The following is a 55,602-nucleotide window of genomic DNA, read 5'->3' on the forward strand; positions in this document are numbered from 1 at the left end:
GATCATTGATGCGAATCACTGTTTCGTCGAGCGCAATCTGATTCGGTGATTTACCGGATTCTGGCTGTAGATCGGCTTTTTGAACCCAATCGTGGACGGCTTTTCGACTGCGTTGGACACCCAGTGAATCGAGTAAATCGACGGTATTCGACAGCGAGAGTCCCGCAACGTGCGATTGAATACCCAACGCCATCGCGGACTCGGGTGTCCGCTCTCGCTCCACAAAATCCAAATCAATCCACTCTCTATGACCGGTGAGGCGGGCAATTTCTGCCATAGACCAGCAAGAAATTCACCCGCCTCGCTTTTCACGCTTAACTAAACACCGCCGTCGCGGCCGGCGGAAGGTATAAACCCCTCAACGGACCACCGGTCGATATGGACGTCGTATCGCGGACGCCGAGCGCGTCGAGTGGGGTCGAGCCGCCGGACTGCGTCCGACTATCCCGGGGGAACGGACGACGGCGATGATGTCCGAGTTCGACACCGAGCGCGTTCACGAGGAGGTTCGCATCGAGCGCCTCGACGGACTGGACGGCAGGGGCGAGGGCGACGAGCGGAGCGGACGCGTCGCCAGGCTGGTGATGGAGCGGGGCGACCGTCCGCTGAACGTCTTCCGGCCCCCCAAGCTCGAGGCGATGGCCGCGGCGGTCGAGGCGCTGGCCGACGAGGTGGACTGTCTCGTCGTGTACGGCGAGGGCGAGTTCTCCGCGGGCGCGGACCTCGAGTTCATCCGGGAGGCGCCGACGGAGATGCGGTCGGTCACGATCGACACGATCGCGGCGGCCTCGAGCCGGTACATCCGCGCCGTTCGGGAGTTCCCGGGTCCGGTGATCTCGGCCGTGACCGGGATCGCGGCCGGCGGCGGGCTCGGATTCATGCTCGCGTCGGACCTCAACTACCTCCACGAGTCGGCGACGCTCGACACCGCCTTCGCCCGGATCGGCCTGACGCCGGACAACGCCATTTCCTTCTTCCTCGTCAAGACGGTCGGCCCGTACAAGGCCCGCGAGCTGCTGTTCGACTCCGAACCGATCGACGCCGCGGAGGCGGTCGACCTCGGCTTCGCGAACGCGACCTACGGCGGCTCGGCCGAGGAGTTCCTCGAGACGGTCACCGAGCGCGCGCGCGAGCTCGCGGCCGGCCCGACCGACGTCCACGCGGAGACGAAGACGCTCGTCGACGCCTCCTACGAGGGCCGGCTGAGCCAGCACCTCGAACAGGAGCGCACCGCGATCAAGCGAATGAGCGGAACCGACACCTTCGACGAGGGACTCGCCGCGTTCCTCGACGGACGCGAGCCCGAGTGGGACTAGCCGCGTTGGTGCGCCGGCAGTGTGACTGAGCCGCGTTGGTGCACGCCGGCCGCTCCCGCACGCGCCGGCGCGCAGGATCGATCGACACAAGTCGGTGCCCGCCGAGCGACCACGTATCGATGACCGACCAGACGCCGACCTTCGACACGCTCGATGTCACGGTTTCCGAGGACGGGATCGCGACCGTCCGACTGGCAAACGACCCGGTGAACGCGATCAGCCAGGCGATGCGCCACGAGCTGGCCGACACGCTCGAGATCCTCCGGGAGGACCGGGTCCGCGTCGTCGTCGTCACCGGCACCCCGACGGTGTTCTCGGTGGGCGCCGACGTCGGCCTCTTCGAGGAGGCCCAGGAGTGGACCACCGCCGAGTTCCGGCGCAACTCCCGCGTCCTCGGCCGCGTCTTCGACGGGCTCGAGACGATCGAAAAGCCCGTGATCGCCGCGATCGAGGGCACCTGCGTCGGCGGCGGCCTCGAGCTCGCGCTCGCGTGTGACGTCCGGATCGTCGCCCCGGACGCGACGCTCGGGTTTCCGGAACACAACATCGGGCTGATTCCGGGCCTCGGCGGCTGCTCCCGCTTCGTGCAGCTCGTCGGCCCGGGCGTCGCCAAGGACCTGATCTTCTCCGGCGACCTGATCGACGGCGAGGAGGCCGCGGACATCAGCCTCGTCGAACGCGTGGAGGACGACCCCGACGCCGCCGCCGCGGCCTACGCCGAAGACCTGCTCGAGGGGCCGCCGCAGGCGCTCGGGCTGGCCAAGCGGGCGGTCAACACGGCGCGCGACACGGACACCCGGACCGCAGGGTTCGTCGAGTCGCTCGCCCAGAGCACGCTCCTACAAACGGCGGACCACGAGGAGGGCGTTGCGGCGTTCCGGGAGGACCGGGATCCGGAGTTCACCGGGGAGTAGGCATCGCCGCTAGGCGTCGTTCCACTCGGGGTCGCGGTCCTCGAAGAACGCCGCGATCCCCTCGTCCTTGTCGTCGGTCGCGAACAGCTGGCTGAACAGCTCGGCCTCGTACTCGATGCCGTCCTCGAGCCCGAGCTGCCCGCTCGCCCGGACCGCGTCCTTGGCGAACTCCAGCGCCACGAGGCTCTTGTCGGCCATCATCCCCGCCAGCTCGGCGACTCGCTCGTCGAGCTCGTCGGGCTCGTACACCTCGTCGACGAGGCCGATGTCGGCGGCCTCCTCCGCGTCGATCAGTTCGCCGGAGAGGATCAGCCGCAACGCCTGCCCGGTGCCGACGATCCGGGGGAGTCGCTGCGTGCCGCCGCCGCCGGGGATGATCCCCAAGTTGATCTCCGGCTGGCCGAGCTTCGCGCGCGTGGAGGCGATCCGGACGTCGCACGCCTGCGCGAGCTCGCAGCCGCCACCCAACGCGTGGCCGTTGATCCGGGCGATCACGGGCTTCGAGAGCTCCGCGACGCGCTCGTAGATCCGCGGGCGCTCGCTGACCTCGCGCTGATCGATCGCGTCCCGGTCGCGGAACTCGCCCACGTCAGCGCCCGCGACGAACGCCTTGCCCTCGGCGTCGCCGGTCACCACGACGACGCGGACCGTATCGTCGTCGTCGATCGTCGCGAGCACGCTCGCAAACTCCTCGCGAACCGTCGCGTCGAGCGCGTTCCGCGCGTCGGGCCGCGAGATCGTGACCGTCGCGACCCCCTCGGCGAGGTCGTCGAGCGCCACGTCAACGGTGTCACAGTCGGCGGCGGTCGCGACGACGTCGGCATCGCCGGTTGCAGGGTCGTTCTCCTCGCCGGCGACGTCCTCGTCGGCACCCTCGTCGCCGTCGCGTCCGGTCATCGTCCGTCGTCCCCGCTGACGCCGACGATCTCGCCGTCCTCCCAGACGTAGAAGCCCTCGCCGGACTTCCTCCCGAGCTTGCCCGCACGGACCTTCCGTTTGAGCGTCTGGGGCGGCTTGAACCGCTCGCCCAGCTCCTCACGGAGGTACTCGAGGATGTCGAGGCGCACGTCGAGCCCGACGACGTCGGTGAGTTCGAGGGGGCCCATCGGGTGGTTGTAGCCCAGCTCCATCGCCCGGTCGATGTCCTCGGCGGAGGCGACGCCCTCCTCGAGCATCCGGATCGCCTCGACGCCCAGCGCGACGCCGAGCCGCGAGGAGGCGAACCCGGCGGTGTCGGTGACCGTCACCGGCTCCTTGTCGATCTCCTCGACGAGATCGGTCGCCGCGGCGAGCGTCTCCTCGCTCGTCTGTTCGGCGACGATGATCTCCACGAGCCCCATGATGTGAACGGGGTTGAAGAAGTGGAGCCCGACCGCGCGCTCGGGACGGTCCAGGGCGTCGGCGATCGCCGTCATCGACAGCGAGGAGGTGTTGCTGGCGATGATCGCGTCGTCGTCGACGTGCTCCTCCACGTCCGCGAAGGTGTCGCGCTTGAGGTCGAGGTCCTCGGGGACGGCCTCGATCACGAACGCCGCGTCCGCGACCGCGTCCGGCAGCGAGGTCGTCGTGTCGATCCGGTCGAGGGTCGCGTCGGCCTCGGCCTGCGTCAGCTTGTCGCGCTCGACGCCGCCCTGGAGATTCCGCTCGATCGACGCCACCCCGTCCTCGAGGATCTCCGTCTCGATGTCGCGGATCGTGACGTCGTGACCCGCCATCGCGGTCACCTGTGCGATACCGTGTCCCATCGTCCCGGCTCCGAGTACGGCAACGTTCATCGATCATAGCTTGCCGAACGGACTCATTAATATTGTCATACCGCACGATCGAAACGCGTCGCCGGGGTCGGAACAGGTCGCCGTCATAAGTAACTGATATTTTATATTTTACCTATAGTATAATATAGTTTATATTTATAAGGAATGGAAATCACGCCACACCGGACGGCGTTCGATAGCAGGGATGGTATGTGGAATACGGAACGATGGGCAACTTCGATATAGTATATGAATACGATCGTCGGTATTTGAGATGGGTCCGTCATTCCGATCGGGAGAATCGGAGATCTCGAAACGGGCCTGATCTCCCGCGTATGAAGGTTCAGTCGTCAGAACTATCTACTATATTTAAATGAATGATGTCAGAAACGTTCGTGTGGAGATGCCCCCACACGGTGGGACAACGACGTCCCGGGGACGAGCGGGACGCGTGTTCACGCAGCGGGCAGGTGGGTTTCGGAGACGGCCGAATGGGCCGCGCATGTCAGGACTGCCCACTCGCGTCGAGTGCGGGGATGGATAAAGTGGGCGCGGGGGATTCCCCGCGGACCGGAAGCAACGGTGGATTTATATGTGGGCTCTCCGCACGGTCGCGACTCCGGCGCGCTACAGCGGGACGCGCTCGGCCCCGTCGGCCGCCTCGCGGGCGGCCTCGCGCAGCCACTCGGGCTCGATGTCGGCGATCTGCTCGAGGCCGGCCCGCGTCTCGACCCGGTCCGGAGCGAATCGGTCGCAGCCGACGGTGATGTCGGCGGTATCGCGGGTGCCGATCCGCTCGGCTCGCTCGACGATCGTCGGCTTGTCGAGCGTGAGCAGCGGCCGGTGGATCGGGAAGTCGGTGACGGAGTCGAGCACCGAGAGGTTCTGGGTGGTCTGGCTCGACTTCTGGCCGATCACCTCCCCCGTGACGACCCCGGTGGCGCCGCGGTCCGCCGCGATATCCGCGGCGATCCGGTACATGAACCGGCGGAAGACGAGCATCCGACCCTGTTCGAGCGTCCCGGCGAGCCGTCGACAGACCTCGCCGGCGTCGACGACGCGGATCGCGTCCAGGTGGTTCGGGGCGTACTCGGCCAGCGTCCGTGCGGCCTCCTCGGCTCGGGCACGATGATCGGGGCCGCCGAAGTCGCCCAGATCGAGGTAGATCGGCGTGACCGGCGCCCCGCGCCGCATCACCTCGAAGGCGGCCACCGGCGAGTCGATCCCGCCCGAGAGCAGGGCGACCAGGGGCCGCTGGCTTCCCAGCGGGAGCCCGCCCGGTCCCGGATGCTTCTCGACGAAGACGAACGCCTCCTCGTCGGCGACGTCGGCGCGGAACGTCACGTCCGGGTCCTCCAGGTCCACGGTCGGGTCCGGGTCCGCCACCGCCTCGAAGACCGCGCTACCCCCATCGCGCTCGAGGTCCTCGCTCGTGAAGGGGTGGTCGCCGACGCGGTTGACCCGCACCGCGAAGCTCCCGCCGTCGAACCGGTCGGCCGCGACGGTCGCCAGCGCGTCCGTGACCGCCTCTGCCGTCGGAGCGACGGTCACCGCCGGGCTCGCGGAGACCACGCCCGGCGCGTCGGTCGCGGCGTCGACGGCCGCGGCGACGGTCTCGGGGCCCGGATCGTCGCCCGTCGACGATTTCGTGGGCTCCAGAACCGGCCGATTCCGGCGGTGCCGCACCGACGCGTCGATCCCGCGGTCGGCGAGGAGCGCGCGCAGGTTCCGGCCCAGTTGCGACTGCATCTCGTACCGGACGCGCTCGCTCTTGGTGCCGATTGCGCCGACGCGGACGAGGACGGCGTCGGCTCCCGGCGGCACGCGGTCGGTACCGATCGGCGCGGCGGGACCGGTCGTCATCGACGACGCTAGGCGAGGGGTGGATATATGGGCGACGGAATCGAGCGTCGGGTATGGATCCGAACCTGGACCGGTTCACCTCCCGACGGTCGACGGTGTACGGGCAGCGTGGCGTGGTCGCCACGAGCCAGCCGCTGGCCGCCGAGGCGGGGATCGAGACCCTCCGCGATGGGGGAAACGCCTTCGACGCCGCCGTCGCGACCGCGGCGGCGCTGAACGTGGTCGAGCCGACCTCGACCGGACTCGGCGGCGACGTCTTCGCGCTCTACCGCACCGCCGACGACGAAGTGGGCGCGATGCGCGCCTGCGGCGGCGCGCCGGCCGGCGCGACGATCGACGCCGTGCGCGACCGACTCGGCCCCGAAGCCGACGGGATGCCGTTTCGCGGTCCGCACACGGTGACCGTTCCCGGAACCGCCCGGGGCTGGGAGGCGACCGCGCGGGAGCTTGGTCGGAAGCCGCTCGGCGAGCTGCTCCAGCCCGCGATCCGCTACGCGACCGAGGGGTTCCCCGTCTCCGAGGTCGTCGCCTCCCAGTGGGAGCACGGCGAGGAGATCTTCGGGACCGACCACGCGCGCTCGGCGTTCCTCTTCGGTGACGCCGCCCCGAAGGCCGGTCAGTTCGTTACGCTTCCGAAACTCGGCGCGTCGCTCCGCCGGGTCGCGGAGGACGGCGCCGACGTCGTCTACGAGGGCGAGATCGCCGAGGCGATCGCGACCGAGGTGCAGGAGCAGGGCGGATTCCTGACCGTCGAGGACCTCGCCGACTTCTCGGTCGAGTGGCCCGACCCGGTCTCGACGACCTACAACGGGGCGACGGTCCACGAGCTTCCGCCGAACAACCAGGGGCTCATCGCGCTCGAGGCGCTGAACGTCGCCGCCGAGCTCGACGCCGGCGAGTGCGCGTACGGCTCCCTCGACCGGGTCCACCGGCTCGCGGAGGCGATGAAGGTCGCGTTCCACGACGGCCACCGGTACATCACCGATCCCGACTACGAGGACCATCCGCCGCTCGGGTCGACGGCCTGGGCCCGGCGGCGCGCCGAGGAGGTCGGCCCACGCGCGAACCACGACGTCTCCTTCGGCGTCCCGAACGCGAACGCGGAGGACGCCGACACCGTTCTGGTGACCGTCGCCGACGACAAGGGGAACGTCGTCTCCTACATCAACTCCCGGTTCGCGGGCTTCGGGTCGGGGCTCGTGGCCGGCGGGACGGGGATCGCCCTGCAGAACCGCGGCGCCTCGTTCTCGCTCGACCCCGCCCACCCGAACGCGCTCGAACCGGGCAAGCGCCCCTTCCACACCCTCATTCCGGGGGTGGCGCGGCTCGACGATGACGACTGGGCGGCCTTCGGCGTGATGGGCGGATACATGCAGCCCCAGGGTCACCTCCAGGTGATCACGAACGTGGTCGACTACGGGATGCCGATCCAGCGCGCGCTCGACGAACCGCGCTGGCGATACCGGGAATCGGGGGAGCTCGCGCTCGAGCCGCAGTTCGACGACGAGCTCGCCGCGGGACTCGTCCGGCGGGGCCACCGGGTTCGAACCCTCACCGCGGACGAGTTCGGGGGAGCACAGCTCGTCCGGAACGACGACGGCGTGCTCTCGGGGGCGACCGACCCGCGGAAGGACGGCAACGCGCAGGGCTACTGACGGTCGCCGCGGTTCGTCGGACCGAGCTCGTCGCCGACCGACCCTGCCGCCGGTCGACCCCGTCGCCGATACCGATCGATCCCGCCGCCGGTGCCGATCGATCCCGCCACCGGTGCCGATCGATCCCGTCACCGGTGCCGATCGATCCCGCCGCCGGTCGACCGACCGATCCGTCACGTTTTGGACGCCGGCCGCGAGAGTGCCGGTATGAACGTCATCGTGACCGGCGGCCGCGGGACCTCCGGCCGCTGGATCGTCGACGCGCTCGCGGCCGACCACGACGTCACGTGTCTGGACCGCGATCTCCCGGCGAACGGCGGCCATCCGGACGTGGCGTACCGGGCGCTCGACCTCACGGACGCGGGCGGGACCTTCGACGCGATCACCGCGATCGACCCCGACGCGGTGGTGCATTGGGCCGCGATCCCGGTCGCCGGAAGCCATCCCGGCGTCGACCTCTACCGGAACAACACGCTGGCGGCCCACAACGTGCTCACGGCCGCCGGGCGCGTCGGCGCGGACGTCGTCCAGGCGTCCTCCGACGGCGCCTACGGCTTCTTCTTCGCCGCCGAGACGCCGGTCCCGGACGAGCTCCCGATCACGGAGGGTCACGCGCTGCGTCCGGAGGACCCCTACGGGCTCTCGAAGGTCGTCGCCGAGGAGATCGCCGCGACGGTCGCGCGCCGCGACGGCGTCTCGATCGCCTCGATCCGGCCCTCCTGGATCCAGGAGCCGGGGTCGTACGCCTGCCGGGAGCCGGACTACGTCACGGACCGGTCCGCCGGCGCCGGCAACTACTGGTCGTACGTGGACGTCCGGGACGTGGCCGACCTCGTCGTCGCCGCGCTCGCGGGCGTCACCGCGCCGGAGTCCGGGACTGGAAGCAGGATCGAGGGCCACGAGGCGTTCAACTGCGTCGCCGCCGACAACGCGCTCGGGGAACCGCTCCGGGAGCTGATGCGTGACCACTACGGCCGACTGCCGGCGGACTGCTCGGTCGAGGGCGACGCGTCGGCCTACGCGACGGCGAAGGCCGAGCGGCTGCTCGACTGGAAGCCGACCCGGTCCTGGCGTGACGCCGCCGACGAATCGGTCGAGCCGCCCGAGGTCTGAGCGGCTTCCGAAGTCCGAGCGACGTCGCGTGACCGACGCCGATGCCACACGATCGTATACGGAATCCGTTCTCTACATACACGAAATGTTTTTACTTCGCTGCGTCGACCCTCCACTCGAGACTCGTTGTCATGTCGCGAAACCTCTTCACCGAATCGGAGTACGAACGGCGCGTCGAACGCACGAGGGAACGCCTGCGCGAGGAGGGGCTGGACGCGATCGTGGTCGCCGACCCGGCGAACATGAACTACCTGACGGGCTACGACGGCTGGTCCTTCTACGTCCACCAGGCCGTGATCGTCACCCGGGAGCGCGACGAGCCGGTGTGGGTCGGCCGGGACATGGACGGCAACGGCGCCCGCGCGACCACGTGGCTCTCCGAGGAGAGCATTCGGGCCTACAGCGACGACCACGTCCACTCGCCGTACGACCTCCATCCGATGGACTACGTCGCCGGCGTCCTGGAGGATCTCGGCGTCGCGGACGGCCGGATCGGCCTGGAGATGGACGCCTCCTACTTCACCGCGAAGTCGTACACGCGGCTACAGTCGACCCTCCCCGACGCCGACTTCGAGGACGCCACGCTGCTGGTCGGCTGGATCCGCATCAAGAAGTCCGAGCAGGAGCTCGAATACATGCGCGAGGCCGCCCGCATCTCCGAGGAGGCGATGCTGGCCGGCCTGGACGCGATCGACGCCGGCGTCCCCGAGTACGAGGCCGCGGCGGCGATCTACGACCGCCTGATCCGCGGCACCGACGAGTACGGCGGCGACTACCCCTCGATCGTGCCGCTGATGCCCTCCGGTGACCACACCGGCACGCCCCACCTCACCTGGACCGACCGGCCGTTCAGCGACGACGAGCTCGTGCTCATCGAGCTGTCGGGCTGCCGGCACCGGTACCACTCGCCGCTGGCGCGGACCGCTTACGTCGGCGACCCGCCCGCCGAGGTGCGGGAGACGGCCGAGGTCGTCATCGAGGGGATCGAGGCCGCCCTCGACGCCGTCGAGCCCGGCGTCACCTGTGAGGCCGTCGAGAAGGCTTGGCGGGAGACGATCGCCCAGTACGGCCTCGAGAAGGAGGACCGGATCGGCTACTCGATGGGGCTCGGCTATCCGCCGGACTGGGGCGAGCACACCGCCAGCATCCGGCCCGGCGACGAGACCGTCCTCGAGGAGGACATGACGTTCCACATGATCCCGGGCATCTGGGAGGACGACTTCGGCGTCGAGCTGTCGGAGACCTTCCACGTGACCGCCACCGGCGCCGAACCGCTCGCCGACTTCCCCCGCGAGCTGTTCACGATCTAGCGGCGGCCGGGCGAACGCAAGCGGCATTCGATCGCCGGTGACGCGTCGACCGCGAGTGACGCCTCGGTCGTGAGTGACGCCGCGGTCGTGAGTGACGCGTCGATCGTCGCCAGGGATCGAAACACGGTTCCACGCGGCCCGCCAACGTTGGACCATCAATGGGCCTCGTGAACGAGCTCGCCGCCGACGTCAAAGGGGCGATCCGGGATCCGACGGACGAGCAGAAGGCGATCCTGGTGACGATCCTCGCCATCATCGTGGTCGACCGATACGCCTGGTATCACGACATCCCGTTCGTCGTCCAGACGACCGCCGCGGTTGGCGCCGGGTTCATCGTCTTCATCGTCGTGAGCTTCCTCATCTCCGGGCAGTTCCCGCCGGACGACGGCAGCGACGACCGCGAGGAGTGAAGCGGCACGTCACGTCACCGAACGCGTTCCAAACCGTTTATACCGGCCGCGAGGGAAGCGGAGGTATGCCTCGTGAGCAAAAGCAGGTTCGCGAACTGCAGGAGGGCAGCTACGTGATGATGGACGAATCGCCGTGCAAGATCAACCACTACAGCACTGCGAAGCCGGGCAAACACGGCAGCGCCAAGGCCCGCATCGAGGGCAAGGGCGTCTTCGACGACAGGAAGCGGTCCCTCTCCCAGCCCGTCGACGCGAAGGTCTGGGTCCCGATCATCGAGCGCAAACAGGGCCAGGTCGTCTCCGTCTCCGGCGACGACGCCCAGGTGATGGATCTGGACACCTACGAGACGTTCACGATGCGCATCCCCGAGGACGAGGAGCTCGCCTCCGACGACGAGATCGAGTACCTCGAGTACGAGGGGCAACGCAAGATCGTCGGATAATCGAGATGTTCCCGGGAGCGACGACCGATCGCGAGGCTGCCTCCTACGTGGTCGTCGGCGCTCCCCTGGACGCCACGACCACCTTTCAGCCGGGCACCCGGTTCGGACCGGACCGCGTCCGGCAGTTTTCCGAATCCTACGACGATTACGACCGCCGGACGGCGAGTCGCTTCACCGATCTCGGCGTCCACGACGCCGGCGACGTCCACCCGTGGGACGACGTCCCCGCGTACCTCGATCACCTCGCCGCGGAGCTCCGGAGCGTCGTCCTCGACGACGCCGTTCCGGCGACGATCGGCGGCGAGCACACCGTCACCTACGCCGGCGTCGAGGCCGTCGATCCCGACGTCCTCGTGGTGCTCGACGCCCACCTGGACCTGCGGGACGCCTACGGCGGGAACGAATGGAACCACGCCTGCGTCACCCGACGGGCGCTCGACGTCGTCGACCACGCGTACGTGGTCGGCGCTCGAACGGGCTCGGCCGCGGAGTGGGACCGGGCAGAGGCGGACGACGTGACGGTCGTCCCGCCCGAGGACGCCGGCGAGTGGGCACGGTCGATGCAGGAGGACGGTATCCTCGACGGCGACTCGATCTACCTCTCGATCGACGTTGACGCCGCCGATCCCGGGTACGCGCCGGGAACCGGGACGATGGAGCCGTTCGGCCTCGCGCCGCGGGAGCTGCGGGACGCCGTCCGCGCCGTCGCTCCGTACGCGGAGGGCGTCGACGTCGTCGAGGTGAACGACCGCGACGACGGCCAGACGGCGGCGCTCGCGGGGAAGCTCCTTCGCGAGTTCGTGTTCACGCACGCCGCGGAGGCGTGAATTGGCCGCCGCGACGACGCGCGAACCGACTTCGCGGAACGACTCCGCGAAGGACGGACCCCGATCTTACCGATCGGGCGCCGGCGGCAGCCGCCGCTTGTGCGCGCTCTCCTCGTGGAGGTCGACGACCGTCTCGACCTGTTCGGGCTCGACGCCGAGCTCGCGGACCGTGGCGTCCTTCGAAAGGGGACCGTGGACGTGGGTCGCGAGGATCGCGTCCAGGGTGTCGTAATCGACGCCCATCTCCGACTCGTCCGTCTGTCCGGACCACATCCCGGCCGTCGGCGTCTGCATCACCAGATCGTGGGGCACGCCGACGTGGGCGGCCAGCTGGCGCACCTGCATCTTGTAGAGGTTGCCGATCGGGTTGCAGTCGACCGCCTGGTCGCCGTACTTGGTGAAATAGCCCGTCGCGGCCTCCGACCGGTTGCCGGTTCCGAGGACGATCCGGTTCTCGGCGTTGGCGACGAAGTAGTTGAGCACGGCCCGCGTGCGGACGTAGACGTTCCCCTTGGCGGTCGTGTCCTCGGCCGCCTCCGGATAGCGGTCGAAGATCGTCTCGGCGATGGGGTCGATCTCGACCACGTCGTAGTCGATCCCCAGCTCCTCGGCGACGCGTTCGGCGTCGCTCATCGTCTCCGGGTCGTTGACCGTCGCCGGCATCGTGATCCCGTGGAGCCCGTCCGCGCCCAGCGCCGACACGGCGAGGTACGCGGTGAGCGTCGAGTCGATCCCGCCGGAAATGCCGAGGACGGCCCCCTCGGCGCCGGCGGCCTCGACCGTCTCCGCGATGAAGGAGACGATCCGGTCGCGAGTGGTTTCGAGCTCGGCCTCCGAGAGCCGGAGGTCGAGCGGCGGGTCCTCGGACAACAGGACGGATTCCTCGGGCGGGGTCGTCATCGGGTCGGGGTTGCAGCGCGGGCGACTAATAGGCTATCGATAGCGCCTATTTCCGTTCGATCGAACACTTATAAGTATATGACGGGACGGACGATCACCGATAGTCGAGATACCCGTCAGCTTTCGCGAGCAGCAGCCCCTCGAGGGTTGCGTCGTTACAGCCGGGGCGGCGGGCGGTTTCGAGCGCCTCGTCGACGCGCACCGCACGCGGATCGAGGAACTCGTTCGTGTCCAAGTCCCGCTCGACCGCCTCGAGCTCCCGGGCGAGGACGTAGCCGCGCCGGTGGCGCAACACGCCGGTCGAACACCACACCTCCTGGAGCAGCGTCGTCTCGGCGGGCGCGAAGCCGGTCTCCTCGGCCAGTTCGCGCGCGGCGGCGTCGGCGTAGGACTCGCCCGGTTCGACGATCCCGGCCGGCAGCTCGAGCTGCTGCCGGCGGATCGTGGGCCGGTACTGTTCGACGAACAGAACCTCGCCGTCGGCGATCGCGACCACGACGGTCGCGGGCGGCAGCTCCGCCCAGTAATAGTCCTTCGCGGTGCCGTCGGGCTGCTCGACCCGGTCGTAGCCGGCGGTCAGCCAGCCCGTCTCGTACTCGACGTCGACCGACTCGACGGGCCAGTCGGGCTCGCCGGGCAGCGAGTGGGTCCGGCCGTCGGCGAAGGCGGGGAGATCGCGGAGGTCGGCGGCCGGTTCGTGCCCGAGCGGCGGGTCGGGGGACTTCTCGGCCGGCGGGTCGGGGGACTCCTCGGCCGGCGGATCGGGATCCCCCGCGTCGGGTGACGGTCGGTCGGAGCGATCCTCACTCATTGGTTTCGCTCGGGACTCTGGTCACGTCGACGTAATACCGTTCGCCTTCGTGGACGACGAGGACGCGTCCGTCCTCACGGACCGCATCCCGGTTCCGCCGCTGCAGCGCGTCCTGTTCGTCGAACGGCGTGTGCGTGAAGTGCTCCTTGACTCCGAAGGGGCCCTCCTGATAGCCGTCCGACCGGCCGGCGGACCGGCCGTCACCGGCGTCAGTCGCGGCGAGCGCGCTCGTCAGGTACGGATACCGGCGGTCGGTCGCGTTCGAGACGTCGACCGCGGGCCCGTCGGCGTCGGTCGGCTCGGCGGTGAGGTGGTAGGGGTCCCCCGTCCCGAGATATTCCGGCAGGGCGCCGAGCGCGAGCAGCGCCAGGGCGACGATCGCGATCGCGATCAGGAGGTTCCGCGTGACGCGGCGCATATCGCCCCGGTAGGCCGCCGGCGCGAATACGGGTTTCGGGTTCGGCGCGTTCGTTGTCGGCGGCGAGTCGACCGCGGCATCGACCGGCGGACGACGCGACTGCAGGCATTGTCCGCCGAACGACGCGGCCGACGTCCCCCTCGTCGACCGGCGGAACAGGCTTTTGCCGATCCGGACCGGTCGGTCGGTATGGACGCCAGGGTCGACTCGGAGTTCCGGTTCGAGCTGGCGCTGTGTGCCGCCCTCGAGGACCCCGACCGCGTCGTGGCCCGCCAGCTCGGCGGCGCGGTCGCGCGACCGGGCGCCCGGATCGTCGACGTCTGCGTCCTCGATCCCGGACCCGAGTTTACCGACCGTGCGTCGATAACCCCGGCGTCGATCCCCGACGCGGCCCTCGAGGCCGACGTCGGCCCCGGGACCGCCGTCCCGGTCGGCGACGCGTTCGATCTGCCGCCGGAGCGAGCACGAAGCGTGGTCGAGGCGGCGGTCGAGGTCGGCTACCTGGAACGGGAGCGGCGCGGCGGCCGGGAGCTCGTCCGCGCGACCGCCCGCTACCCGGACGACTGGGTGGACGAGCTCGTCGCGATCGAGAACAAGCCGGATCTCGGCCGTCCCGGCGACCTGCGAGCACAACTCCGGTTCGACGTCGAACTCGGCCTCTTCGACCGGGTGTGGCTCGCGACGGCGTCCCACGTCACCCGCGCACATTTAAACCGGATCCCGACGGAGGTCGGCGTGCGGCGCGTCGACCCCGAGACCGGCGACCGGGAGGTCGTCCGCGAGGCGACGACGCTCCCGGTCGCGCAGCCGGGCATCGAGATCGTCGCCGAGGAGGGCCTCCGGACCGACGTCGAGGTTGTGACCCCGGCCGCGAAGGCCCGGAAGCGCCGCCGGATCGCGGAGCGGGCCTACGGGAAGGGGTGGCGGCCGGACCCGCCGGGGTGTGCCCACGCGACCACGACCGCGGACGGCCGTCCCTACTGCGACCGGTTCGATCGCGTGGTGGATCCCGGCCGCGACTGCGGGGAGGGGTGTGCCGCCCACGAGCCGGCCGAGCCGCCCGGGACGGACCACGAAACGCTGCGGGCGGCCAACTCGGCGTGGGTCGCCGACCCCGACGGTGCGCCGCGCAGGCAGGCGGGACTTGACCGATTCGGCTGAGAGACGGCCGGGACCCGACCGGATCAGCTGAGCCGGTACCGTTCGCCGTCGACCGCCAGCGGCTCCTCGAAGGCCTCGTCGACCGGGTAGAAGTGCGCGAGGTGGACCAGCCGCGTCTCGGTCGCGTTCAACTCGGCGGCCAGATCGAGCGCGCCCTCGCGGGTCATGTGCTTCGTGCCGAAGGTGCGCGGCGTGCCGTCCGGACGCTGATGGCGGCCGCCCATCGGGTGGTGTTCACACAGCGAGGCGGGGACGATGGCGTCCGCCAGCAGCAGGTCGGGGTCGGCGAGGACCTCCCGGGAGCGCTCGGGGACGTCGTAGCTCGAGTCGCCGGTCAGCGACAGTTTCGCGCCCGTCTCGGGCTCCTCGATCGCGACGCCGTAACAGACCAGCGGCGGGTGGTCGACCGGAACGAACCGGACCTCGAACCCGCAGGTCTCGAAGGGCTCGAAGGGGTCGTGACCCGCGACGCCGATCCGGTCCTCGAGGTAATCGTACTTCCGGCGGACGGTGTCGGCGACGCTCTCGTCGGTGACCGGGTCGACCTCGGCGGGGGCGTGGACGGTGAGCGCGTCGAAGACGCGGTAGGCGTTCCCCAGCCCGTCGAGGTGGTCGAAGTGGATGTGCGTGACGAGCCCGGCGTCCGGCAGCGGAACGTCGTGGTCGAGGAACTGCTGGCGGAAGTCGGGGCTGAAGTCGATCAGCAGCGACTCGCCGGTCCCCTCGTGGCGCACGTGAACGGAGAACCGGGACCGCGAGATCCCGCGCTCGCGGGCGGCCGTACAGGTGTCGCAGTCGCAGCCGACGGTCGGCGTCCCGGTGGTGTCGCCGGTGCCGAGCAGCGTGACCTCCATCTCACCGGAGGGTTCGCCGTCACCCGATAAAAACGCGGGGGTGCGTGGTCGTATTGGGCGGGGTGCGTGGTCGTATTGGTCGGGGTGCGTGGTCGTACCAGGCGGGATACGTGGTCGTATCGTGTTCGACGTCCGCACCGCCGGGTGCGAACGCCACCTGCGGTGCCGCTCCGATACGGTTTTGGGTGCCCCGGCGAAAGCGTTGTCAAATGCTGTCGCGTCAGTTCGTCCGGGAGAACCCGGAGACGGTCCGCGAGGCCCTGCAGAATAAGGGCGTCGACGTCGACCTCGATCGGATCCTCGAGGTCGACGAGGAGTGGCGGGAGCTCAAATCGCGCGGGGACGACCTCCGGCACGAGCGCAACGAGGTCTCCTCGCGGATCGGCGAGTTGAAACAGGCCGGCGACGAGGCGGCCGCCCAAGAGGCGATCGAGCGCTCCCAGGAGCTCAAAGCCGAGCTGCAGGAGGTCGAGGAGCGCGCCGACGAGCTCGAGGCCGAGCTCGAGGCGGCGCTGCTGGAGCTGCCGCAGATCCCCGACGAGTCGGTTCCGGTCGGCGCCGACGAGTCCGAGAACGTCGAGCGCCGCCGCGAGCTGTTCGACGACCTGCGCGAGCTGCCCGCGACCGTGACCCCGCATTACGACCTCGGCGAGGATCTCGGGATCCTCGATTTCGACCGTGCGGCGAAGGTCTCCGGCGGCGGGTTCTACTTCGCGATGGGCGACGGCGCCCGGCTCGAGCACGCGCTCGTGCAGTTCATGCTCGACGTCCATCGCGAGCAAGGCTACCGCGACGTCTTCCCGCCGCTGCCGGTCGCCAGCCGGTCGATGGAGGGCACCGGTCAGTTCCCGAAGTTCACCGAAGATGCCTACCGGATCGAGGGGTCGAACGAGGAGCCCTACGACGAGGACGACCTGTGGCTGCTCCCGACCGCGGAGGTTCCCGTCACCAACCTCCACCGCGAGGAGATCCTCCTGGCGGAGGACCTCCCGCTGAAGTACCAGGCCTACTCGCCGAACTTCCGCCAGGAGGCCGGCGAACACGGCACCGAGACGCGCGGGATCGTCCGGGTCCACCAGTTCAACAAGGTCGAGATGGTGAACTTCGTCCGCCCCGAGGAGAGCGCCGAGCGCTTCGAGGGGCTCCTCGACGAGGCCGAGGAGGTCCTGCGCCGGCTCGAGCTGCCCTACCGGATCCTCGAGATGTGCACCGGCGACCTCGGCTTCACGCAGGCGAAGAAGTACGACATCGAGGTGTGGGCGCCCGCCGACGATATGCCCGAGGGCCCCGACCGCGGCGGGCGGTGGCTGGAGGTCTCGAGCGTCTCGAACTTCGAGGACTTCCAGGCCCGGCGCGCGGACGTCAAATACCGCGAGGAGCACCACGAGTCGGCCGAGTACCTCCACACGCTCAACGGGTCCGGCCTCGCCGTGCCCCGCGTCGTCGTCGCGATCCTGGAGTACTACCAGAACCCCGACGGGACGGTCACGGTTCCCGAGGCGCTCCGGCCGTACATGGGCGGCCAGGAGCGGATCGAGGGCCACGACCCGGTCGGCGAGTCGGCGCTCGGCACGGACGACTGACCGGGAGTCCGGAACGACCACGGCTCGGCCGAACGACCGACCGCACGCGTCCGATCGTCACGACGAATCGGACCGTGGGTTTTTCTCGAGGGTTCCCCTACGCCGGGTATGGACATCGGTCTCGTCGGCGACGGGCCCGCGATCGCGGCGGTCGAGGCGGCGCTCGGCGACGTCGAAGTGAACGTGCTCCCGATGGACGCCGACCCGGACCTCCTCTCGGGGGTCGATTTCGCCGTCGTCGCGGCCACGACCGGCGATCCGGCTTTCACGGTCGCCAGCGAGGCGCTCGACGCCTGGGCCGCGGTCGAGGTCGGCGGGATCGGCGGCCACCCGATCGAGGGGATCGACGCCGCGGTGACGGTCCTGGATACGGCGTGTTACGACTGCCTCCGGGCGCGCGTCGCCGCGGGCGATCCCGAGACGGCGGAGCGGCCAACCGGCGTCCGGTCGGCGGTTCGGTACGCCGGCGCGGTGGCCGGGCGACGCACGATCGCCTTCCTGTCCCAGGGATCAGGGGGGCCCGGCGACGTCGTCGTCGAGGTTCCCGGTCCGGAACGAACCCTGCTTCCCGTCCCGAACTGTGAGTGTGACGAGGAGACGGCCACCGCCGACACCCGCTCGGCCGCGGTCCCGCGGACGCACCGCGAGTCGTCGCTCGGCGAGACGCTCGACCGTGCGGAGCGCGCCGTCGACGACCGGATCGGCCCGATCGCGGAGGTCGGCGAACGCGAGTCGTTCCCCGTGCCGTACTACATCGCGGGGACGGCCGACACCCAAGGCTTCAGCGACGCGCGGGCGGCGGAGTTCGCGGCCGGCGTCGACGTCGACTGGGACGCCGCCTTTATGAAGGCGCTCGGCGAGGGGCTCGAACGATACGCGGCCGGCGTATACCGGTCAGGGGACCACGAACTGGCGCCCGCGAACGGGGTCGAGGATCCGGTTCGGCCCGACGACTTCGTCACGCCGGACCCGGTCGCCCTCGACCCGACGGACCCGATCCCGTGGGTCCCCGGCACCCGCCTGGACGCCGAGGAGCGCGTACACCTCCCCGCGGAGTTCGTCCGCTTCCCGCCGCCGACGGACCGATTCCGTCCCGCCATCACCACCGGGCTCGGCCTCGGATCCTCCGGGGTGGACGCGCTGCTGTCGGGGCTCTACGAGACGATCGAGCGCGACGCGACGATGATCGCGTGGTACTCGACGTTCGATCCCCTCGAGCTGTCCCTGGATGGAATCGCGGACCGGGTCGACGGTGGTCACGCTGTACGAAGTACGGGGACGGAATCAGCCGACGACGCGGCCGGAGTTGAAGGATCGGCCGACGACGCGGCCGGAGTCGAGGGACCGACCGACGACGCGACGGCGCTGGTCGATCTCCGCAAGCGGGCCCGCGCGGAGGGACTCACGGTCCGAACCCTGCTCGTGACGACGGACGTCGACGTCCCGGTCGTCGCCGCCGGCGTCCACCGCGATGACGACTGGCCCCGGTTCGCCGCCGGGTCGGCCGCCGACCTCGATCCCCTCGCGGCGGCCCGGTCGGCCGTCTCCGAGGCGCTCCAGAACTGGATGGAACTCCGGACGATGGGTCCCGATGCGGCCGCCGAGCAGGGCGGAGCGATCGGCCATCACGCCTCGTTCCCGGACGAGACGCGGGCGTTCTTCGATCCGGACGTCTCCGTGAACCCGGAAACCGTCGGCGAACCGGACCTCGCCGGAACCGCCGAACTTGACGCCGTCCTGGACCGGATCGGGGAGGTCGGTCTGGCGGCGTACGCGACGCGGCTGACGACCCGCGACCTCGAAGCGCTCGGGTTCGAGGCGGCACGCGTCCTCGTCCCGGCGGCGCAACCACTGTTCACCGGCGAGCCGTTCTTCGGCGACCGGGCCCGGTCGGTCCCGGAGACGATGGGGTTCGAGCCGGACCTCGACCGGACGTACCACCCGTTTCCGTAACCGGTCGTCGGTCATACGTCCCGAGTCCGGATGCTGGTCGTGCGTCCCGAGTCCGGATGCTGGTCGTGCGTCCCGAGTCCGGGCGTCGGTCGACGCGAACGGAAGTCAACCGGAGTCGGCCGTTCCTTCGGCATCGGCGACCGCATCGGGAGCGACGGGTCCGTCGGCGTCGAGGCTCGCATCGTCGTCGATCGGCGCGCCGACGCGGGCCACGCCGCTGGTCTCGTCGAAGACGAGGTGGCGGTGCGGGTAGGCGACCTCGACGTCGGCGTCGGCGATCAGCTCCCAGATGCGGGAGTTCACCTGCGACTGGAGCTTGTGGATCTTGTACGGCTTCTTCGCCCAGTAGCGGAGCTGCAGGAGGATCCCGTCGTCGCCGTACTCGGCGAGCCGGCAGTCCGGGCTGGCGACGTACCGTGCCGTTCCGATCCGGATGTCCGGTCCGCCGTCGATGACGCCCTCGCAGTCGCGGGCGGCCCGCTCCATCAGCCGGCGTGCCTCGTCGACGTCACACTCGTAGGTGACGAGCAGCTCGAGCGTGAGCCGCGTCCGTTCGTCCTCCGCCGAGTAGTTCGTGATGTCCCGCTCCCGGGTGTTCGAGTTCGGGATCACGAGGAAGGTGTTGTCGAGGGTGATCACCTTCGTGTAGCGGATGGTGATGTCCTCGACGAACCCGCGGCGACCGTCGTCGAGCTCGATCATGTCGCCGATCTCGAAGGGCTGGTCCGCGAGCACGAACAGGCCGTTGATGACGTTCCCGATGAGCGGCGCGAGGACGACGCCCACGACCGCCGAGAAGACGGTGACCGACAACACGAGGTCGGGCAGGCCGAGGCCGGCGACCCAGCCCGCGAGGAACAGCGCCGTGATCACGGTCGTGACCCGGACTCCCCGAAGGACCGTCTGAGCGACGCTCTGTCGATGAAACCGGCGAGCGACCGGACGGCCGAGGAGCCGGACCAGCAGCTTGGAGAGCCAGACCCCGCCGGCGAGCACCGCCACGGCGAGGAGGAACTCGACGCCGGGGACCCGCGCCCACTCGGGCACCGTCTCGGTCACCGGCGAGGCGAGCACGATCGCCGTGGTGTCCATGGCTGATTGGGGATGCCCACCGGAAAAAACGTTTCCTCGCTGGCCTCGACTCCACCCGAACCGCACCCACCCGAACGGATAAGACGTCACCGGGAGAACGGATCGGTCATGCCCGACTCCCGTCGACGCGATCCGAGCTTCGAGATCACCCACGAATCAGACCCGAGCGACGTGCTCGTGGCCGGATTCTCCAACTACGGCCTGGCGGGGTTGACGGCGGTCAACTACCTGGTCGACGCGCTCGATCTCCACGAGACGGGCCACGTCACCGTCGAGGGGTTCCCCTCGATCACGCCGTTCGAGAACGGCCGGCCGCGCCATCCCACGCGGCTGTTTTCCCGCGAGGACCTCGATATCACCGTGTTGGTCGGCGAGCTGCTCGTCCCCGTTCCGCTCGGCGAGTCCTTCGCGCGATCGATCCTCGAGTGGACCGGCGCGAACGACGTCTCGGAGGTCGTCGTCCTCTCGGGGGTGCCGGTGCCGCACGGACCGGAGGGTCACCGGACGTACTACGTCGCGACCGACGACTACCGCGAACACCGGCTCGAGGACGCCGGGATCGAGGGGATGGCGTCGGGCTTTCTCGACGGGACGAACGCGGCGCTGCTCGAGCGCGGGATCGACTCCTCCCTGGAGGTCTGCGTGTACGTGACGCCGGTCCACGCACAGGTCCCTGACGTCGAGGCGGCGATCCGACTCGTCGAAACGGTCTCGACCGTCTACGACGTCGAGATCGATTCGGGTCCGCTGGAGGCGTTCGCCGCGGAGATACAGCAGTACTACGCCGACCTGGCCGAACGGATGGAGGAGGAACAAGCCGACCTCCCGGACGACCGGATGTACATGTAGCGCGGTCCGCGGGCGATCCGGCGGCGATCCACCGCAGCCGGTCACGTACCACGCCGCCGCATCGATCACGTACCACGCCGCCGCACCCGGTCACGGACCGCCGTTCACGCTCGTGCCGGGAGCCGCGCGTGAACCAGTCGGCGGATCGCGTCGCGCTCGAGGACGAGGAACCCGACGAGGACGGCGGTGAATCCGAGCAGTGCATCGCCGTCAACGAGGTGGCCGAGAACCAGCCAGCTGGCCGCCGCAGCCGTAATCGGCTCCGCGTAGCCGATCAGGTGGAGCTGGGTCGGGCCCACGGCGTCAAGCAGGGCGAAGTAGATGAGGAACGCGACCACGCCCGACAGCAGCGCGAGGTACGCGAGCGTCACGATGGCGGTCGGCGTGAGGACGACGTCGGCGACCGATTCGCCGGTGACCGCGGCGCCCGCACCGAGGATCCCCGCGCCGATCACCATCGCCCAACCCTGGAGGGCGACGATCGAGAACTCCGTCCGGAGCGGGCGAAGGAGCACGGCGCCGAGCGCGAAGGCCGCCGCGCTCGCGAGCACCAGTCCGACGCCGATCAGCTCGGCGGAGACGAGCCCCTCGGTCGAGGGGCTCGCGATCATCGCGACGCCGAGGATCCCGATCAGGAAGCCCCCGACCTCGACCGGTCCGACGCGCTCGTTCGGCAACAGGACGGCCGCGAAGGCCGCGGTCAACACCGGCGAGAGGCTGACGATCACGGCCGCGACCGCGCCCTAAACGTAGAGCTCCCCGACGTACAGGAACGCGTGGTAGACCGCGATGACGAGGACGCCGGTGACGGCGATGCTCGACCACTCCGTCCGCGTGCGTGGGATCCAGCGGGTCCCGACCGCCACGGCGTATCCCAACACGATCGCGCCGGCGATCGCGTAGCGCGCCCCCGCGAACAGCAGCGGGGGGAAATACTCCAGCCCGATCTCGATCGCGACGAACGACCCGCCCCACAGCACCGCGAGGAGGGAGAACGCCGCGACGACCGAGATCGGAGACGACAGCAACGAATCACCGTTCATTGGTTATCAGATCGGAGTACTCCTATATTCTTAAACTCGTCTATAACATATTCCGATATGGGCGATGATAGATCAAACAATTGAACCACGATCGATGTGGATCCGATTTCGGTCGTCCCGGTTGGAGAAGGATCCAAGAATTGCGATGTGTCCAGGAACCGAGACGGAGGCGGGAACCGCGATCGGAATACCAATGGATCCCGAACCGAAACGCCGCCCATGGACGACCGCGACGTACGGCTGTTGAAGGCCATCGCCGACCTCGGAACCGGCAGTCCGGAACGGCTTCACGAGGAGACGGACATTCCGGTCTCGACCATCCACTACCGGCTGAACAACCTCCGGGACGCGGGGGTCATCCGGAACGACCTCTACGACTTCGACCACGAGGAGCTCGGCCTCGGTGTGACGGTGATCGTCGAGATCCTCGCCGACTACGACGGCCCCTACGAGGAGTTCGCCGACGAGCTGTTGACCGTCGAGGGCGTCACGCAGGCGTACTTCACGATGGGCGAGACCGACTTCATCGTCCTCGCACGGCTCTCCTCGTCGGACGCGGTCGAACGGCTGATCGGCGACTTCGAGGCGCTCCCGGAGGTCGAGCGGACGAACTCCACGTTCGTCATCTCGACGCTGCGCGACGAGCCGCGCGGCCCGGCGACCTACGACCTGGAGTCGCTGAACGAGGAACTGACAGACTGAAGGAGGGTCACCCGCACACCACCGCCGCGCGCTACGTTCGCTTCCCGATCTCCTCGCGGAGGACCTCGGAGACCACTTCGCCGTCGGCCTTCCCGCGCAGCGCGCCCATCGCCTCGCCCATCAGCCCGGAGAAGGCGCCCATTCCCTCGGCCTCGACCTGGTCGGCGTTGCGCTCGACGACCTCGACGACGGCCTCGCGGACGGTCTCGCGGTCGACGCCCGCCAAGCCCGCCGCCTCGACGGCCTCCTCGGCCGATAGCGTCGGATCCGCGGCGATCTCGGCGAGGACCCCCCCGACGCCCTCCTTGGCGAGGTCGCCGGACTCGACGAGCTCGAGCACGCCGAGGAACTGCTCGTCGTCCACGCGCTCGATCGCGACGCCGTCCCGGCGCAGCTCGGTGGTCGTCGACGCCAGCGTCGAGGCGGCAAGCGTCGGGTCGACGCCGCGGTCGACGGCGGTCTCGAACAGCGGGAACCGCTGCCCGAAGGCGATCTGCTCGGCGAGGCCGGGATCGAGGCCGAACGCGTCGACGTACCGGTCGGCCTTCTCGTCGAGCAGCTCCGGCGTCTCCACCTCGCTCGGGTCCGGCTCGACCGGCGGGACGTCGGTCTCGGGATACATCCGGGCGGCGCCGGGCAGCGGGCGGAGGTACCGGGTGGTTCCGTCCTCGTTCGCGTCCCGGGTCTCCTCGGGGACGCCCTCGATCGCGGCCGCGGCGCGCTCGGCGGCCGCCTCGATCGCCAGATCGGCGGTCTCGGGATCCGCGGCGACGATCGCGACCGCGTCATCGGACCCGGCGCCGACCGCCTCGCGGAGGGAGTCGACCTCGGCCTCGGTGACGCCGTAGGCCGGCAGCTCGTCGGTGTGGAAGATGCCGCCCGCGCCGTGCCGCTTGGCGTGGTCGGACAGCTCCGTGCCGAGCCGCCGGTCGGGCTGGATCTCCCTGCCGACGAGGCCGTCGAAGCCGTACAGCGGGACCGCGGTGACGGCGCCGCCGTCCTCGAGCGCGCCGCGGATGACCCCGGAGTCGGTGTCCGCGAACACGTCGGTCACCTCGCGGGGGTCGCCGACCGCGGCGTCACGGTCCGACAGCTCCTCGGCGATGTCGACGAGTTCGCTCTGGCGGCGGACCTCGCTGCGGACGATGTCCTCGATCCCCTGGAGGTCCTGCACGCCCTTGATCTCCACGCGGGCACCCTCGGCGATCGAGACGTTCACGTCCTGGCGGATCGTGCCGAGGCCGCGCTTGACAGACCCGGTCGACCGGAGCAGGGTTCCGATCCGCTCGGCGGCCTCCCGCGCCTGGGCCGGACTGTGGATGTCCGGCCCGGTGCCGATCTCCACGAGCGGGATCCCAAGCCGGTCAAGCGAGTAGACCACCCCGTCGTCGGTCTCCTCGACGCGCTGGGCCGACTCCTCCTCGAGCAGCAGGTCCACGATCGAGACCGGCCCGTCGTCGGTCTCGATCTCGCCGTCCTGGCCGAGCAGCAGCGTGCGCTGGAACCCCGAGGTGTTCGAGCCGTCGATGACGAGCTTGCGCATCACGTGTGCCTGGTCGACGACGGTCACGTCGAGCAGGTCGGCGATCTGGAGGGCCACCGAGAGGGCCTCCTCGTCGAGGCGGTGGGGCGGTTCGTCGTCCTCCTCGACGAGACAGGTGGTGTCGTACGCGAGATAGGTGAACTCGCGGTCGACGCGGCTCTCCTCGAGGGCGGCCTCGTCGAGCTCGCCGAGCTCGCTCTTCGTCGGGTGAAGGTACCGGGTGAACTCGCGGTCGGCCGCCTCGGGCTCCCGGAGCGTCGTGGGGGAGTCACAGAACAGCTTCGTCGCCGTGTCCAGCTGCTGGTGGATCTCCAGCCCGGCGACGAGGCCCAGCTCCTCGTAGTCGTACTCGGTCATTGGGAGCGTCTCCGGCTCGCCGGAGTAAAAAGGGTGGCAGTTCGACGCGGCGGTCCTCGGGGCAGTGACTCTCGGCGCAGTGACCCTCGGCGCGGGAGACCGGCACCAGCCACGCCAGTGATGAACCCACGGTCCCGTCGGCGGGAAACCACCACGGTCCCGTTCGCGGAGGACCATCACGTTCACGTCCGCGGGGGACCAACGCGGAGCCATGTACGCGGTCGTCGGCTGCAAGGAGTGCGCGACGCTGTGGCTGCTGGCGGACCCCGAGACGAGCGAGACCGCCACCTGTCCCCGCTGCGAGAAGCGCCACCGGACCGACCGACTCAAACGCTTCTTCGAGTCCGCGGATCGCGAGGCGGCGCGGGAGGCGCGGTCGGCGTTGCTCGCGAAGAAACACGGCGATTCCGAGGCGTTCGCCGAGGTCGCACACGCGAGCGAGCTCGCGGAGCGTGCCGAGGAGGCGGGGATCGACGACCGCGAGTACCTCGAGGGCGTGGGGATCGATCCCGACGCGGTCGACGCCGTCGCGGACCGCCCGTCGCCGGGGGGCGGCGGAACCTCGGGCGGACGCTCCCGGATCGAGATCGTTCGCGAGGCGGTCGACGCGGCGGAGGAGCCGACCGAGGAGGGGATCGTCTCGTACGCGGCGGCCGACGGCGTCCCCGCCGAGGCGGCCCGCGATCTCCTCGAGAAGCTCCGGCGGCGCGGCGAGGTCTCCGAGTCCCGCGGTCGATATCGGCTGATCTGAGGCGAGCGACGGCCCTTTCGGACGGCCCGAGTCGGAACACGATCAGGACGGGACGGAGGACGACTCCCGGCGCCGGATCGAACACATCACCCACCACCCACTGCTTACCACACACCGGATCGCCGAACCCGCCGATGACGGACGTCTGACTGGGGTTTAAAGGAATGGTGTGTGTATATTTACCACGATGAACGACCCGGTCCGTGCGCTCGTCGCGGTCGTCGTCGTCCTGGCGGCGGCGGGCGCGGCTGCGGCGGCGGTGCAGGTGCTCGCGCCGGGGATCGCGAGCGTCGCCGCCGTGCGGCTCGCGCTGGGCGCGTGTGGCATCGGCTTCGCGGCGGTCGCGGTCGCGTACGGGCGGGAGGGCTACTACGAGCAGATGGCCGGCCACCTGCTCGCGAGCGCCGGCTTCCTCGTCGTCGCCGTCGATGGGGAGGGACCGATCGCCTGGCTGGGCATCGCGCTGTTGGGGATCGGCGGCGGGCTGTTGTTACAGGACGCCATCCTGCGCGGCGGTCGCGGCGGAACCTCGGTGTGAGCGGGCGGAGCCTCGATGTCTCCGGTCGAAGTCGTGGTCACCACCGCCGCTCGTTTCCCCGCGGTCACTCCCGCGAGGGGAGATCCGGCTCGTAGCCGACGGCGTCGACGGCCATGTCAAGCACCGCCTCGACGTTCTCGTCCTCGGTGACGCTCATATAGGCGTCGGCCTCGACGTCGGTCGACCGGTCCCGCTTGTTGCAGACCGTAAGCAGGGGAACGTCCGCGCCGAACAGCGACGCCAGCTCGTCGCGCAGCGCCAGCTGGACGTCGATCGGGTACCCGCAGTCGCCCGAGGCGTCGACGACGAAGAGGACGCAGTCGGCGAGGTGCTCGAGCGCGGAGACTGCCTGCAGCTCGATGTCGTTGCGCTCCTCCAGCGGGCGGTCGAGCAGCCCCGGCGTATCGACGATCTGATAGCGGACGTGGTCGCGTTCGAAGTGGCCGATCTGCACGCCGCGGGTGGTGAAGGGGTACTCGGCGATCTCGTTGGAGGCGCGGGTGACCCGGTTGACGAACGAGGACTTGCCGACGTTCGGGTAGCCGGCGACGACGATCGCGGGTTCGTCGGTTCGGATGTCGGGCAGCGTCTTCAGGTCGTCGCGGGCGTCGCCGATCAGGCGGAGGTCGTCCGCGACCTCCTCGGCGACGTCGGCCATCCGGGCGAACGCCTGCTTGCGGTGTTTCCGCGCCGTGTCGACGTCGCTCCGGCGGATCTTCGTGGTGTACTCGTCGCGGATCGACTCGATCTGGCGGCTCGCCCACATCACCTCCGAGAGCGACTGGCGGAGCTCGTCGACGTCGACGATCGCGTCCGCGAGCTCGTAGTAGAACGGGTCGACGTCGTACTCGAAGTCGGGCCAGGACGTCACCACGTTCGAGAGGTTATCGGAGAGCACGTTGCCGGCGGTCCGCAGCATCGACTCCTGGGCCTCGTGGCCGGACTTCGCCCGGCCGGCTCGCGCGGCCCGCGAGAACGCCTTGTCGATGAGTTCCTCCGCGCGCGGGGTCGTCTGGAGGTCCTCGAATATCATACGTCCGGTTGCGCGTGAACGCGTATAAGGGCGTCCGTTCGGCCGGAACGACGCCGCCGCTGGCGAATGGTGGCGGACTGAGGGGAGTAAGCCCCCTTCCGTTCGGCTCGACATTCGGCTGAGCGTCCGCGCCGTGGCCGGACTACCTATCGGCGCGGACTTGCACCGGCGAGGATTCGCCGTTCCATCCCTTCCTGCCCGTCTGCGACGCAGTGCGCCGCGTGTCCCTCGGCGGGTTAGCTCCCTTCCCTTGCGGGTCGGTTCGCACGCCTCATCGGTCGGGGCAGGGGGTCTCGTTTCTGTTCCAGCGCCAGCCGTCTCCGACTCCGGGCTTGCGCCCGGTCGCCCGTCCGGCCGGTGGGGGGACTTTCCTCATGCGTTGGGCGGCGGGGCCGCCCGCGGCACGGGGGTCGAGCTCCCTCTGTCCACGCGGCGGTAGGCGATCGCTCGGGATAAGGATTCCGTCGCCGCAGACGTCGCCGACGGCGCCTCACCGCGTCGGCCCGTCCGCGCTCTGAACCTTCCAGCCCCCCTCGACGTCGCCCGCACGATCGACGTACTCGATCGCCGTGTTCTCGTCGACGACGGCGACCTCGGCGGCGGTTTCGTCCGTGGACCCGGTGTTCCCGTCGTCATCGACCTCGATCCGCTCGACGCGAAACGGGACGTCGAGGTTGTTCCCGCAGCAGCCGATGTCGACGAACTCCTCGGTCACGTCGCCGACCGAGACCTCGCCGAGCGTTCGGCGGAAGTAGCCCCGATAGCGGTCGGCGTCGATCTGGGAGCGAACCCAGCCGCTCACGCCCTCCGGCATCGAGAGGACGACCCGCGTCGCGGTCGGTCGCGCCGGCGTTGCGGTCGCCGTCGAGTCCGTCGGGTCGGACTGTGACATATCCACCCATACGGGGCGACGGGAGTAACGCCTTTCGGCGATCACGGCGATCGCCGCCGCGACTTCGACGGGCACCGTGGATACGGAGGGCGGTCGTCGGGGGAGAGACGCGGGTTGACCGCCGGCACGGCCGAGGAGCCGATCGACGGACGTCGTGGCTGGCGATAAGAAAGCTTATTCGGCGCGCAGCCGGACCCCGGAAACATATGGTAGCGATCGAGGTACCGGAGGTCGAGTACACGGACTACACCAACCGCCAGCTGGTCGCGATCCCGCTCGCGGTCCTGGCGGTGGCGCTTGTGATCCTCGGCGGGTGGTACCTCGCGACGGGTGCCCCGGCGGATCTGGGCGTCGAGTTCACGGGCGGCGCCGAACTGCGGCTGTCGGCGTCCGAGACGTCGGACCTCGAGATGGGAACCCCCGAGGCGCGGGCACGGCTCGAGGACCCGGACACCTTCTCGATCGAGCCCTCCTCGGTCCAGTACGTGCCGGGCGACGAGACCTACATCGTGACGTTCCGTCCGGAGGACCTGCCGCAGGGGGCCGAAAGCGGCGACTTCGGCGACATCGCGGGCGAGGCCGAGGACGCCGGCTTCGCGGTCACCGGCGAGGACATCGTCTCCCCGAGCTTCGGCAGCGGCGTGCAGACCCAGGCGCTCGGCGGGGTCGTGATCGCGTTCCTCGGGATGAGCGTGCTCGTCTTCGCGATGTTCCGGACGTTCATTCCGTCGATCGCGGTCGTCATCTCGGCGTTCTCCGACATCGTCATCCCGGTCGCCGTGATGAACCTCCTCGGGATCGAGATGACGCTCGGGACGGTCGCGGCGCTGCTGATGATCATCGGGTACTCGGTCGACTCGGACATCCTGTTGAACAACTCCGTGTTGCGCCGGACCGGCGACTTCTACGAGTCCGTTCAGCGCGCGATGCGCACCGGCGTGACGATGACGATCACCTCCATCGCCGCGATGATCGTGATGGCGATCGTCGCGTGGATATTCGGGATCGACCTGCTCAGAAACATCGGCGTGATCCTCGCCGTCGGGCTGTGTGCGGACCTGATGAACACGTATCTGCTCAACGTCTCGCTGCTTCGCTGGTACTCCTTCGAGGGGGTGCGACGATAGATGATCGACTCGATCAAGCGCCACTGGCGCGTCGGACTCCTCGTCGTCGCGGTGCTGGCCGCGACGGTCGTCCTCTTCGCCCCGCAGTTCGCGCCGACCGCCGGCGCGGAGGGGATCGGCGCGGACGACGGCGCCAACGGCACCGCCGACGGACTGACGAACCTCCAGTTCGGGCTCGACCTCGACGGCGGAACGCGGATCCGTGCGCCGCTCGTCGGGTACACCGCGACGGACGTCGCCTTCCAGGGAGATGACCCGGCGACGGTCGCGAGCAACGTGGCGGGGGAGCTGTCGAACACGACGAGCACGAGCGTCAACGCGGAGTTGCGCGATCCCGCCGAGGGCGGCACCGGGGCCGTCGAGGTGACCGACACGAACGTCTCCGAGACGGAGTTCACCGCGGCGATCGAGGCCGCCGGCTACACCTACGAGGGCGTCCGGCCGGGGGTCACCGAGGAGACCCGAGAGGCGACCATCGAGGTCATCGAGGGGAAGATCAACGAGGCCGGACTCTCGGGCGGCAGCGTCCGCGAGATCGTCGACGCGAACGGGCGCTCGTTCGTCCTGATCGAGGTGCCCGGCGAGGACCGCCAGGACGTCGAGGAGCTGATCGCCGAGCGCGGGACCGTTCGGATTGACATCTTCATTCCGAACGACGGAAACGGGACCCGCAACCGTGGGGTGGTGACCCAGGACGACTTCGAGAACGTCGGGACCGCCAGTCGCGGCCAGAGCAACCAGGCGTACGTTCCGGTCTCGGTCGTCGACACCGCGCCGGAGGGACAGGCGACGCCGGCACAGCAGCTTCAGCAGGCGGTCAGCCAGGCGGACGCCGCCGCCGGAAACCCCGGAACCGACGGCTGGCGATGTACCGCGGACTACGCCGAAAGCGAGGAGCCGTGCCTCCTGCTTGTGGTCGACGGCGAGGTCGTCAACTCCTTCGGGATGGACGGCGACCTGCTCCGCAGCATGACGAGCGGGTCCTGGGCGAACGATCCCGGCTTCCGGCTGACGACCGGGACCGCCGAGGGCTCCTTCGAGCGCGCCCAGCAGATCTCGATCAACCTGCGTGCCGGCGCCCTGCCGGCCGAGCTGGGCGATGGGTCCTCCTCGTACATCTCCCCGACACAGGGCGAGCAGTTCAAGACCTACTCGCTGATCACGGGGATCCTCTCCGTGTTCGCCGTGGCCGGGATGGTGTTCCTGCGCTACCGCGAACCCACGGTCGCGCTGCCGATGATCGTGACCGCGCTGACGGAGGTGTACACCCTGCTCGGGTTCGCCGCGCTCCTCGGCTATCCGCTCGATCTCGCGGTCATCGCCGGGTTCATCGCGGTGGTCGGGACCGGCGTCGACGACCTCGTGATCATCGCCGACGAGGTGATGAGCGAGGGCGACGTCAGCTCGAAGAAGGTCTTCGACTCCCGGTTCCGGCGGGCGTTCTGGGTGATCGGCGCCGCGGCGGCGACGACGATCATCGCGATGTCGCCGCTGATGGTGTTGAGCCTCGGGGATCTGTCCGGGTTCGCCATCTTCACCATCCTCGGCGTCCTCATCGGCGTCCTCGTCACCCGGCCGGCCTACGGGGACATCCTCCGGATGCTGCTGACCGACCGGTGACCGGCTGTTGACCGACCGGCGACCGACTGCTGGCCGACCGGCGAGTCAGCAAGCGCCGATGACCGATCCCGAAGCCGACGACCCTTCCTCCGAATGCCGCCGGCGGTGACGAACGGAACCCGGAACGCGCTCAAAACTCCTCGAGTCCCGACTGTTCGTGGGCCGCAAGCAGCCGCTCGCACGTCCGCCAGGACCGGCGCGCACAGTCGGGGACGTCGCCGGTATCGTCCACGTACGCCTCCAGAAACGCCGCGGTGGTCGGGTCGCTCGGGTACCCGCTGCCGACGCCGTCGTACTCGGGGAACCGGTCGTCGATCGCCTCGATGCGACGGTCGCGTTCGACCTTGGCCACGATCGAGGCGGCGCCCACGAGCGGCGAGTCGGCGTCTGCGCCGTGACGGGCGGTGACCGAGACGCTCGGCGAGTCGTCACGGCTCGTTTCCCGCGAAAGCGCCTCCTCGAGGGCCTCCCGGACGCGACGGCCGAACCGATCCTCGGAGACGTCCCCGGCGTCGACGAGCAGGCGAAGCGGCTGCGGGAGCTCAATCGACGGATCGGCCGACGATGAATCGGCCGACGACGAATCGGTCGACGCGAGGAGGTCCAGAACCGCGCGCGCCTGCGCCGCGACGGTGAGCGTGTTCATATCGGTCTCGGGATCGTCGATCTCGGCTGGTTCGATCGCGGCGACGCCGACGTCGACGCCGGGGCTCGCCCGCAGGCGTTCGTCGAGGGCGTCGCGACGCGCGGGGGCGACCCGCTTCGAGTCGTCGATCCCGTCCGGAAGGTCCGCGGGGTCCGCCCGAACGGCGGCGGCGACCATCGGTCCGAGCACGGGCCCCTTCCCGGCCTCGTCGGCGCCGATCCGTGCCACTCGGGATCACTCCAGTTTGCCGAGCGCCTCGAAGAAGTCCGAGCGCGGGCCGGCGATCCGCATCGGAACGTCGGCCCGGGAGACGGTCACGTCGAGCGGGGGATCGAAGGCGGTCGGTCGTCGACCGTCGCTGATGACGACCGCCGACTCGGTGCCGGCAGCCGTGACCGTCACCGTGATCTCGGCGTCGGTGTCGACCGCGAGCGGCGCCATCCCCTCGTCGGCACACATCTCGTTGAGGACGATCGCCTCGACGCCCGGGTGGAGTATCGGCCCGTTCTCGGAGAGGTTGTACGCCGTCGATCCGGTCTGGGTCGCCACGAGCACCCCGTCGGCGTGGGTGCCGGAGTACAAGGCGCCGCCGACGCGAACCTCGTAGTCGATCCCGCCGCCGCGGCCCCGTCGTTCGCCCTGAACCGTGATCTCGTTGGCCGCCGGGGTCGAGCGCCACTCGCCGACGCTCGCCACGAGCCGCGGCGCCTCGCGGACGTCCATCTCCCCCTCGCGGAACGCGGTGACCTCCTCGAGGACCGCGTCCTCGGCGTCCTCGGGCGCGACCGCGTTGAGGAACCCGACCTCGCCGAGGTTGACGCCGAGGACCGGCGTGCCATCGGCGTTGCGGGCCGCAAACAGGAACGTCCCGTCGCCGCCGATCGCCACGACGAGGTCGCACTCGTCGAACGCCGAGACGGGGTCCCCCGCCGTCTCGAGCGCGTCGGCTGTCAGTTCGTCGATCCGGACGGCCACCCCGCGGTCGGCGAGCGAGTCGGCAAGCGAGTCGACGAGCGCTGCCGCACGGGGGTTCTCCTTCTGTGCGACGATCCCGACGTCCATACCGCCGGGTTCGGTTCCGTGGTAAAAAACCCACACGTAAAGTTTCAAGCCGCGACCCGCCCATCGGTCGGGTATGGGACGTCGTCGAGGGGGGACGCGAACGAGTCGGCGATCGGATGGCGAGCACCGACGCCATCACGGGAGGCCGACCAGCCGTCCCGACGGCTCGAGCCACGGCGACCGGCTCGGAGGACATCGATGACCGAGGACCGGGCCGAGGACGAGCGTGACCCGGCCGAATCCGACCGGGAGGGAGACGAACGCGACCCGGCCGAACCCGACCGGGACGGGGACGAGGACGCGGAGGAGGACTGGTTCGAACGGGCGCGCCGCGAACTCGCCGAATCGAGGGCGGACGAGGACGGGACGGACCGGACGACTGAAGACGGGACGAACGAGGCGGCCGAGGGCGGGACGAACCGGACGGACGAAGCGGACGAGGCGGAAGGAGGGGCCACGGAGGCCGACGAGCCGGGCGCCGGAGAAACGCACGACACCGGCGGCTTCGAGGACGACGCGACGAACGATGCGGCCGAAGGCGGAGTCAGGGGCGCCGATCCCGTCAACAGCTCCGGGATCGGGCTCGCTCGGGACGCCGGCGACTCCCGAAGCACCGGCGGCGGTCCGGGACCCGACGCCGATCCCGGTCCCGGTTCGGAGGCCGACGCCGAATTCGGTTCGGCCGGGAGCCCCCCCGACGCCCCGGGCGGCGGTTCGGACGGGGAGTTCGGCTTCGCGGAGTTCGGCGACACGGGTCCCGGCGAGGGATCCGCCGTCCCGCCGGGCGGGACGGACTTCGACGACGCCGATCTCGATTCCGACATCGAGCGAATGGATCTCGGGATCGAGGGCCTCGACGAGATGATCCTGGGCGGCGTCCCCCGCCGCTCGCTCATCACGACGATCGGCGCCGCCGGAACCGGGAAGACGACGTTCGCGCTCCAGTTCCTCCACGAGGCGCTCACGAACGGTGACCGCGGCGTCTACATCACTCTCGAGGAGAGCCGGGAGGCGATCCTCTCGACGGCCGAGGAGAAGGGGTACGACTTTCGCGAGTACGAGTCGGACGGGCTGCTCTCGGTCGTCTCGATCGATCCAATCGAGATGGCCAACTCGCTGGCCTCGATCGGCAACGAACTCGGCCGGCTCATCCGCGAGTTCGGCGCCGAGCGGCTGGTGTTGGACTCGGTGTCGCTGCTCGAGATGATGTACGACCACCCGGCCAAGCGCCGGTCGGAGATCTTCGATTTTACCAGGTCGCTCAAGGAGGCCGGCGTGACGACGATGCTCATCTCGGAGGCCAGCGAGTCGAATCCCTACGCCTCCAGACACGGGATCGTCGAGTACCTCACCGACGCCGTGTTCATCCTCCAGTACGTCCGTCCCTCCGACTTCCGCGAGACCCGGTTGGCGATCGAGATCCAGAAGATCCGCAACGCGAACCACTCCCGGGAGACGAAACCCTACGAGATCACGAGCGAGGGGATCTCGGTGTATCAGCAGGCGAATATCTTCTAGCGTCGGGAGGCGCTGCGGTGTGACCGGGGAAACGAGCGACCGGAAGAGCGATCGTGATCGGAGAACGAGCGTTGGGACCGGAGAAGCGAGCGACCGGAAGAACGAGCGTTGGGACCGAAAGAACGAGCGCTTCGTTCGGTCACCGAACCACGGTCACCGGCACGGACGCCTTCCGAACGACGCCCTCGGCGACGCTGCCGAGCAGGACCCGGGAGACGCCGGTTCGGCCGTGGCTCCCGATGACGATCAGGTCGACGTCCTCCGCCTCGGCGACCTCCCGGATGGTGTTCCCCGGGCTGCCGACCTCGGTCAGCGTCTCGACGTCGCGGTCGACGGTTCCGGCCGCGTTCGAGAGGATCGTCTCGGACCGCGTCGTCGCGTTCTCGTACCACTGCTCGACCGCGCCCGGCATTCCCAGCTCCGAGCCCGACGCCGACCGGGCGGGATTGATCACGTGTAACAACACCAGCTCCGCGTCCGGCCATTCCGTGGCGGCGAACGCCAGGGCGTCGGCCGAGCAGTCCGATCCGTCGACGGGGACGAGTATCCGTTTGGGCATCGTACGGGGTTCGAGCGACTCCGTCAAAAAACGCCGGGGGCGACGATGCGACTCGGAAACGTCGGGAACGACGACGCGGCTCAGGACCCGTGCCGGGTGAGACACCGCGGGAGGCCGATCAGCTCGACCGGCTCTGAGTTGTCGGGCGAGTAGACGACCATCTGGCCCTTCTCCATGTACGGCACCTTCCCGGCGAGGGTGGTCGGGATGTTGACGCTGGAGATCGCGTCCTCGTCGCCGAGGTTCAACACGATCGTGGTGTTGATCTGTTTGAAGACCGGTTCGGCGATGTCCTGGGGGTCCTGCGTGATGAGGAACAGCCCGAGCCGCTCCTTGCGCCCCTGCTTGGCCGCCTCGGTGAACTTCCCGATCACCTTCCGCGCCTGGACGTTGTCGGCGTCCGCGAGGAAGTTGTGCGCCTCGTCCATCCCGACCAACAGCGGCGTCTCCTTGATCCGGTCGCTCGTCGGGTCGTTCGAGAGCTTGTCGTCGATCAGATACGAGGAGACGGCGAGCACGAACATCTCCTTTTGCCGCGAGGTCGGCAGGTGGTAGGTCGGGATCACGGTGAGACCGCCCGGGCGAACCAGGGTGTGGTCGAGGTCGGTGATCGGACGGGCGTCGCCGTCGAAGACACCGCCGGGAACGGCGCGAACGCGCCGTTTGACCGCGTCGAAGGTGGCCTCGTGGATCCGGCCGGATTCGTGGAGCTCCTCCTTTAAGGCCGGGTCGTCGAGGGAGGTGACGAACTGGTCGTACGTGCCCCCGTCGCCGTAGTCGCGGAAGAACCGCTTCAACAGGGTCACGAGCCCGGCGTACTGGTTGTCGTTCAGGCTCGAGCCCGCGACGAGCCACGGCCGGTCGCGCACGAGCGAGAAGGGGATGGTGAACGCGACGCGCTCCGCGCGGTGGCCCTCGCCGGGATACGTCGCGTTCGGGGTCGTCGGCACCAGCGCGACGGTGTCGTCGTGGCCGCCGTGGGCGATCCCCTCCCGCTCGAGGCGCCGGGCGTACGCGTCGTCGATGGACGGGTTGTCGTCGTGCATCTGGGCGTACTCGTCCTGCGGGTCGAACTGCACGACCGCCATCCGGGCCTCCCGCCCGTCGTCCATCTCGTAGGTCCGGTCGGGGTCGAGGTACTGCCGGAGGACGTTCTTCGCGGCGTGGGTCTTCCCGGATCCGGTCCCGCCGGCCACGAGGGTGTGCCGGAAGACCAGCGGGTCGCCGTCGGCGTAGTCGTCGTTCAGCCGGTAGTCGACGGTCGGCGGGCTGGCCGCGGTCTCGACCGTCTCGCCGCCGACCGAGAGATGGCCGAGGAAGACCCCGTCCTCGGGGATCTTCAGGCCGGTCTTGATCTCCGCGGCGTCGGCGGCCTCCTCGACCACCGCGCCCGGCTTCGGGACGCGGTCGGTCATCCGCCGCTTGCGGTCCCCGCCGTCGTCGTAGACGACCGACATCGGTTCCAGGTCGGCGACGAACTTGTAGTCGCGCTCGGAGAACTCCTCGCGGCGCATCTGGCGGCGGGCGTGGATCTCGGTGGCGTCGTCGGACCGGAACTCCTGGGCGTACTCGAGGCCGGTGATCCGGCAGAAGAGGCGCTCCCCGTCCGGATAGGGGACGATCAGGTATTTTCCGAGCCGGACCGACTCGCGGTTCCCGGTCGTCACGAACGCCCGCAGCGTCGTCTCCTCGGCCTCCTCGGCGACCCGAAGCCCCTGGGAGACCGAGACGACGCCGAGCCCGTCGTCCTCGCCGGTCGCCTCGACGGCGTATCGCTCGAAGGGACTCGACTCGTCGCCGGTCGCGTCACCATCGGTGGTCGCATCGCCATCGGCGGTCGCGTTGCCGGTCGCGTCGCTGCCCGCCGTCACGTCGGCGGGCGCGTCGCCGGTCGGCGTCCCACCGTGCGCGCCGTCGCCGGCCGTCTGGCCGCCGGTTCCGGGCGGATCAGCGGCGTCCGCGGAGTCCGCCGCGTCCGAGCTCTCCCCGTCCGCCGCGTCCGCGTCGTCGGCGGAGAACTCGGTGAAGTCCTCGAGGGTCATACCTACCACACGCCGGGGCAGGGGCAAATCGCTTTCCCCCGAGCCGTCCGTGCGTCGCCGCGGACCCTCGAAGGTCCCGGTGACCCGTCGACGCCGGCGGAGGGCGGATCCCGGTGGCTAACCGTCTCGAACCCGTAGCTCCTCGCATGTTGTTCGTGACCGGGCGCGGCGGCGGGACGGCGCTGACCGGGACCGTCTTCGAGCGGGGCGAGGAGCCGCCGAGCTACGCGGGCGCGCCCGAGGAGGACGCGCCGTACGTCTGGGTCTGTGACGCCTTTTACGAGGTCGACAGCGGCGGGGCCGCCCTGACGGTCGACGGCGAGGAGATCCGGATCGCCTTCGAGGAGCCGGCCCCGCGCGGCTTCGAGTCCCGGGACCGCGCGCTCGCGGCCGCCGAGGAGCACGTGAGGACGCAGTTCGCCCGGATCGGGCTCGATCCGGACGAGGTCGAGGTCGATGTCGAGGACGCGGATCCGGGCGTGGACCCCGACGTCGGACGGAATCCCGCCTGAGTCGCGCTCGGTGAGTGCTCGGCAGGTTCGAGGCCACTGCTACGGCTCCGCTCGCTCCGCGTTCGAGGCGGCGGCACGGTCATCGGACGCCCGAAGAAGGAGGTATATCACGATCACCAACAGGAACACGTCGACCCCCAGAAACACGGTCAACGGGGTGCCGAACCCCCACTGCCAGGCCCACTCGCTCCCGCGGTTCCGCGCGTCGGCGTAGATCCATCGACCGACCGTGGCGTACAGGATCGCGAGGCCGAGGAGGACGAGAACACCCCCGGTCGAGTACAGCTCGACGGGGACCAGGTCGGGCATCGCTTGAGCGGGCATCGATCCGGGGCGGATCGCGTGGCCGAGAATCGATCGGAGGGGCATCACCGGAAGTCCTCGCCATAAGGTGATAAACGCGGGGGAGAACGTGACGATAAACGCGGGGAGAAACACCCCGAACGCGGGGATCTCCGATCCGAAGCGGCCGCCGCGTCGTTCGGGAACCTTTTCCCCGACGCGGGTCGCAGTGGCGAACGATGCCCGCCGAGGACGACATCTCGATCGAGGAGAAACGGGTGTATGCCGGCTCCGCCGGCCGGACCGACGTCTACGTCGCCAGCGCCGACGGGCTCGTTCGGGTCGCCGTCTCGGGGGACAAGATCGGGGAGTTCGGGATGGCAGCCGACGTCACGGCACGGGACGTCGCGATCACCCGCCGACCGGCGGCGCCCGACGTGCTCGCCGTCGCGACTTCCGAGGACCTGCTGGTGGGCGCGGTCGACGAGGCGGCCGACGGCCGCAAACCGGTCGGGGGAGCGGACGAGGAGCTCGAACCGGTCGGAGTCGGACCGGCGACCGCGGTCGGCCTCCCGGGCCCGACGCGGAATCGGAGCGGCGACGGGGCCCACGAGGCTGACGCGCCGGCCCGATTCCTCGCGGCGACGGCCGACGGGGACGTCGTCTCCGTGCGGGTCGACGACGCGACCGAAGGCGGGTTCGAAACGACCGTCCTCGGGAGCGTCGACGACCCGCGGGCGATCGACTCCGGACTCGTCGCCGCCGCCGACGGCGTTCATCGAGCGACCGCGGCCGGCGGCGGAGCGATCGGAGGGTCCGGCGACGGGACGATCGGCGAAGCCGGCGGCCAGAACCGACGAACCGGTCTCGAGCACGTGGGGCTGCGCGACGCCGCGGACGTCGCCGGAGAGGGCGTGCCGCTGGCCGCGACCGGCGACGGACTCTACTGGCTCGCGAACGGGTGGATGGAGGCGATCGAGGCCACGACGAGCCACGTGGCCGCCGACGGGGAGGGGCACGCGCTCGCCGCCACCGACGAGGGGCTGTTCGCGCACGCGGACGCCGACTGGAGCCGGGACGCCTGGGAGCACCGGTCGCTCCCGGTGGCGGGGACCGTGACGGCGCTTGCGTACGGTCCGGGGATCGCGCTGGCGGTGACGGACGCCGGCGCGCTGTGCGTCGACGCCGGGGACGGCTGGCGTCACCAGGTCCTGGGCGTCCGCGAGGTCGGCGGGATCGCGGCGCACGCGGTGTCGTGACCGTCGAGTCGCGGGGTTCCGATCCGACCGATCGGAACGAAAACCGGTTTAAGCCGCTTCGAGAAACCCACGGACATGATCGTACCGAGTTCCGGCACGCAGACGCTCGCCGCAGCGCTCGCCGACGAGGCGGGGGTTCCGCTCGCGACGCCGACGTTCGAGCGCTTCGCTGACGGCGAGCGGCTGGCGGCCGTCCCCGAGTTCGCCGGCGAGGAGGCGACCGTCGTCGCCTCGACGGTCACCGACGGCGACTGGATCGAGCTCCTCCAGCTACAGGACGCGGTTCGGGAGGCCGGCGCGAGCGAGGTGACGACGGTGATCCCGTATCTGGGCTACGCGCGTCAGGACCGGGCGTTCAAGCCGGGGCAGCCGGTCTCGGCGCGCGCGATGGCGCGGGCGGTCGCGACCGGAACCGACCGGATCGTCCTCGTCAACCCGCACGAGGAGTCGGTCGCGGGATTCTTCCCGGTCCCCGTCGAGGTCGTCGACGCCGCGGGTGCGCTCGCGGAGCCGCTGCCGGAGCTGCGTGATCCCCTCTTCCTCGCGCCGGACGCCGGCGCGATCGGGATCGCCGAGACGCTTCGTGACGCCTACGGCTCGGGATCGACCGACTACTTCGAGAAACATCGCGACCGGGAGGACGGCTCCGTGGAGATCACGCCGTCGGACGCCCCGGTGGCCGACCGGGACGTCGTCGTGGTCGACGACATCATCGCGACCGGGTCGACGATGAGCGAGTCGATCGCGGTGTTACGGGAGCGCGGTGCCGACCGCGTCGTCGCCGCCTGCGTCCACCCGGTGCTCGCCAGCAACGCCGTGACCAAGCTTCGCGCGGCCGGCGTCGAGCGGATCGTCGGCACCGACACGGTCGAGCGGGCCTGCAGCGAGGCCTCGGTCGCCCCGGCGATCGCGGCGAACTTATAAGCGAACTCGTGAGAAACTGATAAAGCGATTCGTGAGGCCCTATAAATGGGTGCGTGAATCCTTATAAGCGGATTCGCGAATACTTATAAATGGGTGCGCGATCCCTTATGGGTACGCGCGACGTGCCGACGGGCTACGCGGCGTCGCCGTCCGGCGAGTCGTCGCCGAACAGGCGCGGCCGAAGGGTCTCGTAGCCGAGCAGGTAGACGCCGATGTACAGCGCGACCAGTCCCATCCCGAGGAACCAGGCGCCCAGCTTGAGGTTGCCGCCGGTGACGGCGTTGAGGCCGAGGTCCTCCAAGTAGAGGCCGACCGAGGAGACCAGGCCGGTTCCCAGCGTCAGCCCGAGGAGTTCGACGACTTCGACGACCTCGGGCGCGGCGAGTTTCGACATATCGTCGCGTCGGCGCCCGAGCGACGTGAACCTTTTGAGTCGGCGGCGGTCCGGAACGACCGCGCTCGACGCGGGAATCGAGGCGGATGGCACCGTCACGAAGTCGGAACCAAAACGTATAGCACCGTCCGTGGGCCATGGCCGGTATGGCCGGGCGATACGGCGAGATGGATTACGGATCGTTGACGAAGGGCGGCGTCGCCGTCGGCGCAGTGCTGTTCGCGGTCGGCGCGGTCGCCGAGCTGACCGTCGGTGCCGGCGGCGGGATCTCCCCGACGCTGGATGCCGCGTTCCTCACGATGGAGTTCTTCGGGCCGCTCATCGCCCTTCTGTCGGTGCTCGTGTTCGGCATCGCGATGCCGCTGACCGAATGAGGTGACCGGCGGGCCGGATGGACGAGACGTCGACGGAGCGGCCGGCCGAGGACCCCGACTTCCCGACGCGGAGGCACATCCTCGAGCCGGACTGTTCCCGCTGCGACCGCCTTCCCGAGGACCGGACGCGCATCGGCTGGGGAACCGGCCCCCTCGACGCGACGGTGATGGTGATCGGCGAGGCGCCGGCCGCCGGCGATCCGGACGCGGAGCGGTGGCGCGGCGGAAATCTGACGGGCCGGGCCTACACGGCGCGCCACTCCGGGCGACGCATCCGCCGGCTGTTCGAGTCGATCGGCTACGGCGACCGGACCTACTACACCAACGCCGTCAAGTGCTTCCCGCGGGACCGCGAGGCCGACGAGCCGACACACCGGGAACCGACCGCGGCGGAGCTGTCGACCTGCCGACACCACCTCCGGACCGAGCTGGAGCGCGTCGCTCCCGACGTCGTCTGTCCGACCGGCAAACACGCGACCACGTCCGTCCTCGCGATCGGGGTGGAGACGGACGGCGACGACGGCGACACGGCGGGCGAACTCGACGGCTTCCTGGACGCGGTGCTCGAGCCGATCGACGCCGGGATCGGCGCACCCGTCGTGCCGCTTTTGCATCCCGCCTACCAGGACGTCTGGCGGGCACGGCTCGGCTACGAGGCCGACGAGTACCGGGACGCGATCGCCGAGCGACTTGCGACGATCGCGTAAGCGAGCCGCTCGCGGCGATCGCTAAACGGCCGGCTACTCCGCGTCGTCGACTCGCCGTTGCCACTCCTGGACCCGCGTCGCGAGCTCCAGCGGCGGCGTCTCGTTGACGTCGACGTCGGCGAGCTCCTCGATCACGGCTTCGATCTCGGGATCGAGAGCGGGGGTTGGACCGCCGCGTCCGTCGCTTGCGACTGCCGTGTCGGCGTCATCGACCCGAGCGTCATTCCCGTCGCCGGCTTCGGGGTTTGACCCGTCGCCGGCTTCGGCGTCCGTCCCGTCGCCGTCCCCGACATCGGAGTCCGCGAACGACCCGGCCGAGAGGTCGAAGACCGCCTGGGTCGTTCCGGCACCCGATCCGCCGCTCGTCCCGCCCTCGCCGCCGCGTGCCTCGATCGCCTTCTCCTCGCGGAGGCGGTCGAGCACCTCCCCGGCCCGGTCGACGACCGGGTCCGGAACGCCGGCGATGTCGGCGACGTGGACGCCGTAGGACCGGTCGGTCGGTCCCTCGCGAACGGTCCACAGGAAGGTGACGTCGCCGTCGCCGTCGGCTTCGGTTCCGCCGTCGTCGACCGCGACGTGGACGTTCTCGACGCGCGGGAGGTGGTCCGCGAGCGTCGTGAGCTCGTGGTAGTGGGTCGCAAACAGCGTCCGGGCGCGCACCCGGTTGTGGAGGTACTCGGTGGCGGCCCACGCGATCGAGATCCCGTCGTAGGTCGCCGTCCCGCGGCCGACCTCGTCGAGGATGACCAGCGACTCCTCCGTCGCGGAATGGAGGATGTTCGACAGCTCCTGCATCTCGACCATGAACGTCGACCGGCCCTGTGCGAGCTCGTCGAGCGCGCCGACGCGCGTGTAGATCCCGTCCACGAGGCCGATGCGGGCCGACCGAGCCGGGACGAAGCTCCCGATCTGGGCAAGCAGCGTGATGAGCGCGGCCTGGCGCATATACGTCGACTTGCCGCTCATGTTCGGGCCGGTGACGATCAGGAAGCCGCGGTCCTCGTCGAGCCGGAGGTCGTTCGGGACGAAGTCGGTCGTTCGCTCGACGACGGGGTGCCGTCCCGCCTCGACGTCGAGCACGCCGGGGTCGGCGACCGTCGGCCGCGTCCAGTCGTTGGCTGCGGCGTGCTCCGCGAGCGAGCAGAGACCGTCGAGTTCCGCCAGCGCCCGGCCGACGGACTGCAACAGCCCGGACCGGGTCGCGACGCGCTCGCGCAGGTCGTCGAACAGCTCGGTTTCACGCTCCTCGCGCGCCTCCTCGATCCGGAGGATCTCCCGCTCGCGCTCGCGGAGCTCCTCGGTGACGAACCGCTTCGAGTTCTTCAGCGTCTTGATCTCCCGGTAGGCGTCGGGAACCCCGTCGGCCGAGGACTTGCCGACCTGGATGTAGTAGCCGTCGGTCTTGTTGCGGTCGACGGTGACGTGCGAGAGGCCGTGGCGGCGCTTCTCGCGGTCGGCCAGGCCGTCGAGCCACTCGAGCGCCTCCTCGTGGCGGTCGATCAGCTCGTCGAGATCGGCGTCGTAGCCGCGTGCGATGACGCCCTGTCCGGCCGTACTCGGGGGATCGTCAGCGAGCGCGTCCGCGAGTTCCGTCCGAAGGTCGCGTGCGGCCTCGCGGTCGAGGCCCGCAAACACGGCCGCGATCGGCGAGTCCGCAAGCGGCGTTTCCGCGATCGCCTCGGTGAGTTGCGGCAGGATCGCGAGCGTGTCGCGGACCGACAGCAGCTGCCGCGGGCCCGCGCTGCCCGAGGTGGCCCGGGCCGCCAACCGCTCGAGATCGTAGGCTCCCTCGAGGACCTCCCGGAGCTCGTCGCGGGCGAGCGCGGCGGCCGCGAGCGCTTCGACGGCGTCGTGTCGCCGCCGCAGCTCGGCGGCGTCCCGGTGCGGACGCGTGATCCACTCGCGGAGCAGCCGGCCGCCGGCGCTCGTGACGGTGTGATCGACCGTCTCGAGCAGCGAGCCGTCCGACGTGCCGCGGATCGTCTCGGTCAGCTCGAGGTTGCGCTGGGTCGTCGCGTCGAGCGCGACCCGGTCGGCGTCCCCGTCGGTCCGTAGCCGGGTGATCGACGCCAGGACGCCGGCGCCCGTCTCCTCGACGTACGCGAGCGCGGCGCCGGCGGCGCGAATCGGCAGGTCCGAATCCAGCCCGACCCCCTCCAGAGCTCCGTCGCCGAACTGGTCACGGACCGTTCGCCGCGCTCGTCCCGGGGCGAACGCCTCGCTCGTGTGTACCGAGAGCGTGGTCTCGACCGCCTCGCGGATCCCCTCGAGCAGCGCGTCGTCCTCGCGCACGCCGGGGCCGGGGACGATCTCCGCCGGATCGTGACGGTACAGCTCCGACCGGAGCTCGGCGGCGTCGGCCGCGGTCGTCACCCGGAACCGCCCGGTCGTCACGTCGACGAACGCGAGCCCGAAGGGACCGTCGGGGTCGTCATCGCCGGTTTCGGTCGGGTCCCCACCCACGGAGCCGTCCGCCCGAACGATCGTCGCGAGGTACTGCGCCTCGGCGTCGGTCGTCTCGAGGAAGGTCCCCGGCGTGACGACCCGGGTGATCTCGCGGGCGTGGCCGTCGTCCGTCTCGTACTGGTCGGCGACGGCGACGCGGTAGCCCCGGTCGACGAGCGCCCTGACGTACGGCGTCAGGTCGTCGATCGGAACGCCCGCCATCGGGTAGGAGGACCCGTGGGAGGACTTCTGGGAGACTTTTAAATCGAGCTCCTCGCCGACCGTCTCGGCGTCCTCGGCGAAGAACTCGTAGAAGTCGCCGCACTGCATCGTCAGGAGGTCGGCGTCGGTCTCGGATTTCAGCGCGAGGAACTCCTCGACGATCCCGGTGGCCATATACCCACCCTCCGGCGGTCGAAAGGTAAAACGCTGCGGTCGCCGCGGCCTCCGGGCCGGGACTAGGACGGGGACGAGCCGGGACCAGGACGGGGATGAGCCGGGACTAGGACGGGGACGAGCCGGGACCAGAACGGGGGCCAGACGGGATCGCTCAGGACGTCGCGGTCACCGGTCCAACCGCGTCGGGTTCACCGCGCCCGGACCGTCGCCGACGTCGTAGGCGCCGCGTATCGCGTCGCTCAGTTCCCGTGCGACCGCCTCGACCGCCGCCTCGAGCGGCTCGCCGCGCGCGAGCCGGGCGGCGATCGCGCTCGAAAGGGCGCATCCCGAACCGTGGGTCGCCGCGGTGTCGATCCGGGGCGAGACGACGTGAGTCGGCGCCGCGTCGTCGGCCGCGAGGAACACGTCGACGACGGAATCGTCCGACGGGGACCTCCCATCGAGATGCCCGCCGGTGACCAGCGCCGCGTCGGCGCCCGTCTCGAGGAGGTCGCGCGCGGCGGCGACTGCCGAGTCGACGTCGTCGACCTCGCGGCCGGTCAGAACCGACGCCTCGTCCGCGTTCGGAGTGACGAGGGTCGCCGCCGCGATGAGATCCGCGTAGGCGTCCTCGGCCGCCGGCGGGAGCAGCCGGTCGCCGGTTTCGGCGACCAGCACCGGATCGACGACGACGGGGCCATCGAATCCCGAGGCGCCGCTCGGTTCCGTTCCCGACGCCATCCCCGTCCCGCGTAGGCGATCGGTCACGACTTCGATGGTGTCCGCGGTCGCGAGCATCCCCGTCTTGACCGCGCCGACGTCGAAGTCCTCGACGACGGCGTCGTACTGGCGCTCGACGTGGTCGGTCGGCAGCGGGGAGACGTCGACCACGCCGCGGGTGTTCTGGGCGGTCGTCGCCGTCACCACTGACGTCCCGAAGACGCCGTGGGCGGTCATCGTCTTCAGGTCGGCCTGGATCCCGGCTCCGCCGCCGCTGTCGCTGCCCGCGATGGTGAGCGCCACCGGCGGTCGAACCGGATCCGCAGTCGCGTCGTCGGAATCGGTCATACCCCGTGGTATTCGTTAGTGGTATTAGAAAGTAATCATCAGCGTATATCCGTCCGTCTACGCCGATGCGGTGGAACGATGCCGAGAGTGGCGTCCGCCGATGCGCCGGACCGACGCCGAAAGTCGCCTACGCCGACGCGTCGGGGGCCTCGATGAGGCGTTCGAGGTGCTCCGGCGGGACGGCGCCGCGGGCGGCGTGGTCGCCGTAGATCCACGTCGGTACCCCGGAGACGCCGAACTCGCGGGCGTCGTCGAACGCGGCCGCGAGCCGGTCGTGCCACTCCCCGTCGTCGGTCGCGGCCGACCGGACGGCGTCGGGCTCGAGGCCGACGTCCGCGGCGACGTCGGCGATCACGTCGGGATCCCCGATGTCCCGGCCGTCGCGCCAGAGGGCGTCGAACAGCGCCTCGTCGAACGTGCGCCACGCATCGGGCTCGGTCTCGCGGACGTACAGGGAGGCCTGTTGGGTCGGCCAGGAGTCGACGTCCCGGCGCAGCGTCTGGGCCATCTCGGCGTCGTATCGCTCCCGCAGCTTGCGGACGTTCGCCTCGGCCTGCTCGTAGTAGTCGTCGTCCTTGCCGTCCTCGACGTCCGTCCGGATCTCCCCGTCGGGACCGCGCTTGTGTCCCCGGAGGTCGAACGGGCGCCACTCGAGCTCGACGGGCGACCCGCGGTCGTCCTCGTAGCGCTCGAGGGCGACGCGGCCGAGGTAACAGAACGGGCAGACGTAATCGGAGTACACGACGAGCGGTCGGTCGGTCATACCCCACGTTGGGCGGCGGCGGGCAAAAGGGCGGCGTCACGGGGGACGGCGTTACTGGGAAAACGAGACGGCGAGAGGCGGAAGTGGTGGCGGTCGCGTCGCTACAGCCCGGCGACGTCCTCGATTGCGTCGGTCAGGGTCCGGATGCTCTCGACGGTGTGTTCGCCCATGTGGCCGATCCGGAACGTCCGCTCGCCCAGGGTCGAGCCGTAGCCGTTCGAGAAGACCATGTCGTACTCCGCGGAGACGGCTTCGATCGTCGCGGCGACGTCGACGTCCCGCGTGTTCTCGATGCAGCTCACCGTCTGCGACTCGTACCCCTCCTCCGGGAAGAGGTCGAAGTGTTCGCGAGCCCACTCGCGAGTGTACGCCGCCATCTCGCGGTGGCGCTGATCACGCTCGTGGTGGCCCTCCTCGAGCATGTGCTTCATCTGTTTGCGGTACGCGAGCATGATCGGGATCGCGGGCGTGGAGTGCGTTTGCCCCTTGCGGTCGTAGTAATCGAGCGAGCGCTGGAAGCCGCCGTACCAGGAGGCCGACTCGGAGTCGATCTCGCGTTCGTAGGCGTCGTCGCTGACGACGCAGACCGCCAGCCCGGGCGGCATCGCGAACGCCTTCTGGACCGAGGTGAAGAGCGCGTCGATCCCGTGGTCGTCGATGGCGATGAAGTCGCCGCCGAGCGCGGAGACGGCGTCGACGATGAACAGCGTGTCCGGGTACTCGGCGACCACGTCGCCGATCTCCTCGACGGGGTTGCGGACCCCGGTCGAACTCTCGTTCATCACGCAGGTGACGGCGTCGTAGTCGGCGTCGGGCTCCTCGAGGGCCGCGCGCACGTCCTCCGGTTTGACGGCCCGCCCCCACTCGTACTCGAGGGTGTCGACGTCCTTGCCGAGCCGCTCGGCGACGTTGGCCTGGCGCTCGCTGAAGCTGCCGCAGGTCGTCACGAGGACGTTCTCGTCGACGAGGTTGCAGATCGCGCTCTCCATGAACTCGGTGCCGGAGGCGGTGAGCACGATGACGTCGTTGTCGGTCCCGAGGAAGGTCTTCGTGTCCTCGACGATCGTGGTGTACAGATCGGTCATCCGGTCCATCCGGTGGCCGAACATCGGCTCGGCCATCGCCTCGATAACGTCCTCGCGCACCTCGGTCGGGCCCGGGATGTACAGCGTCTTGTCCGCGTAGTCGCCGGTGTACTCGCGTTTCTCGGTCATAAGCAGGGGCTGGTACCGGTCCGTTGCCGGCAAGGTGGGATGGGTGTTTCGATACCGCCATCGTCCGCCGGCGGTGCCATCGGCGGCGGTCGCGGGAACCGACGCGGTGAGCAGCCACCGACCGGCGCGATGAGCAGCCACCGACCGACGCGGTGAGCGGCCGACCGCTTTTGGTGCCCGGCAGCGAGAAGGGAGTATGCAGCGATCGACGGTCGGGATCGCCGCCCTGCTCGTCGCGGTCGCGATCGGGCTTGCCGTCTCCGGCGTCGTTCCCGAGCCGGGCGTCGAACCCGACCAGGGGGCGGAACCGGAGCCCCCGTCGGTCCCGAAGGGATCGCTCGTGACGGTCGACGGGGAGTACGCGCTGTGGCCCTACACGAGCCGTGAGCGGTCGTCCGCCGGGCGGACGCTGGCGATCAACGTCGTCTTTCGGGACGACCCGGAGACGGTACGGGAAGCGCTCCGGAACGACTCGGATGCCGACTGGCGGAAGCCGCCCGACGCCGACACGACGGGGACCGAGCGAGAGGAGTCATCCGAAGCCGGCGTGAGCGCAAACGCGACCGCCGAGGAAACGAATGCGAGCTCCGCGAGCAACGGATCCGGAAGCGACGGATCCGGAAGCGACGGATCCGGAAGCGACGGATCCGGAAGCGACGGATCCGGAAGCGACGGATCCGGAAGCGACGGATCCGGAAGCGACGGATCCGCGACCGGCATCAACGTGAGCGACGTCGACGAGGAACTCATCGAGGAGGCCGTCACCACCGACTGGCAGCGTGCGCACGGCTCGCGGCGGTACGCGTACTTCGAACACGAGGGCGGGCACGGCACCTGGGTCGCGGAGACGTTCCAACTGCACGCCGGCACCTACCTCGGAACGCGGACCCACATCCGCGGATACGGGTCACCGGACGGGACCTACACGGCGATACAGGCCCACGGCGAGTACTACGACTGGTTCCGGCTCCGACACACGGTCACGGACGTCTCGGAGTCGGCGCGGACGGTCGAGGACGACTTCATCGGTTCGGACGCCACCGTCGCCCGGGAGTACCACGGGATCGACGGCGGGCGCAGCGACGGCTGGCTGTCGGTGATCGACCTCGCGGCGCTGCCGTTCCTCGCGGTCCTCCTCCGCCGGCCGACGCGCCGGTCGATCCGGATCGCCGGCCGGCGGCTCCTCGCGGACGCGGTCCGGCACCGATACGCCGCCCTCCTCGGCGTCGGGCTCGCCGCCCTCGTCCTCGGCGTCAGAGCGGCTGGAGTCACCTTCGAAACGGCGTATCCGACCCTCTCGCCGAAGATCGTCGCCGCGCCGCTGTACCTGGTCCTTGCGGTCGGGCTCCCCGCGTTCACCGCGTCGATCGCGGACCGCTGTGACCCGACGGTCGCGGTGTTGGGCGTGGCGCTCGGGCTCGGCGGCGGGTTTCTGATCGACTTCGCATCGCTCGGCGTCGCCGTGCCGGCTGGTCTGCTCGCCCATCGTGTCGCCGTCGTCGCCGCGCTGGCGACGATCGCGGCCGGACGGGCGATGGACGGGCGAGACGCGATGGACGGGCGAGACGCGATGGACGGGCGAGACGCGATGGACGATGACGGGGAGCTGGCGGTCGATGCCGACGCCGAGGAGACTCTCCCGGGGCTGGCGATCGTGGCCATGGGACTGTTCGGCTGGGCGATCGTGCTGGCGTTACCGCTCGCGGACGTGATCTGAGTACCGCTCGCGGACGTGACCCGAGGCTTGACGAAACGCGACCCTTCGGCACGGACCGGGCGAGACGCGCGGCATTCCGCGGACAGGTGCGGTGGTACCCCCGGAACAAGGAACGGTAACCGCAGGACTGTTATACGACAGCATACCAAGCATTCCGAACGAATGGGATCGAGACCGACCCGACGACAGGTGCTGGCGGCCACGGCTGCGACGGCCGCGAGCGGCAGCGTGTCGGGGTGTCTCGGCGCGGAGAAGAACGTCGCCGGACGCGACCAGCCGAGTCGGATGACGCTCACCATCACGACGCTTCCCGCCGACAGCGACCCACACGCGATCCGGATCGTCAGGCACCTCGCCGAGCATCTCGAGGCGGTCGGCATCGAGCCCCGCATCCGGACGGTCGACGACGCCGGCCTGTATCGGGAGATCCTCATCAACCACGACTTCGACGCCTACGTGGGACAGTTCCCGAGCGCCGACCCGATCGATCCCGACGCCCTCTACTCGCTGTTGCACTCCTCGTTCGTCGCCGAGCCCGGGTGGCAGAACCCCTTCGGACTCACCGACCCGGCGATCGACGATCTCCTCGACCGGCAGCGACGAGCCGACCGCGAGGACCGACGGCGGGCGGTTACGGAGCTACAGGACGCCGTCGCTCGCAGACAGCCGTTCACCGTCGTCGCGTTCCCGGACATGCTGACCGCGGTGCACGACGACCGGTTCATCGGGTGGGAGCGGACCCGCCCGGCGACGTCCGAGGGACTGCTCGAGTTGGACGCGAACGCCGCGGCCGGAACGGCGACGGGCGATGGGAGCCCGAACGAGGAACCGACGGACGGTGAGGACCGGGACGAGGAACCGACCGACGATGAGGGCCGGGACGGGGAACCGACGGACGAGGAACCGGCGAACGATGAGGACCGGGACGGGGACTCGACGAACGAGCGACGGCTGCGTCTCGTCACGACCGACTCACGGATCACGACCAATCGGAACCCGATAGCGCCGGAACACCGTCGATACGGAACGTTCACGGGGCTCGTGTATGACCCGCTCGTGCGAGCGATCGACGGCGAGGAGGTTCCGTGGCTCGCACGTCGGGTCGTCCGCGTCGACGACCGAACGGTCCGGATCGATATGCGCGAGGCGGTCTGGCACGACGGGGAGCCCGTCACCGCGGACGACGCCGCGTTCACCTACGCGTTCCTGGCTGACACCTCGCTCGGCGAGGCCGAAACGCCGATCCCGTCGCCCCGCTTTCGCGGTCGGTCGACGCTCGTCGACTCGGCGACCGCGGTCGGGGAGCGAACCCTCGAGATCCGGTTCACGGACGCGGCGGCCGCGACGCAGCGCCGAGCACTGACGGTTCCGATCCTCCCCGAGCACGTCTGGCGCTCCCGAACCGGCCTGGTGGATATCCCGGTCGGGATCTCGATCAACGAGATGACGACCGAGGCACAGGTGTGGGAGAACCCGGATCCCGTGGGCAGTGGTCCGCTCCGGTTCCGCGAGGCGGAGGCGGACGAGCGGGTCGTCCTCGAGCGGAACCCGGCACACCCGATCGCGACGAGACCCGAGTCGTTCCCCGAGCCGGTCCGCGGGAAACCCGCCTTCGAGACGCTCGAGCTGCGGGTCGTTCCCTCCGACGTCGCCGCGGTCCAGCAGGTCGGCGACGGGCTCGCGGACGCGAGCACCTCGAACCTCGGCCCGGACGCCGTCCCCCGAATCGGCAGGGAAGCGGCGGCTCGTCTGGTTAGCCGTCGATCGGGCGCGTTCTATCACGTCGGATACAACACACGACGGGTACCGCTGTCGAACCCGTACTTCCGGCGGGTGATCGCTCGGCTGCTGGACAAGACCGAGCTCGTGAGGTCGGCGTTCCAGGGGTACGCTCGGCCGGCAGCGTCGCCGCTCGCGCTGTCGGGATCGTGGCTCGCCGACGAGTTACGCTGGACGGACGGCGACCCGGCGACCCCCTTCTTCGGGACCGACGGCGAACTCGACGCCGCAGCCGCGCGGGAGGCGCTTCGGGAGATCGGCTATCGATACGACGAGGACGGCGCCCTGCTGGTCCCGGACGCCGCGGAATGATCGTCGTTATCTCGGTCGTGGCGTGGCTGTTCATCGTCGTCGCGTCGCTGTGTCTCGTGGTCGGAATGGCGATCCTCGACCGCGGTCGGATCGCCCGGCTCGGAACGAATCTGCGACGGTACCCCTGGGCGCTCCGGCGGGAGATCCTCGGGCTCCTGGCCGTGCTGGCCGCGAGCGCGGTCGGACGCGGCGCGCTCCAGTCGGTCTCGGAGGTGTACGGGTGGCGTGCCACGGGGACGATCGTCGCGATCGAGGGAACGTTCGTCGCCTGGGTGCAGGCGTCGCTGTTCTCGCCGGTCGCGACCCGATACTTCTCGTGGATATACATCTACGCGTACGTCTTCCTGCTCGTCTTCCCGGTCATCGTCTACGGGTCGCGACGGACGCCGACGACGCTCAGGCGGCTGCTCGTCGCGTACGCGCTCAACTACGGGATCGGGCTGATCGTCTATACGATCGTCTTCGCACACGGTCCGCGAAACGTGATGCCCGACCTCGTGACGTCGCTGCTTTTCACCCACAACCCTGACTTCCAGGAGCTGGCCGCCCAGGTCAACGAGAACGCGAACGTCTTCCCGTCGCTGCACACCTCGCTGTCGATGACGGTCGCGACGTTCGCCTACCGGACGCGCGATTCGGATCCCGCCTGGACCGTCCTGGCGGCGTGGATCGCCGTCTCGGTCTGGATCGCGACGATGTACCTCGGGATCCACTGGCTGATCGACGTCCTCGGCGGGATCGTCCTCGCGCTCGGCTGCGTGGCGGCGGCGGTTCGGATCGTCGATCCGGATCCCCGAGACGGGGTCGAATCGGTGGACGGCGGGGGAACGAATCCCGAGTGAGTCGGTCAGGCCAGGAAAACGTGGCGCGGGCGGTCCGCGAGAACCTCCCGGCCGAACTGAACCGTCTCGGCGAACTCGTCGGAGCGGAAGAAGGACATCGCGTCCTCCTTCGCGCGCCACTGGCTGGCGATGAACGTGTCGTTCTCGTCCTCGACGTTGACCAGCAGGTCGGTCTTGAGGTGGCCGTCCATTCCCTCGAGCAGCTCGCCGACCGCGTCGAACCGCTCGAGGAACGCCTCGCGGTGATCGGGCTCGATCGTGTAGAACATCCCCATCGTCCCGAAGCCGGACTCCTCGCCGGCGCGCTCGACGATCCCCGGCAGCTCCGAGAGGAAGCCGGCCGCGGTCTCGGCGGCGGAGGCCGTCTCCCAGATCGAGACGACCGCCGACCGGCCGCCGTCGCGGGCCTCGTAGACCGCCGTCTTCACGTGGGTGTCGTAGTGGTCGAAGTTGCCGCGCAGCCCCTCGACCTCCTCGAAGAGGTCGTCGACGTCGGCCTCGCTGTACAGGACCGTCGCGAAGACGTCCTCCCCGTGGGGCTGGCCGGCGTAGATGTCGAGGTCGGCGAGTTCGCCCCGGATCGAGTCGGGGTCCGCGTCGGCGGAGGCATCGGCCTCGCCGCGGTGACCGTCGCCGTCCTCGCTGCCGTGATGGTGACCGTCGCCGTCCCCGCCGTGATGGTGATCGTCGCCGTCCCCGCCGTGATGGTGTCCATCTCCGCCGTGATGGTGATCGTCTTCGCCACCGTGGTGGTGACCGTCCGCGCCATCGTGTTGGTGACCGTCGCCGTCACCGCCGTACTCGCGCGTCGGGACCTTCGCGCCGTCGAGGTACGCGCCGAGGTCGGCGGGCGGGAAGCGCCGCCCCACGAGGAAGTCGCCGAACTCGCCGTACCGGGAGGAGGCGGGGTCGAAGCGCATCTCGTAGACGATGTCCTTGAGGTCCGTGGGGTCGGCGCCGAAGAGGGTGACGCCCCACTCGTGGGTGTCGAAGCCGACCGAGGAGGCGATCACCTGCTTGATGCGGCCGGCGTACTCGCGGCCGACCTCGCCGTGGCCCGCCATCAGCTCGGCGCGGTCCTCGAAGGAGAGGTCGTACCAGTTGTACTCCTCGCCGCGGCGCTTGCTCATCGGGTAGAAGGAGACGTACTCGTCGTCGGGGATCTCGGGTTTGAGCTTCCCCTCGATGTAGCGGCGCAGTCCCTCGTCGATCTCCTCCTCGTTCCCCTCGAAGTAGTCGTCGGAGACGTAGCCCGAGACCTCCGTGACGGTGACGTAGGAGGTCTCCCGCTCGGTGAAGGCGGCGAAGGCGGTGTCCTCGAACCGGCGTTCGATCGCCGAGAGGTCGTCGAGTTCGGGTCGGAAGTGGAGGAACAGCAGGTCGCCCTTGTGTCCGAGGACCGAGAAGACCGCCGAGTCGCCCGCCTCGGCGTCGGCGACCGACTCCCGGCGGGCCAGAAACGTCCGACCCTCCTCGATCGCCCGCTCGCGTTCGTGCTCGGGTGCCGCCCGCCAGGCGTCCCAGTCGATCGACCGGACGTCGTGGAGGGCGAACCATCCTTCGTCGGTTTGTGGCGCCTCGACCATACCCGGGGTTCGGGCGCCGGGACTTAGGGGTTTGCGAGTCGTCGCGACGGCGGCCGATGGAGGCCGGGGCGTGCTCGGGCGTCGTCGGCGCCGGTGCCGGTCGATCCGACATCGACCGGACCGGCCTGGAAACGACAACCGTTTGTAAGCCGCTCCAGTGAGTGTGGATATGTTACTGACCGTCTCCGGCCCGCCGGGAAGCGGGAAGAGTACCACGGCCGTCGGACTCGCGGAGGCGCTCGACCTCGAGCACGTCAGCGGCGGCGACATCTTCCGCGAGATGGCCGCCGAGAACGACATGACGCCGGTCGAGTTCAACGAACACGCCGAGACCGACGACCGGATCGACCGCGACCTCGACCGCCGCCTCCGGGAGATCGCGACGACGCGGGACGACGTCGTCCTCGAGTCCCGGCTGGCCGGCTGGCTGGCCGGCGACCACGCCGACGTCCGGATCTGGCTCGATGCCCCCCTCGACGTCCGCGCGGCCCGGATCGCCGACCGCGAGGGGAAGGACGTCGACCGGGCCCGCGAGGAGACGCGCCGGCGCGAGGCAAGCGAGGCGAAGCGCTACCGGGAGTACTACGACATCGACATCGAGGACCTCTCCATCTACGACGTCGTCTACAACACCGCACGGTGGGGCCCGGAGGCAGTCCTCGAGTCGCTCGTCGCGACCGTGGAGGCCTACGAACCCGCGCTCGACGAGGGCAAACACCCCGTCGAGGGCGTCCGATACGACTTTTAAGCGATCGGAACCGAAGGAACACGAGCACCGAATGGTCGACGACACCGACGCCGAGGATCACGACGCCGACGCTCACGCTACCGCCGGTGATGCTGCAGCCGAGGGCAACGCCGGAGCCGGTTCCGAAGCCGCATCCAGCCCCGGTTCCGAAGCCGCATCCACCCCCGACTCCGCGTCCCCGGCGGACCGCCTCCGGCCGGCCCCCGAGGACCGGTCGCCGGCGGAGCTGCTGCGGTTCGGCGTGGTCAACCTGGACAAGCCGGCCGGGCCCTCCTCCCACCAGGTGTCCGCGTGGGTGCGGGACGGGATCAACGACGCCCTCGCCGACCTCGATCCGGACGGACCGGGCATCGACGGCGTCGCTCACTCCGGGACGCTCGACCCGAAGGTGACGGGCTGTCTCCCGACGCTCACCGGGACCGCCACGCGGGCGGCCCAGGTGTTCCTCGAGGGGCGCAAGGAGTACGTCGCCGAGCTGGAGCTGCACGCGTCGGCGCCGTCGGATCTGGAGGCCGTCGTCGGCGAGTTCGAGGGGGAGATCTACCAGAAACCCCCCCGGAAGAGCGCCGTGAGCCGGCGGCTCCGGACGCGGACGATCCACGAGCTGGACGTCCTCGAAGTCGAGGACCGTCGCGCGCTCCTCCGGATCCGGTGTGAGTCGGGGACCTACGTCCGCAAGCTGTGTCACGACCTCGGACTCGCGCTGGGCACGGGCGGCCATATGGGCGCGCTGCGTCGCACCGCGACCGACCCCTTCGACGACGCCGACCTCCACACGCTGCAGGACCTGTGGGACGCGCTGGCGTGGGCCCGGGAGGGCGACGCCGAATACCTCCGGGGGGTCGTTCGACCCGCGGAGGACGCCCTCGAGCACCTGCCCGCCGTCACGATCGCCCTCTCGACGGCCGCGAACGTCGCCACCGGCGCGCCCGTCTACGCGCCGGGCGTGATCGACGTCGACCGCGGCGGGGAACCGGTCGGTGACGCCGACGAGGCCCCGCTCGTCGCCTGCTACCTGCCGAACGGGAGCGCGGTCTGTCTCGGCCGGCTCGTCGGCGATCCCGACGCCGAGTCGGGGACCGTCGTCGACCTCGAGCGCGTGCTCGTCTAGGCGCCGCGGGGACTCCCCGGCCGACGGTCGCCGTGACGAGGGGTGAAACGAAGCGCTTAATTAAGGGACACCCTTCGATTCGAACGCACCCTGGGACCATGGGGTAGTGGTATCCTATGCCGATGGGGTCGGTATGACCCGAGTTCGATTCTCGGTGGTCCCATTCGTTTTCTCACGGAAGCGTTCCGTCGCTCCGATTCGGGGAGATCCTCCGCAGCCAGCTCCCCGCGAGGTCTCCCTCGCGATGCCGATCCGGGAGGACGTCACGAGCCTCCGGACAGGCTCGGGCGAAGAAGCGCTCTCCGCGCCGTTTAAACCGATTAAACGGGCTAAATTCGTCGAAACTCCGGACGACGGTCGTCCCGGTTTATGTCCCTCACGGCCGTTTCGTCGACCGCAATGTCAGTCCCAAAAACGCTGCTTGCGGCACTGGCGGTTCTGCTCGTCGTCGGAGGCGGCGCCGCGGCAACGGGCCTCGCACAGACGGACGCCGGCGCGTCGTCGGCGTCCGTATCTGACCTGGAGATG

At 69.8% G+C, this 55,602-nt stretch carries 51 protein-coding genes, 1 tRNA gene, 1 other RNA gene and 2 pseudogenes (1 of these 55 only partly in view); 30 read left to right on the forward strand and 25 right to left on the reverse strand.

Annotation, left to right across the window (positions count from 1 at the left end):
• A pseudogene (locus BLV25_RS14285) lies at positions 1–277 on the reverse strand (IS6 family transposase); the annotation flags it as partial.
• Between the two features lie 193 nt (positions 278–470).
• Between BLV25_RS14285 and BLV25_RS14290 the strand changes: the two are divergent.
• Positions 471–1,316 (forward strand): enoyl-CoA hydratase/isomerase family protein, encoded by an 846-nt coding sequence (locus tag BLV25_RS14290; protein WP_218128648.1) that lies wholly within the window; start codon positions 471–473, stop codon positions 1,314–1,316.
• Between the two features lie 119 nt (positions 1,317–1,435).
• Positions 1,436–2,230 carry an enoyl-CoA hydratase/isomerase family protein gene (locus tag BLV25_RS14295; RefSeq protein ID WP_092734554.1) on the forward strand — a complete coding sequence of 265 codons (795 nt, stop codon included), beginning with the start codon at positions 1,436–1,438 and terminating at the stop codon, positions 2,228–2,230.
• A 9-nt stretch (positions 2,231–2,239) separates the two neighbouring features.
• Here BLV25_RS14295 and BLV25_RS14300 read toward each other — a convergent pair whose 3' ends face one another.
• The 3 genes from BLV25_RS14300 to BLV25_RS14310 all read right to left on the reverse strand — a co-directional run bounded on the left by BLV25_RS14300 (position 2,240) and on the right by BLV25_RS14310 (position 5,847).
• Positions 2,240–3,127, reverse strand: a complete 888-nt coding sequence (locus BLV25_RS14300) for an enoyl-CoA hydratase/isomerase family protein (protein WP_092734557.1) — start codon at positions 3,125–3,127, stop codon at positions 2,240–2,242.
• Positions 3,124–4,005, reverse strand: a complete 882-nt coding sequence (locus BLV25_RS14305) for a 3-hydroxyacyl-CoA dehydrogenase family protein (RefSeq protein ID WP_039400815.1) — start codon at positions 4,003–4,005, stop codon at positions 3,124–3,126. The genes BLV25_RS14300 and BLV25_RS14305 overlap by 4 nt, the downstream gene beginning before the upstream one ends.
• A gap of 606 nt (positions 4,006–4,611) precedes the next feature.
• The gene (locus BLV25_RS14310) at positions 4,612–5,847 is read right to left on the reverse strand and encodes a tRNA sulfurtransferase (RefSeq protein ID WP_092734560.1); all 1,236 of its coding nucleotides are present in this window, start codon (positions 5,845–5,847) and stop codon (positions 4,612–4,614) included.
• Between the two features lie 53 nt (positions 5,848–5,900).
• Between BLV25_RS14310 and ggt the strand changes: the two genes are divergently transcribed.
• The 6 genes from ggt (at position 5,901) to speB (ending at position 11,605) form a co-directional block, all read left to right on the forward strand.
• A complete protein-coding gene (gene ggt / locus BLV25_RS14315) occupies positions 5,901–7,502 on the forward strand; it encodes a gamma-glutamyltransferase (protein ID WP_092734563.1) in 1,602 nt (533 codons plus the stop codon).
• 207 nt (positions 7,503–7,709) lie between these two features.
• Positions 7,710–8,615, forward strand: a complete 906-nt coding sequence (locus tag BLV25_RS14320; protein WP_021073358.1) for an NAD-dependent epimerase/dehydratase family protein — start codon at positions 7,710–7,712, stop codon at positions 8,613–8,615.
• 131 nt (positions 8,616–8,746) lie between these two features.
• Positions 8,747–9,925 carry a M24 family metallopeptidase gene (locus tag BLV25_RS14325; RefSeq protein ID WP_092734566.1) on the forward strand — a complete coding sequence of 393 codons (1,179 nt, stop codon included), beginning with the start codon at positions 8,747–8,749 and terminating at the stop codon, positions 9,923–9,925.
• A 158-nt stretch (positions 9,926–10,083) separates the two neighbouring features.
• On the forward strand, positions 10,084–10,335 hold the full coding sequence (locus BLV25_RS14330) for a hypothetical protein (RefSeq protein WP_021073361.1): 252 nt from the start codon (positions 10,084–10,086) through the stop codon (positions 10,333–10,335).
• Between the two features lie 65 nt (positions 10,336–10,400).
• On the forward strand, positions 10,401–10,778 hold the full coding sequence (locus tag BLV25_RS14335) for a translation initiation factor IF-5A (protein ID WP_021073362.1): 378 nt from the start codon (positions 10,401–10,403) through the stop codon (positions 10,776–10,778).
• Between the two features lie 5 nt (positions 10,779–10,783).
• A complete protein-coding gene (gene speB, locus BLV25_RS14340) occupies positions 10,784–11,605 on the forward strand; it encodes an agmatinase (protein WP_092734569.1) in 822 nt (273 codons plus the stop codon).
• Between the two features lie 66 nt (positions 11,606–11,671).
• Here speB and BLV25_RS14345 read toward each other — a convergent pair whose 3' ends face one another.
• The 3 genes from BLV25_RS14345 to BLV25_RS14355 form a co-directional block, all read right to left on the reverse strand.
• Positions 11,672–12,505, reverse strand: a complete 834-nt coding sequence (locus tag BLV25_RS14345; protein ID WP_021073364.1) for an NAD+ synthase — start codon at positions 12,503–12,505, stop codon at positions 11,672–11,674.
• Positions 12,506–12,599: 94 nt separating this feature from the next.
• A complete protein-coding gene (locus tag BLV25_RS14350; RefSeq protein ID WP_092734572.1) occupies positions 12,600–13,316 on the reverse strand; it encodes an NUDIX hydrolase in 717 nt (238 codons plus the stop codon).
• Entirely contained in the window at positions 13,309–13,734 is a 426-nt protein-coding gene (locus BLV25_RS14355) for a hypothetical protein (protein ID WP_021073366.1), read from the reverse strand. The genes BLV25_RS14350 and BLV25_RS14355 overlap by 8 nt, the downstream gene beginning before the upstream one ends.
• A 189-nt stretch (positions 13,735–13,923) precedes the next feature.
• Here BLV25_RS14355 and BLV25_RS14360 point away from each other — a divergent pair, with 189 nt between their 5' ends.
• Positions 13,924–14,895 (forward strand): DUF5787 family protein, encoded by a 972-nt coding sequence (locus BLV25_RS14360; protein WP_092734575.1) that lies wholly within the window; start codon positions 13,924–13,926, stop codon positions 14,893–14,895.
• 23 nt (positions 14,896–14,918) lie between these two features.
• Here the strand turns inward: BLV25_RS14360 and BLV25_RS14365 are convergent, their stop codons facing one another.
• Entirely contained in the window at positions 14,919–15,749 is an 831-nt protein-coding gene (locus tag BLV25_RS14365; RefSeq protein ID WP_092734579.1) for an MBL fold metallo-hydrolase, read from the reverse strand.
• Positions 15,750–15,958: 209 nt separating this feature from the next.
• Between BLV25_RS14365 and serS the strand changes: the two genes are divergently transcribed.
• Complete coding sequence (serS, locus tag BLV25_RS14370) at positions 15,959–17,332, forward strand: serine--tRNA ligase (protein WP_092734582.1); 1,374 nt, start codon at positions 15,959–15,961, stop codon at positions 17,330–17,332.
• Between the two features lie 108 nt (positions 17,333–17,440).
• On the forward strand, positions 17,441–19,285 hold the full coding sequence (locus tag BLV25_RS14375; RefSeq protein WP_092734585.1) for a YcaO-like family protein: 1,845 nt from the start codon (positions 17,441–17,443) through the stop codon (positions 19,283–19,285).
• A gap of 105 nt (positions 19,286–19,390) precedes the next feature.
• Here the strand turns inward: BLV25_RS14375 and BLV25_RS14380 are convergent, their stop codons facing one another.
• Entirely contained in the window at positions 19,391–20,377 is a 987-nt protein-coding gene (locus BLV25_RS14380; RefSeq protein ID WP_021073371.1) for a mechanosensitive ion channel family protein, read from the reverse strand.
• 108 nt (positions 20,378–20,485) lie between these two features.
• Between BLV25_RS14380 and BLV25_RS14385 the strand changes: the two genes are divergently transcribed.
• Positions 20,486–21,226, forward strand: a complete 741-nt coding sequence (locus BLV25_RS14385) for a proteasome assembly chaperone family protein (protein ID WP_021073372.1) — start codon at positions 20,486–20,488, stop codon at positions 21,224–21,226.
• Positions 21,227–21,330: 104 nt separating this feature from the next.
• Here BLV25_RS14385 and BLV25_RS14390 read toward each other — a convergent pair.
• A pseudogene (locus tag BLV25_RS14390) lies at positions 21,331–22,269 on the reverse strand (DMT family transporter).
• Between the two features lie 219 nt (positions 22,270–22,488).
• Here BLV25_RS14390 and BLV25_RS14395 point away from each other — a divergent pair.
• The gene (locus BLV25_RS14395) at positions 22,489–22,971 is read left to right on the forward strand and encodes an Lrp/AsnC family transcriptional regulator (protein ID WP_021073374.1); all 483 of its coding nucleotides are present in this window, start codon (positions 22,489–22,491) and stop codon (positions 22,969–22,971) included.
• A 31-nt stretch (positions 22,972–23,002) separates the two neighbouring features.
• Here the strand turns inward: BLV25_RS14395 and gatE are convergent, their stop codons facing one another.
• Positions 23,003–24,871 (reverse strand): Glu-tRNA(Gln) amidotransferase subunit GatE, encoded by a 1,869-nt coding sequence (gatE, locus tag BLV25_RS14400; RefSeq protein ID WP_092734588.1) that lies wholly within the window; start codon positions 24,869–24,871, stop codon positions 23,003–23,005.
• A gap of 211 nt (positions 24,872–25,082) precedes the next feature.
• On the opposite strand from gatE, the gene BLV25_RS14405 reads away from it, so the two are divergent.
• On the forward strand, positions 25,083–25,622 hold the full coding sequence (locus BLV25_RS14405; RefSeq protein WP_092734591.1) for a DUF5817 domain-containing protein: 540 nt from the start codon (positions 25,083–25,085) through the stop codon (positions 25,620–25,622).
• Between the two features lie 187 nt (positions 25,623–25,809).
• Entirely contained in the window at positions 25,810–26,160 is a 351-nt protein-coding gene (locus BLV25_RS14410; RefSeq protein WP_092734594.1) for a hypothetical protein, read from the forward strand.
• Between the two features lie 64 nt (positions 26,161–26,224).
• On the opposite strand, the gene BLV25_RS14415 is transcribed toward BLV25_RS14410, so the two are convergent.
• From BLV25_RS14415 to BLV25_RS14425, 3 genes are all read right to left on the reverse strand, one after another.
• The gene (locus BLV25_RS14415) at positions 26,225–27,193 is read right to left on the reverse strand and encodes an NOG1 family protein (RefSeq protein ID WP_021074807.1); all 969 of its coding nucleotides are present in this window, start codon (positions 27,191–27,193) and stop codon (positions 26,225–26,227) included.
• 75 nt (positions 27,194–27,268) lie between these two features.
• An RNA gene (gene rnpB, locus BLV25_RS14420) (RNase P RNA component) lies at positions 27,269–27,619 on the reverse strand.
• A gap of 64 nt (positions 27,620–27,683) precedes the next feature.
• Complete coding sequence (locus tag BLV25_RS14425; protein ID WP_092734597.1) at positions 27,684–28,085, reverse strand: hypothetical protein; 402 nt, start codon at positions 28,083–28,085, stop codon at positions 27,684–27,686.
• A 206-nt stretch (positions 28,086–28,291) separates the two neighbouring features.
• On the opposite strand from BLV25_RS14425, the gene secF reads away from it, so the two are divergent.
• Positions 28,292–29,212 (forward strand): protein translocase subunit SecF, encoded by a 921-nt coding sequence (gene secF, locus BLV25_RS14430; protein WP_092734600.1) that lies wholly within the window; start codon positions 28,292–28,294, stop codon positions 29,210–29,212.
• On the forward strand, positions 29,213–30,832 hold the full coding sequence (locus tag BLV25_RS14435) for a preprotein translocase subunit SecD (protein WP_021074804.1): 1,620 nt from the start codon (positions 29,213–29,215) through the stop codon (positions 30,830–30,832).
• 130 nt (positions 30,833–30,962) lie between these two features.
• Here BLV25_RS14435 and BLV25_RS14440 read toward each other — a convergent pair whose 3' ends face one another.
• Positions 30,963–31,655: a ribonuclease HII gene (locus tag BLV25_RS14440; protein ID WP_218128650.1), complete on the reverse strand. Its 693-nt coding sequence runs from the start codon at positions 31,653–31,655 to the stop codon at positions 30,963–30,965.
• Between the two features lie 57 nt (positions 31,656–31,712).
• Positions 31,713–32,540 (reverse strand): NAD(+)/NADH kinase, encoded by an 828-nt coding sequence (locus BLV25_RS14445; protein ID WP_021074802.1) that lies wholly within the window; start codon positions 32,538–32,540, stop codon positions 31,713–31,715.
• A gap of 198 nt (positions 32,541–32,738) precedes the next feature.
• Between BLV25_RS14445 and BLV25_RS14450 the strand changes: the two genes are divergently transcribed.
• Positions 32,739–34,058 carry a KaiC domain-containing protein gene (locus tag BLV25_RS14450; RefSeq protein WP_092734603.1) on the forward strand — a complete coding sequence of 440 codons (1,320 nt, stop codon included), beginning with the start codon at positions 32,739–32,741 and terminating at the stop codon, positions 34,056–34,058.
• Positions 34,059–34,197: 139 nt separating this feature from the next.
• Here BLV25_RS14450 and BLV25_RS14455 read toward each other — a convergent pair whose 3' ends face one another.
• Together BLV25_RS14455 and BLV25_RS14460 are read right to left on the reverse strand one after the other, a co-directional pair.
• Positions 34,198–34,617: a universal stress protein gene (locus BLV25_RS14455; protein ID WP_021074800.1), complete on the reverse strand. Its 420-nt coding sequence runs from the start codon at positions 34,615–34,617 to the stop codon at positions 34,198–34,200.
• Positions 34,618–34,697: 80 nt separating this feature from the next.
• Positions 34,698–36,659: an ATP-binding protein gene (locus tag BLV25_RS14460; RefSeq protein WP_092734606.1), complete on the reverse strand. Its 1,962-nt coding sequence runs from the start codon at positions 36,657–36,659 to the stop codon at positions 34,698–34,700.
• A gap of 146 nt (positions 36,660–36,805) precedes the next feature.
• Between BLV25_RS14460 and BLV25_RS14465 the strand changes: the two genes are divergently transcribed.
• Positions 36,806–37,171: a DUF7113 family protein gene (locus BLV25_RS14465; protein ID WP_021074798.1), complete on the forward strand. Its 366-nt coding sequence runs from the start codon at positions 36,806–36,808 to the stop codon at positions 37,169–37,171.
• Between the two features lie 39 nt (positions 37,172–37,210).
• Here the strand turns inward: BLV25_RS14465 and BLV25_RS17525 are convergent, their stop codons facing one another.
• The gene (locus BLV25_RS17525) at positions 37,211–37,540 is read right to left on the reverse strand and encodes a hypothetical protein (RefSeq protein WP_176819504.1); all 330 of its coding nucleotides are present in this window, start codon (positions 37,538–37,540) and stop codon (positions 37,211–37,213) included.
• A gap of 152 nt (positions 37,541–37,692) precedes the next feature.
• Between BLV25_RS17525 and BLV25_RS14475 the strand changes: the two genes are divergently transcribed.
• A complete protein-coding gene (locus BLV25_RS14475) occupies positions 37,693–38,712 on the forward strand; it encodes an HVO_0234 family beta-propeller protein (RefSeq protein ID WP_092734609.1) in 1,020 nt (339 codons plus the stop codon).
• Positions 38,713–38,787: 75 nt separating this feature from the next.
• A complete protein-coding gene (gene prs / locus BLV25_RS14480) occupies positions 38,788–39,636 on the forward strand; it encodes a ribose-phosphate diphosphokinase (RefSeq protein ID WP_039400835.1) in 849 nt (282 codons plus the stop codon).
• A gap of 133 nt (positions 39,637–39,769) precedes the next feature.
• On the opposite strand, the gene BLV25_RS14485 is transcribed toward prs, so the two are convergent.
• Positions 39,770–40,030 (reverse strand): hypothetical protein, encoded by a 261-nt coding sequence (locus BLV25_RS14485; RefSeq protein WP_049817739.1) that lies wholly within the window; start codon positions 40,028–40,030, stop codon positions 39,770–39,772.
• Between the two features lie 146 nt (positions 40,031–40,176).
• Here BLV25_RS14485 and BLV25_RS14490 point away from each other — a divergent pair, with 146 nt between their 5' ends.
• On the forward strand, positions 40,177–40,404 hold the full coding sequence (locus BLV25_RS14490; protein WP_021074793.1) for a DUF7860 family protein: 228 nt from the start codon (positions 40,177–40,179) through the stop codon (positions 40,402–40,404).
• A 17-nt stretch (positions 40,405–40,421) separates the two neighbouring features.
• The gene (locus tag BLV25_RS14495) at positions 40,422–41,111 is read left to right on the forward strand and encodes a uracil-DNA glycosylase (RefSeq protein ID WP_092734612.1); all 690 of its coding nucleotides are present in this window, start codon (positions 40,422–40,424) and stop codon (positions 41,109–41,111) included.
• 33 nt (positions 41,112–41,144) lie between these two features.
• Here BLV25_RS14495 and mutS read toward each other — a convergent pair whose 3' ends face one another.
• From mutS to BLV25_RS14515, 4 genes are all read right to left on the reverse strand, one after another.
• Positions 41,145–43,952: a DNA mismatch repair protein MutS gene (gene mutS / locus BLV25_RS14500; RefSeq protein WP_092734615.1), complete on the reverse strand. Its 2,808-nt coding sequence runs from the start codon at positions 43,950–43,952 to the stop codon at positions 41,145–41,147.
• A 168-nt stretch (positions 43,953–44,120) separates the two neighbouring features.
• Positions 44,121–45,002, reverse strand: a complete 882-nt coding sequence (gene thiD / locus BLV25_RS14505) for a bifunctional hydroxymethylpyrimidine kinase/phosphomethylpyrimidine kinase (protein ID WP_092734618.1) — start codon at positions 45,000–45,002, stop codon at positions 44,121–44,123.
• A 127-nt stretch (positions 45,003–45,129) separates the two neighbouring features.
• Positions 45,130–45,765, reverse strand: coding sequence for a DsbA family oxidoreductase (locus BLV25_RS14510; RefSeq protein ID WP_021072481.1), 636 nt, complete (start codon positions 45,763–45,765; stop codon positions 45,130–45,132).
• Between the two features lie 101 nt (positions 45,766–45,866).
• Positions 45,867–46,979, reverse strand: coding sequence for a pyridoxal-phosphate-dependent aminotransferase family protein (locus tag BLV25_RS14515; RefSeq protein ID WP_092734621.1), 1,113 nt, complete (start codon positions 46,977–46,979; stop codon positions 45,867–45,869).
• 196 nt (positions 46,980–47,175) lie between these two features.
• On the opposite strand from BLV25_RS14515, the gene BLV25_RS14525 reads away from it, so the two are divergent.
• The 3 genes from BLV25_RS14525 (at position 47,176) to BLV25_RS14535 (ending at position 51,629) form a co-directional block, all read left to right on the forward strand.
• Positions 47,176–48,696 (forward strand): hypothetical protein, encoded by a 1,521-nt coding sequence (locus tag BLV25_RS14525; protein WP_176819505.1) that lies wholly within the window; start codon positions 47,176–47,178, stop codon positions 48,694–48,696.
• A 162-nt stretch (positions 48,697–48,858) separates the two neighbouring features.
• A complete protein-coding gene (locus BLV25_RS14530; RefSeq protein ID WP_092734630.1) occupies positions 48,859–50,787 on the forward strand; it encodes an ABC transporter substrate-binding protein in 1,929 nt (642 codons plus the stop codon).
• Positions 50,784–51,629: a phosphatase PAP2 family protein gene (locus BLV25_RS14535; RefSeq protein ID WP_092734633.1), complete on the forward strand. Its 846-nt coding sequence runs from the start codon at positions 50,784–50,786 to the stop codon at positions 51,627–51,629. Before BLV25_RS14530 ends, BLV25_RS14535 begins: the two co-directional genes overlap by 4 nt.
• Before the next feature lie 5 nt (positions 51,630–51,634).
• On the opposite strand, the gene BLV25_RS14540 is transcribed toward BLV25_RS14535, so the two are convergent.
• Positions 51,635–53,215 (reverse strand): heme-binding protein, encoded by a 1,581-nt coding sequence (locus BLV25_RS14540; RefSeq protein WP_092734636.1) that lies wholly within the window; start codon positions 53,213–53,215, stop codon positions 51,635–51,637.
• A 169-nt stretch (positions 53,216–53,384) separates the two neighbouring features.
• On the opposite strand from BLV25_RS14540, the gene cmk reads away from it, so the two are divergent.
• From cmk to BLV25_RS17530, 4 genes are all read left to right on the forward strand, one after another.
• Positions 53,385–53,963, forward strand: a complete 579-nt coding sequence (gene cmk / locus BLV25_RS14545; protein WP_021072475.1) for a (d)CMP kinase — start codon at positions 53,385–53,387, stop codon at positions 53,961–53,963.
• Positions 53,964–53,994: 31 nt separating this feature from the next.
• Positions 53,995–55,074: an RNA-guided pseudouridylation complex pseudouridine synthase subunit Cbf5 gene (locus BLV25_RS14550; protein WP_092734639.1), complete on the forward strand. Its 1,080-nt coding sequence runs from the start codon at positions 53,995–53,997 to the stop codon at positions 55,072–55,074.
• A gap of 92 nt (positions 55,075–55,166) precedes the next feature.
• Positions 55,167–55,237, forward strand: a tRNA-Pro gene (locus BLV25_RS14555).
• A 236-nt stretch (positions 55,238–55,473) separates the two neighbouring features.
• A protein-coding gene (locus BLV25_RS17530; protein ID WP_176819506.1) for a hypothetical protein crosses the window boundary here: on the forward strand, positions 55,474–55,602 show its 5' portion. It continues 495 nt past the right edge of the window; the window shows 129 of its 624 coding nt (coding positions 1–129); it begins with the start codon at positions 55,474–55,476; the stop codon falls past the right edge of the window.

Origin of the sequence: Halopenitus persicus, from assembly GCF_900107205.1 — an archaeon.
GTDB classification, from domain to species: Archaea; Halobacteriota; Halobacteria; order Halobacteriales; family Haloferacaceae; genus Halopenitus; species Halopenitus persicus.

What these genes read in the sequence shown, in the direction of transcription:
- BLV25_RS14290 (WP_218128648.1), top strand. Translation starts at nt 471, where the DNA reads ATGTCCGAGTTCGACACCGAGCGCGTTCACGAGGAGGTTCGCATCGAG.
- BLV25_RS14295 (WP_092734554.1), top strand. Translation starts at nt 1,436, where the DNA reads ATGACCGACCAGACGCCGACCTTCGACACGCTCGATGTCACGGTTTCC.
- BLV25_RS14300 (WP_092734557.1), bottom strand. Translation starts at nt 3,127, where the DNA reads ATGACCGGACGCGACGGCGACGAGGGTGCCGACGAGGACGTCGCCGGC.
- BLV25_RS14305 (WP_039400815.1), bottom strand. Translation starts at nt 4,005, where the DNA reads ATGAACGTTGCCGTACTCGGAGCCGGGACGATGGGACACGGTATCGCA.
- BLV25_RS14310 (WP_092734560.1), bottom strand. Translation starts at nt 5,847, where the DNA reads ATGACGACCGGTCCCGCCGCGCCGATCGGTACCGACCGCGTGCCGCCG.
- ggt (WP_092734563.1), top strand. Translation starts at nt 5,901, where the DNA reads ATGGATCCGAACCTGGACCGGTTCACCTCCCGACGGTCGACGGTGTAC.
- BLV25_RS14320 (WP_021073358.1), top strand. Translation starts at nt 7,710, where the DNA reads ATGAACGTCATCGTGACCGGCGGCCGCGGGACCTCCGGCCGCTGGATC.
- BLV25_RS14325 (WP_092734566.1), top strand. Translation starts at nt 8,747, where the DNA reads ATGTCGCGAAACCTCTTCACCGAATCGGAGTACGAACGGCGCGTCGAA.
- BLV25_RS14330 (WP_021073361.1), top strand. Translation starts at nt 10,084, where the DNA reads ATGGGCCTCGTGAACGAGCTCGCCGCCGACGTCAAAGGGGCGATCCGG.
- BLV25_RS14335 (WP_021073362.1), top strand. Translation starts at nt 10,401, where the DNA reads ATGCCTCGTGAGCAAAAGCAGGTTCGCGAACTGCAGGAGGGCAGCTAC.
- speB (WP_092734569.1), top strand. Translation starts at nt 10,784, where the DNA reads ATGTTCCCGGGAGCGACGACCGATCGCGAGGCTGCCTCCTACGTGGTC.
- BLV25_RS14345 (WP_021073364.1), bottom strand. Translation starts at nt 12,505, where the DNA reads ATGACGACCCCGCCCGAGGAATCCGTCCTGTTGTCCGAGGACCCGCCG.
- BLV25_RS14350 (WP_092734572.1), bottom strand. Translation starts at nt 13,316, where the DNA reads ATGAGTGAGGATCGCTCCGACCGACCGTCACCCGACGCGGGGGATCCC.
- BLV25_RS14355 (WP_021073366.1), bottom strand. Translation starts at nt 13,734, where the DNA reads ATGCGCCGCGTCACGCGGAACCTCCTGATCGCGATCGCGATCGTCGCC.
- BLV25_RS14360 (WP_092734575.1), top strand. Translation starts at nt 13,924, where the DNA reads ATGGACGCCAGGGTCGACTCGGAGTTCCGGTTCGAGCTGGCGCTGTGT.
- BLV25_RS14365 (WP_092734579.1), bottom strand. Translation starts at nt 15,749, where the DNA reads ATGGAGGTCACGCTGCTCGGCACCGGCGACACCACCGGGACGCCGACC.
- serS (WP_092734582.1), top strand. Translation starts at nt 15,959, where the DNA reads ATGCTGTCGCGTCAGTTCGTCCGGGAGAACCCGGAGACGGTCCGCGAG.
- BLV25_RS14375 (WP_092734585.1), top strand. Translation starts at nt 17,441, where the DNA reads ATGGACATCGGTCTCGTCGGCGACGGGCCCGCGATCGCGGCGGTCGAG.
- BLV25_RS14380 (WP_021073371.1), bottom strand. Translation starts at nt 20,377, where the DNA reads ATGGACACCACGGCGATCGTGCTCGCCTCGCCGGTGACCGAGACGGTG.
- BLV25_RS14385 (WP_021073372.1), top strand. Translation starts at nt 20,486, where the DNA reads ATGCCCGACTCCCGTCGACGCGATCCGAGCTTCGAGATCACCCACGAA.
- BLV25_RS14395 (WP_021073374.1), top strand. Translation starts at nt 22,489, where the DNA reads ATGGACGACCGCGACGTACGGCTGTTGAAGGCCATCGCCGACCTCGGA.
- gatE (WP_092734588.1), bottom strand. Translation starts at nt 24,871, where the DNA reads ATGACCGAGTACGACTACGAGGAGCTGGGCCTCGTCGCCGGGCTGGAG.
- BLV25_RS14405 (WP_092734591.1), top strand. Translation starts at nt 25,083, where the DNA reads ATGTACGCGGTCGTCGGCTGCAAGGAGTGCGCGACGCTGTGGCTGCTG.
- BLV25_RS14410 (WP_092734594.1), top strand. Translation starts at nt 25,810, where the DNA reads ATGAACGACCCGGTCCGTGCGCTCGTCGCGGTCGTCGTCGTCCTGGCG.
- BLV25_RS14415 (WP_021074807.1), bottom strand. Translation starts at nt 27,193, where the DNA reads ATGATATTCGAGGACCTCCAGACGACCCCGCGCGCGGAGGAACTCATC.
- BLV25_RS14425 (WP_092734597.1), bottom strand. Translation starts at nt 28,085, where the DNA reads ATGTCACAGTCCGACCCGACGGACTCGACGGCGACCGCAACGCCGGCG.
- secF (WP_092734600.1), top strand. Translation starts at nt 28,292, where the DNA reads ATGGTAGCGATCGAGGTACCGGAGGTCGAGTACACGGACTACACCAAC.
- BLV25_RS14435 (WP_021074804.1), top strand. Translation starts at nt 29,213, where the DNA reads ATGATCGACTCGATCAAGCGCCACTGGCGCGTCGGACTCCTCGTCGTC.
- BLV25_RS14440 (WP_218128650.1), bottom strand. Translation starts at nt 31,655, where the DNA reads ATGGTCGCCGCCGCCGTTCGGGCGGACCCCGCGGACCTTCCGGACGGG.
- BLV25_RS14445 (WP_021074802.1), bottom strand. Translation starts at nt 32,540, where the DNA reads ATGGACGTCGGGATCGTCGCACAGAAGGAGAACCCCCGTGCGGCAGCG.
- BLV25_RS14450 (WP_092734603.1), top strand. Translation starts at nt 32,739, where the DNA reads ATGACCGAGGACCGGGCCGAGGACGAGCGTGACCCGGCCGAATCCGAC.
- BLV25_RS14455 (WP_021074800.1), bottom strand. Translation starts at nt 34,617, where the DNA reads ATGCCCAAACGGATACTCGTCCCCGTCGACGGATCGGACTGCTCGGCC.
- BLV25_RS14460 (WP_092734606.1), bottom strand. Translation starts at nt 36,659, where the DNA reads ATGACCCTCGAGGACTTCACCGAGTTCTCCGCCGACGACGCGGACGCG.
- BLV25_RS14465 (WP_021074798.1), top strand. Translation starts at nt 36,806, where the DNA reads ATGTTGTTCGTGACCGGGCGCGGCGGCGGGACGGCGCTGACCGGGACC.
- BLV25_RS17525 (WP_176819504.1), bottom strand. Translation starts at nt 37,540, where the DNA reads ATGCCCCTCCGATCGATTCTCGGCCACGCGATCCGCCCCGGATCGATG.
- BLV25_RS14475 (WP_092734609.1), top strand. Translation starts at nt 37,693, where the DNA reads ATGCCCGCCGAGGACGACATCTCGATCGAGGAGAAACGGGTGTATGCC.
- prs (WP_039400835.1), top strand. Translation starts at nt 38,788, where the DNA reads ATGATCGTACCGAGTTCCGGCACGCAGACGCTCGCCGCAGCGCTCGCC.
- BLV25_RS14485 (WP_049817739.1), bottom strand. Translation starts at nt 40,030, where the DNA reads ATGTCGAAACTCGCCGCGCCCGAGGTCGTCGAAGTCGTCGAACTCCTC.
- BLV25_RS14490 (WP_021074793.1), top strand. Translation starts at nt 40,177, where the DNA reads ATGGCCGGGCGATACGGCGAGATGGATTACGGATCGTTGACGAAGGGC.
- BLV25_RS14495 (WP_092734612.1), top strand. Translation starts at nt 40,422, where the DNA reads ATGGACGAGACGTCGACGGAGCGGCCGGCCGAGGACCCCGACTTCCCG.
- mutS (WP_092734615.1), bottom strand. Translation starts at nt 43,952, where the DNA reads ATGGCCACCGGGATCGTCGAGGAGTTCCTCGCGCTGAAATCCGAGACC.
- thiD (WP_092734618.1), bottom strand. Translation starts at nt 45,002, where the DNA reads ATGACCGATTCCGACGACGCGACTGCGGATCCGGTTCGACCGCCGGTG.
- BLV25_RS14510 (WP_021072481.1), bottom strand. Translation starts at nt 45,765, where the DNA reads ATGACCGACCGACCGCTCGTCGTGTACTCCGATTACGTCTGCCCGTTC.
- BLV25_RS14515 (WP_092734621.1), bottom strand. Translation starts at nt 46,979, where the DNA reads ATGACCGAGAAACGCGAGTACACCGGCGACTACGCGGACAAGACGCTG.
- BLV25_RS14525 (WP_176819505.1), top strand. Translation starts at nt 47,176, where the DNA reads ATGCAGCGATCGACGGTCGGGATCGCCGCCCTGCTCGTCGCGGTCGCG.
- BLV25_RS14530 (WP_092734630.1), top strand. Translation starts at nt 48,859, where the DNA reads ATGGGATCGAGACCGACCCGACGACAGGTGCTGGCGGCCACGGCTGCG.
- BLV25_RS14535 (WP_092734633.1), top strand. Translation starts at nt 50,784, where the DNA reads ATGATCGTCGTTATCTCGGTCGTGGCGTGGCTGTTCATCGTCGTCGCG.
- BLV25_RS14540 (WP_092734636.1), bottom strand. Translation starts at nt 53,215, where the DNA reads ATGGTCGAGGCGCCACAAACCGACGAAGGATGGTTCGCCCTCCACGAC.
- cmk (WP_021072475.1), top strand. Translation starts at nt 53,385, where the DNA reads ATGTTACTGACCGTCTCCGGCCCGCCGGGAAGCGGGAAGAGTACCACG.
- BLV25_RS14550 (WP_092734639.1), top strand. Translation starts at nt 53,995, where the DNA reads ATGGTCGACGACACCGACGCCGAGGATCACGACGCCGACGCTCACGCT.